A 45,105-nucleotide genomic window follows, 5' to 3' on the forward strand; every position below is an offset into this window, starting at 1 on the left:
CGTTCAGCAACCGACTCACTTAAACCTTTCCCCATTTCTGATCCCATTCGCCCTAGAATGGATTGTAATGGGTTACGTTCAATCGTGTAGTCAACTTTATTATCAAGCTTCAGTTCACGCATCAAGCTTGTAATGTTACCTGAACGGTCAGCTACGCCTAACTGAATTGCTTGCTCGCCAGTCCAGAAAAGACCAGAGAAAATAGCAGGATCATTAGTTTTTAAGCGTTTCCCACGTCCTTCTTTAACTGCGTTAATAAAGTGAGTATGAACATTATCGAGTACAGATTGGATATGTTGTCTTTGTACAGGATTAATCGGTTTTGTCATACTTAAAATGTCTTTATTCGTCCCCGCTGTAAGAGTTCGGTCTTCAATTCCTAGTTTTTGAGCTAAACCAGTAATGCCATAGTTTGGCATAATGACACCAATTGAACCTACCAAACTTGATGGATTCACAATAATTTCATCGGCAGCAGAAGCAATATAATAAGCACCCGAAGCACCCATATCGCCAATTACCGCATAGACTTTCTTGTCAGGATGCTCTTTTTTCAAATAGCGAATTTCCTGCCAGATTTCATCTGACTGAACAGGTGAACCACCAGGAGAATTAATATTAAGGGCAATTGCTTTACTATTCGATGCCTCAAAAGCACGTTTAAGCGCTTTGTTTGTATCTTCACTATTCACAGCCTGATTGCTTGAAGCATCAATAGTTCCAATAATATCAACTACTGCAAGGTGAGCACTGCTACTATTTGCTGTAGAGCCATCTTTAGTGGTCGAACAGCCTTTGCCCATTAAGACGATAATGAACAATAGATAAATAAAAGTAAGTGTTTTAAAGAATATACCCCAGCGACGACTACGGCGTTGTTCTTCTACAGAAGCCAGTACAGCTTTCTCAAGGATTTGCCATTCCGGTCCGTTCTGTTTAGGGGTTATAGGTTCATTTTGTGGTTTTGGTGGCCAATCGGACATAAAATTCCAATCCAAATCAATCGAAATGATGTCATTATATACGTTGATTTGATAAAAACTGTCTAAATAATATGATTTCATTTATAATATTTTTGTCTTTTTTTACTTGTTGTTTCTTCCTTACTTACTGCTATAGATGACTAGACCAGATTCAAAAAGCATGAACTATCAATTACTCAAAACATTTAGCCGCCAACCCATTCAATTTGGGCGTTTTCTTGCTCGTCTGTTAGCAGGACTTGTAAATACTCTAAAAATTACTAGAACATCAAAAAGTATTGAGCTTAACTTAAGAATTGCGCTTCCGTATTTAACACCTCAGCAGCGTATAGCGATTACAGAAAAAGCTGTAAGAAACGAATTAACTTCATATTTTGAGTTTTTAAGTATTTGGGGCTCATCAAATAGTAAAAATATCTCACGCATTCACCGTATTGAAGGTGAACATTTTTTTCATGAAGCATTAGCTGCAAAAAAAGGTGTAGTTCTTATTGTTCCACATTTTGGTACGTGGGAAGTCATGAATGCATGGTGTGCTCAATTCACATCAATGACCATTTTATATAAACCGGTTAAAAATGCTGATGCAGACCGTTTTGTGCGAGAAGCCCGTAGCCGTGAACAAGCGAATCTCGTCCCTACCGATGAAAGCGGTGTAAGACAAATTTTTAAAGCATTAAAACAAGGTGAAACGACAGTAATTTTGCCGGATCATACCCCTAATGTGGGTGGAGATATGGTGAACTATTTTGGTGTTCCACTTGCCTCAAGTAATTTAAGCGCAAAACTCATCCAGAAAACTAAAGCAAAAGCTCTGTTTCTTTATGCGATCCGTAATGAAAATGATGGCTTTACCATGCATATCGAGCCAATGGATGAGAAAATCTATGAGGGTACTGCGGACGATGGAACGTATGTCATCCATCAAGCAATTGAGCAACTCATTTATCAATATCCAGAACACTATCACTGGAGCTATAAACGTTTTAAAGCGAACCCTGCTTTAGACAATATCTATAATATCGATCCGACAGAAGCACTTAAAATTGTAGATAGGCTCAAAGCAGAAGCTTTAAAAACCTCTACTCAACCAGAGCCTATCCAAACGTCGGTCATGTAAAACTATTTTGTGATTTTCCAATACAAAATTTAAGGTCCCTTGTTCCACAGTACTTTTTAGCGGAATATGTAGAGCTTTTAAACGTGCTATAACTTCTTGGCTAGGATGGCCATAACGGTTATCAAAACCTGCCGATGCAATGGCCAGTTTAGGTTTTAAGGTCGCCAAGAAATCATAAGCCGAACTGTGCTTACTTCCATGATGTCCTAGCACCAACACATCTATCTTCAAGTTAGGATAATCTTTTAATAACTCGTATTCAGCTTCCCATCCTGCATCGCCCATAATAAGAAAATTTTGGTAACCACCAACTTTTTTAAATTGAAGATATACAACACAAGAATATTGATTCTGGTTAGAAGTAACAAAAGCCAGATCTTTTTCTTTAGGCCATAAAATTTGAATATCTAACTCAGGATAATGCCATTGTTGCCCTTGATGGCAATATTGGAATGGTTGCTTTAAATCATTTGGTAATTGTTCATTCGAAATAAGCTGCTTTACAGGAATCTCTTGTTGAATAAGAGGAAACGCGCCACTATGGTCTTGATCAAGATGGGATAGCACAACATGATCTAATTGTCTTACGCCTTGCTGACGTAGAAAAGGCACTACAACATTTTGTCCAATACTAAATATTTTTTCATCGTAAGAACCGCCTGTATCAATTAACCAGTTTTGTTCGGAATGTTGTAAAAAAATGGCTTGCCCCTGTCCAACATCTAAAATATTAAGCTGAATTTGCTGACTCGTTTTGTTCATAATAACTAAGGGTAAACAACATAATATCCCCCAAGTTTTGGGCAGAATTCCTTTAGGTAAAAATAAAATAATTATGGCAAAACTAATCGCTAATAAAGACAGTGGCGTCAAGCTTATACCTTGTAATGGTAAAGAGAGTTTTTCTAATAAGCCCAAACAACTCAGCAATATGCTGAGCAACATATCATTGAAATGAAAAAGCATATTTCCAAATGGTTTTACTACAAACCATGCGCAAGCAGCTATGATGTTTAAAGGGACAATAACACCACCAACAATAGGTACAGCAATAATATTGGTTAATGGAGCAACCCAAGAAATTTGTTGAAAGAAAAGTAAGGTTAAGGGACTCAATGCAATAAATATTTTGCCTTGAGATTCAATTAACACCTTACTCATAAAAATCATTTTTGAGCTCAGACTTAAAAAATGTTGCTGAGGTAGCTGCGCTATAGTTTGGTAAATTCTTAATAAAATAAAACATGCCCCATAAGACAGCCAAAAACCTGCAGAAAGCACACTAAACGGGTCAATTAGCAACAGTAGACTTGCGCTATATACGAGTAATGTAAAAGGTTTAATAGGTTGTTTTAATAATAGAAATCCAATAAATATAAATACTGATAATAATGTTCGTAGTGCAGGAATTTCGAAACCTACAAATGCAGTATAAATTAAAACACCAAGGCAGCATGGTACAGTCATCAAAACCTGTTTCGGTTTCCATAAGTAAATTTGAGGATAATAACGACTGATAAATTGATGACATGCCCAAGATAACATAATGGCAAAAATGAGCACATGTGGGCCTGAGATCGCCAATAAATGACTAATTCCTAATTGTTTGAACTGTAGTTGAGTTTCATCTGATAAAAGGCTTTCATCACCTGTCAGCAAAGCTAAAATTAAACCCTTTTGCTGTATAGATGAGCTGTTTAATATTTGCCTAAAAGTTAAGCGAAGTTTTTCTATATTTAAACGAAAACTATTGGAAAAAGACTGTTGTTCTTTTAAATGTTGCTGATAGCCCAATCGATAGATTTCATCAAGGCTTAAAGGCTCAATATATCTCACGTTAAAACCAGACATAATATTTCGCTGAATAAACCACTTTTCCTGATCAAAAGCTCCTGAGGTGGCATAACTATGCGCAGGTCTTGTTTTTCCAGATATTCGATAATAGTGACCTAATTCAAGATTCTGATTATTCTTTAATAAATTTTGATTATTACTTTTTAAATATAGCAACCAATTCACCGGTTCTTTAGAAAGATTTAGAACTTGTGCAGTTTGTTGAACCTTATTATCTTTTTCTTCACTTAAACGGTTTATATAGACAATAATGTCGAGATTTCGGGTATCCGTTTCTCTTTGTTCTAATCGTTCAATCAGTGCTTTTTCAGCATAGTGGTAACCAACCATAAAAAGACTTGTTGTACATAATAAGCAAAACACTGCCTTTAAAAATGGTCGATCAACGAACATTGGTCGTTTATAAAGATAAAAAATAATGGCAAGTAACAGTAGAGCCTCGCCCACTTTTTCATATTGCATGATTAAAGGGAAATCTATTCCCATCAATGCAATACCGCCAATCCACCCCAATAGAATAATCTTAAACATTTAAAAATCTAGTCATTATCATTTTAGGGGCAAAATTAAAGCCCAACTCAGTGGGCTTTAACAATGTGATTTAATGACAATTTTTTTAAGAACCGTTTACCCACAGCCCATCTTCCATATGCAAGATTGAATCTGCTGCCTGAGCTAATTGCTCATCATGGGTCACAATTAACATTGCCATGTTGAGTTCTTTCTTAAGATCGGTGAGCAACTCGAAAATACCTACTGCTGTTTTACGATCTAGGTTACCCGTAGGCTCATCAGCTAGTACTACCGCAGGCTTAGTCACTAATGCACGAGCAAGCGCAACACGCTGACGCTCACCACCTGAAAGTTCACCTGGTTTATGGTCCATACGATGAGATAGCCCCACTCGATCTAGCAAATATTCAGCCTGTGCCTTTACCGACTTATATTGACTGTCTGCTCGAAGCATTAAAGGCATCGCTACATTTTCAAGAGCAGTAAATTCAGGTAATAAATGGTGGAACTGGTAAACAAAACCTAAGTATTGGTTACGTTGAAAGCCACGTTCCGCTTCACCTAAATTATCAAAGCGCTGACCATTCAAAAATACCTGTCCTTTAGTCGGCTGATCTAAGCCACCAAGTACATGCAACAAAGTACTTTTACCTGAACCACTTGCTCCGACAATAGATACAAACTGCCCTGCTTCCACTTGTAAAGAGAGACCTTTAATGACTTCAACCTTAGATTTACCGTCATCAAAATGTTTATAAATATCTTTTGCTTCTAAAACGACTTTACTCATAACGCAATGCCTCGGCAGGTTGAACTTTGGCTGCACGAAGCGCCGGATAAATAGTTGCCAAGAAACTTAAGAGTAAAGAAACAATCACAATAATTGTCACGTCTTGCCATCTTAAGTAAGAAGGTAAGTAATGTACAAAATAGGCATCGAACAGATTAAGTCCGAGAACATTATTAAACCAAGAAATAATATCGCTGATCGTAAGTGCCAGAATAACCCCTAAAACCGTACCCGCAACTGTACCGATCACACCAATAACCGTACCTTGCACCATAAAGATTTTAGTAATCATAGATGGCGATGCACCTAAAGTACGTAAAATTGCAATGTCCGATTTTTTGTCAGTCACGACCATAACTAAAGACGAAACAATGTTAAATGCAGCAACTACAATAATTAGTACAAGCAATAAACCGACTAATGTTTTTTCCATTTGGATGGCATTAAATAAGTTGCCATGTGTATAGGTCCAGTTTGTTGCGTAGAAATTGCTTGGCAAATTCTTCACAATGTCATCGGCAACTTGAGGAGCGGCAAAAATGTCATCTAATTTTAGACGAACGCCTTGAGCGCCATCAGGTAAACGCAATAAAGTTGAAGCATCATATAAAGCAATGTATCCAACCATCGAGTCAACTTCAGCACCTACACTGAAAATACCCACCACTTTAAAGCGTTTAAAACGAGGTACAACACCAGCTGGAGATGGAGTCGCTTCAGGTAAAACCAATGTCACGCTATCGTTTAGACGTAAGCCAAGCGAATCGGCCATGTCTTTACCAAGTACGATACCGAATTCACCTTTTTTAAGTGAGTCGAGGCTACCGGCAACAATATGATTTTGAATGATAGAGACATTCTTTTCATATTTAGGGTCAATACCCGTCACCATAATACCTGCCACTTGCCCTTGAGCAGTTAACATACCTTGCAATTGGGTAAAAGGTGCAACTCCAGTCACGTGGGGATGATTTTCAACTCGTTTAACCAGTTCAGGCCAATCCGTAAGGATTTGCGTCGATGAAACTGTCGCTTGCGGTACCATTCCCAAAACACGATTTTTTAATTCGCGGTCGAAACCGTTCATTACAGAAAGTACCGTAATTAGTACAGCGACACCAAGTGTCAAACCGACCATCGAAACCAATGCAATAAAAGAAATAAAATGATTACTGCGTCGAGCGCGAGTATATCTCAACCCTATATACAGTGAGATTGGTTTAAACATACCTTCTAAATCCAAGGTCATTGATGGAAAAAGAGAAGTGTTCATTCACACTTCTTATTTAGCCATATCGTTAGATGCTGTATTAAGGCTTAAAAATCAGTAAGTTCTGATCTATCCTTAACAATCCTAATATTATATTGCTGCGCTATTTTCTACTACTTAAGATATGAGATCAATTTGATCATGCATTTAGCTACGAATTAGAACAATTTAATGAATAAGCTCAACAAATTACCCTCATCTTCTCCTACTTAGACTTAATATGTTGAGCAAAATTACGATTTGCTTGAATGTCTTTATAAAAATATAGAAATAGACCAAATAAGATAATGAAAGCTCCCACAAAAACCATAATCGACAATTGTTCATGGTTTAAAACAGCTCCAATGATCATTGCTAGCATTGGTGTAATGACTGTCGTTAACGATAAAGTGGTCGGTTTTATATTCTGAACAAGTTTGAAATAACAGAACATAGCCACAAGTGAAGCCATCAGAACTGTATAAATTAATGCAAATAAAGATTTAGCTTGTGGTAAATGAGTCGGTGCATATTGCCAAATAAATGGAATAAGGCAGCTTGCCAAAATTGAAGAAACCAAGATCGAACCGGTCGCTTGAGCCATTGGCTGAATTTTGGCATTCACTTTCTTTACCCAAAATATAGAAAATGAATAAACAAAAACACTGACCAACATTAAGACAATACCAAATGGATGCACATGTTGATTTGAACCATTTAAACAAATGATCGCTAGTCCACAAACAGCAACAGCCATACCTAGCCACTGCAATTTAAAAAGATGCTGACCAAAAGCAAAACGTCCAATCAATCCAGCCATAATGGGTGCTAGACCAAACATCAAGGCAATCATGCCAGAACTTAAATATTGGGTCGCAGCATAGGTAAAAATTTGCGAGCCGATTAAACTAAAAGACCCTGCAAAATAACTATGTAAAGCTTGCTTATGAGTTGGAAAAGAAGTTTTTAGAACAAGTAAAACAATAACCGACAGAGGCAAAGCTATATAAAACCGTAACAGTAAAGCCCACATGACATGTAAGTCAGATACGCTCCATACAATGGCTAAAGGTGTCGTTGCCCAGATAAATACAAGCAAGACATAAGTTGAAGCCAAGTTGGTTTGGGATGGCATAAGAGGCTCACTAAGCAGTTTTACGTTTTTGCTTTAAAATCGTTTGGTCGAGTGCACTAGAAAATTCGCGCTTATCACGTTCTGAAATAGGTGGTGGACCACCCGTCTGTACACCAGCGCCGCGCAGCGTATCCATAAAATCACGTAAGTGCAAACGTGCTTTTACGTTCGCTGTGGTATACACCTCACCACGTGGGTGAATCGCAATACCACCTTTCTCAATAACTTGAGCTGCGAGTGGAATATCTTGCGTAATGACAATGTCATTTTCAGACATACGATTCACAATTTCCTGATCGGCTTGATCGGCCCCACTTAAAACTTGCAGAGATTTAATACGTACTGAAGGAGTAATACCGACATTTTGATTGGCTACAAAAATCACTTCTAATTGATAACGATCCGAAGCTCTTAAAATGACTTCACGCAAAATTTTAGGTAATGCATCTGCGTCTACCCACAACTTGAATGGCAGCACGTTATTCTCTATTTCCACTAAAAATATAAGTCTAACAGATGCATTTCATTAGAGAATAGCGCTAAATATAAAACTTGTTTTCTAAATTTAATTTGAACAATACGTTAATAATTATTTATGTATTCACTTAGCAGCACATGTTTTTGCTAGGTAGAGAACTTTTTAATAACTAAATACGTGCTTTTACAAGAGAATTTACATATGTTGACTTGAAAAATAGCAATTACCCTCGATTTAATATATCAAGTGAGATAAACCCAACATCAATCGTACCTATGAAAAATCAAAACAGTCCAGAAGTTATTACGGTAAACGACCAAAATTTTGGTAGTCATGGAGAGCATTGGAATCTACTGACTTCCCATCCAGAGACAGATGTACCAAAATGGCTTGGACTAGCGCTTGATGCTCCTGTAATGCCAATGGGTTTATGTCAAAATGAAGACGAAATGGATCAATCTTTTTGGCTCATTCAAGGTCCACAAGGTCAGAAGGTCACCATTAATCAAATTATTGCAGTTGAAAATCAAAAACCTCGTGCTTTAAAAACTGCCTTCCCTAGTTTTGATAGTCCCTATCAATATAATGCCCAAATTGAGCGCATCATTACTTGTGACTCTGCTACTCAAGCAGTATTAAGTTTAAAATTAAATAAAAGTACAACGATTTATGCATTTGATAATTTATTTAGCGTTAATCGTTGCCAATATGACAAAACCCAAACTTATCAAGTCCAATTTAATGCATGGGCCTATGAATTAGAATCAGTGCCTGCGGGAGAAACAATTGTCGTAGATGATCCAGCGTCAATTAAACATCACCGTGCATTAAATGCGATTTTAACTGAACATAATGGAATTGCACCCGAAAACCTACAAGAACTGATTAATGAATGGCAACCAAAAACTAAAGAAGATCAAGAACCTGTAACGGTTGATTTTTCTAAAATGGTTGCATATTTATATGGAGAAAATCTTGGTCAAGAAGATGAAGCTTGGTTCCAAGGTAATATTGTCGGTAAAACTTCAATGTCATTTATGGGTGCAGAATATACTCTTTATGATGTCACTTTAGTTTTAGAAGACAACCTTCCTGCCATATTAGTGCGCATTGCTACAAAAAATGATTTGTACAAAAACTTTAATATTGGCGAATATATTCGTGGCAATATCTGGATTCAGGCGAATATTTATGCTAAAAATAGTGAAACTAATTGAATTTCACTAATATTTTAAAAATTAGGCTATTGAATGAAGATTATACCTGAACAAACCACCAGCCTCATTCAAACTAGTAACCCACGTATAAGGGTCGATACTGGTGCGTTTTGCTTTTTCGTTTTAGGTATGTTCTTAGCCGCAATGATGATACATCAATTTGGTTTTATGCCTTTTTAATTGATCATTTATATAAAAATAAAGCCCTCTTTTTGAGGGCTTTATTCATTTTATGACTTAACCATTACGTTTAGCAAAATCATCCATAAAGCGGATAAGCGCCTGAACGCCTTCTAATGGCACAGCATTATAAATACTTGCACGCATACCACCTACTGAGCGGTGACCTGCTAAGTTCAATAAGTGATTTGCTTCAGCTTCTTTCAAGAATTGCTTTTCTAAAGCTTCATCTGCCAAAGTAAATGGTACATTCATAATTGAACGATTTGGAATGGCAATCGGGTTATTATAAAAGTCGCTTGAATCGATATAACCATAGAGTAACTGAGCTTTTTCAAGGTTAACTTTATGGATAGCATCTACCCCACCCTGCTCTAGTAACCATTCAAATACTAAACCAGACAAGTACCAAGCATAAGTCGATGGTGTATTTACCATAGAGCCATTCTTGGCTTGATCAGCATATTTTAAAATGCTTGGAATCTCTGCTTTAGCTTGATCCAGTAAGTCATCACGGATAATAACAATTGTTAAACCAGCAGGACCAATATTTTTTTGCGCACCTGCATAGATGAGACCAAATTTCGAAACATCAAGTGGAGCAGATAAAATGCTTGATGAAAAATCACATACTAGTGGGGCTTTAACATCAGGAACGTCAGCAAACTGTAAACCGCCAATTGTTTCGTTATCGGCATAATGGACATAAGCTGCATCGTCAGATAAGTTCCATTCGCTTTGCTCAGAAATGGCGAACTTACCGTCTACTTTAATACCAGCTTCTACAACATTAATATCGCCATAACGTTTTGCTTCTTTTAAAGCTTTTTCAGACCAAATTCCAGTATGGATATAATCTGCTTTGTTATTTTTTCCAAGCAGATTTAAAGGAATTGCTGAAAATTGTAATGACGCGCCACCTTGTAAAAATAGCACTTTATAGTTTTCAGGAATATTCATGAGCTTACGCAAATCTGCTTCAGCTTTTTCCGCAACAGCAACATAGTCAGCACTACGGTGACTCATTTCCATGATGGATAGGCCCTTACCTTGCCAATCCAACAATTCTTGTTGAGCTTTTTCTAAAACGGCAGTAGGTAATGCAGCAGGACCAGCACAGAAATTGTACGCGCGCATGATTTTTCCCTTGTAAAAGTGAAACACAATAAAAAAAGGCATTTAACCACAGATTGCTTAAGGTTGCAGCAGCTTCTCTAGTAAATATTTCAATGCTAGGGCGTGTTTATGCCTATTTTTTCAATAACTATTTTATTTATTTCATTGCTTTCACTTATTTTTTTATAAGTTTTATTAAATAAAGTTCAACTTGACTTGTGAATATAGTTTCCCATACTGTGATGAACATATAAAAACTTGCTGTATGATTTTCCATCAAGCAAAAATAACCTCAAAATCATTTTGTGCTTTTATACAATTGTATAATAAACAATATGATAATTGAATTTAATAACAAGAAATTTAAACTATAAGGGATGATCAAAAATTGTTATATAAAATGCCAACACATCAATATCGACAGTCTAAACGTCCTTTTTTGTTTAAACCCAATTACCTTGCGTTGGTATTGGGAGTATTAATTGCAACGCCTATTTATGCGCAAAGTTTAAGTTATGCTGAAGCAGAACAACAGGCTTTAAAAAGCTCATACAGCACTCAAGCCAACCAAGCATTACAACAAGCCTCTCAGTTAGAAGCCGAAGCGGTAAAAGGTTTAGGACTCCCCAGAGTTGATTTAAATGTGAGGGCATATGCTTTTCATAGTGAAACAGATGTACCCTTAGGCTCTTTTAAACAAAAACTTGAAAATGATTTAAGCCAAGGACTCAATGATAAATTATCCCAGTGGAACAATGTCATTCCATCAGATGTTTTAGGTCAAGTTCAGGAAGGCTCAAACCAAATCATACATGACGGTATAAACCGTTTTCCTGACTACGCTAATTTGACTGTAGAAGACCAAGTAGTCCGACCATCTATTTCAGTGGTGATGCCGCTCTACACAGGTGGGTTAACAACTAGTGCAAAAAAAATAGCTAACATTCAGGCTCAACGCTCCGAGCTTTCAAGCCAACAACAACAAGATATCCAGCGCTTCGAAGTCGTACAAAGTTATTTTAATGTGCAATTACAACAACAACTGGTCGCAAGTAGTCTATTTAACTTTAATGCAATGCAAAAACATTACAGCAATGCGTTAAAGCTCGAACAGCAAGGTTTTATTAGTAAAGGGCAACGTATGCAGTTTGAAGTTGCTCGTAACAATGCCGAACGAACTCTACAAAATGCGCAGGCAAATCTGAATGCTAGCCAATTTAATTTAAACAATCTTTTGCACCAGCAAAATAATGCTGATTTAAGTACTCCTCTTTTTGTAAATACTGTTCGTAGCCAATCGTTAGAATCTCTTTTAAGCAGTTACTCTCAAAAATCTAGCCTTGTGCAAAAAATGCAGTTAGACACTCAATTGGCAAATGCAAATATTCAGGCTCAACAAGCAGCAAAAAAACCGAGTCTTTTCGCTTTTGGTGAGTATTCACTCGATGAAAATGAAAACTGGATTGTAGGTGTTATGGCAAAATACAATCTTTTTTCTGGCGTAGATAAAAATAAGAATATTCATGCTGCCGAATTAAAACGTTATGCTTCAGAACTCATGACTGAACGAACTAAACAAGAGATTGAAGCATTATTGAATAAGTCTTATAACGAGCTCAATTCAGCACAGCAAAGTCATACGCTATTACAAAGGAATATCAGCGCAGCTCAAGAAAACCTACGTATTCAGGAACTTTCTTTCCGAGAAGGCATAGGTACAGCGACTCAAGTGATCGATGCACAAAATGCATTAAGTGCTTTAAAAACAGAAATGGCTTTAAATGCTTATAAATATGTCATGTCGCTCGCAACTCTGTTGCAAAGCCATGGTTCTATGGACCAGTTTAAAGCTTATGTGACTCAACCACACACTGACTATATTCGCTAATGGGGGCATAACATGAATCAAGACTCAGCTCATTCAGAACAAAATTCTCCTGTTGCGGGTACGGCAGAAACTCACCAAAATCAGCAAAATACTCAAACCGACAATACTCAAGAAGTAAAAACGAGTAAAAGTGATTCTCAACCTCCTAAAAATTCGAAAATTAAACTAATTATTGCGGTCGTGGTTATTGCTCTATTAGGATTAATCATTTTTGGTTTGTGGAAAAGCTATCAACCTAAGCCTATTGAATTACAAGGCCGAGTTGAGGCTGAAACAGTTCATGTCAGTACTAAGGTTCCGAGCCGTATTGAAGAAATTTATGTGCAAGAGGGCCAGAAAATTTCCAAAGGTCAGCCTCTTGTTCGTTTAGTCAGCCCTGAAATAGAGGCTAAAAAACAACAAGCTTTAGCCACCCTACAATCAGCTTTGGCATTTCAATCTACGGTAGACCGAGGTTCTCAACAGGAAAATATTGATACTCTTTATGCCAATTGGCAGAGTATGAAAGCACAGGCAAACCTTGCTAAAACCACTTATCAACGTGGAGAAAATTTATATAGACAAGGTGTTATTTCTCGTCAAAGAAGAGATGAGATGTTAGCCGCACAGACTTCTGCTCAAGAGTTAAGTGAAGCAGCTTATCAACAATATGCTCGAGCAAAGCGCGGAAGTACCAGTCAGCAGAAATCTACAGCGGATGCACAAGTTGAAATTGCAAAAGCCGCGGTAAGTGAAGCTCAAGCACTTGAGGCAGAAACTCGTTTACTCGCTCCTATTTCAGGTACAGTTTCAAAAACTTATGGCAAACCTTCTGAACTCGTTGCTATGGGTGTACCTGTTGTCAGCATTTTAGAAGATGATGATTTGTGGGTCAGTTTAAATGTCGGTGAAAACCAATACGCTTCTGTTTATAAAAACAAAACGCTAGAAGGTTTCATTCCTGCGCTGAATCAAACTGTGATGTTTAAAGTGAAAAATATTGATGCCGAAGGCGAATTTGCCACCATTAAAACCACACGTCAGACCGGTGGTTATGACATTCGTAGTTTTAAATTACATTTGGCGCCTGAGCGTCCTGTCAAAGACTTAAAAGTTGGCATGAGTGTTCTATTTAAAATTAAAGAAGAAAAATAAAACATGTTTGCCAGCATATTACGTGAACTAAACTATTTAAGAAGCAATAAATGGGATTTGTGTATGGTGACACTCATCCCTGCTTTTATCATTTTTTTGTTTAGCAGCATGTTTTATGCAGGTAAAGCTGAACATTTACCCATTGCCATTATTGATCAAGACCAGAGTGAACTAAGCCGTAATATTGGAAAGTATCTTTCACTAAATCATACAGTCGATGTAAAAACAATTACTACAAGCTCAAGTGAAGCCGAGAGATTACTCAATGAAACCAAAATATGGGGTTATGTTTTTATTCCGGATGGTGCCGAAAAACGTTTTGTGAAAGCTCAAGATGCTCAAATCAGTATTGCTTTTAACCAATCTTTTTTTAGTGTCGGGAACACGATTTCCTCGGCGATGTTAGTCAGCACTCTCAATGCTTTAGCAGACTATGCTGGCCAGAATTATCTTGCAAATAATATTCCCTATTTAGATGTCCCTACAGCACACGTCAAAATTTCAACGCTTTATAACCCGAGTATGAGCTATGAGTTCTATTTAGAACCCTTCATGGTTCCAGCCGTATTACATTTATTACTATGTTGCTGTGTGGCATTTGCCATTGGACAAGAAATTAAACGCGGCACACTAACACAGTGGGTGAACCGAGAAAGTTTTATTCAGGGCTTATTGGCTAAAAATTTGCTGTATAGCTTTATTTTCTGTTTCTGGACTTGGTTATGGATGTTTTGGCTGGTTGAAATTCGAGGCTGGTTTGTAGCAGGTTCACTAAGTTTCTTATTAGCTGCTCAGTTCTTACTTTATTTTTCTTATGCTTTAATTAGTAGCACCGTCATTCTCGCGACCAAAAATTTAAGTAAAACTTTTGGTTTTATTGCAGTATATGGCGGATCTTCTTTAAGTTTTGCAGGCGTTACTCTACCTTTAAATAATGCACCGATTTTCACTAAATTTTGGTCACTGATTATTCCGTACACCCCTTATGCAAAGCTCCAGACCGAACAATGGGTGATTGGAAGTCCACTTTTCATTTCAATGTCTCCCTTCTTAATACTTATTGGCTACTGCCTTATTTATTTCTTTTTAAGTTGTTTGCTGCTTAAAAAACTGGTTCAAGGAGCAACACCATGAAGGAATTTTTAAAGGCTTACGTTCAAACATTTAAAGATATTGTGAGTAACAGTTCAGTTTTCACAACACTTATTTTATCCGTCATTCTTTATAGCTTTTTTTATCCGACAGCCTATAAAGCTGAGCGCGCAGAATCAATTCCAATTGTCATTGTTGATGAAGAACAAAGTCTTTTAACTTCTCAAGTCATTGGTCAAACAGCCAATAGCCCTCACGTTAAAATTGTTGATGTCACTGGTAATTTTCTTGAAGCTGAACAAATGGTTCGCGAACAAAAAGCCGATGGTATTTTACTTTTACCAAGCAATTTAACGCAGAGCTTACGCCGCGGAGAAACTGGCGGAATCGGCTTATACTTAAGCACAACCAACTTTTTAAAAACTAAAGAAATTGGGTTAGGTCTTGCCACCTCTATTGAAGCAACTTTAAAGGAATATATTGAAAGGTTTGGACAACGTACACACTTTCAGCCTGCTCTTTCTATTCATCAAATGCCTTTATTTAATACGCTTTCAGGCTACGGTAGTTATATTTTCCCTGCAGTTGCATCACTTATTATTCACCAAACAATTGTGTTAGGTTTGGCCATGCTGGTTGCAAGTTACCGCGAACAACATGAAAAAATTACCCCTATTCGTTTTGCAGGAATTTTTGCCAGTATCTTTACAATTGGTTGTTTAGGAAGTTTTTATCTTTTTGGTTTTACCTTGTGGTTCAATGACTATCCACACGGTGGAAACTTTGTCGGTTTGCTAGTCGCTGTTCCTATTTTCATTAGCTGTGTAATTGGATTAGGTATGCTAATTGGCTCACTTTTAGATATGCCGGAACGTGCCGGACATATTATTGTATTTAGCTCAGTTCCTCTTTTCTTATTAACTGGGGCAGCTTGGCCTCATCAAGCCATGCCTGAATGGTTGCAATGGTTTGCTTGGTGTTTACCCTCTACACACGCCGTACAGATGTTTGTACAACTTAATCAAATGGGCGTGCCTTTAAATGTCGTGGTCCCGAAATTAATTTTTCTTGCGACTATTGGGGTTATATTTTTAATTACTGCCTATTCACGTTTAAAAGTATCTAAATAAACTTATTTATAGGCTAATTAAAGTGTACAGATTATATTTTTATTTACTATAAAATCTTATAGTTAAAGCTTATTTCTTAAAAAAATTGACTTAAATTTTATAAAAAATCAAATAAATTCAAACAATTATTTTACTTCAATTGTCATAAAACCTTAAGAAAACTTTAAGTTGGAATTAAGGAAATTTCTCCATATTAAAAACGTATAGTTTTTCAGCAGCTAAGCAGAATAATTCTGTAACCCTGCCCTATAGTGGAATTTAGATATGGCAAAGGTGTGCTATTGCGCAGATGACTTTGCAATGAATGCAGAGATATCTGACGCAATTATTCAACTTATTGAACAAGGTGCGCTTCAAGCCACCTCATGTATGACCCAATCTGATTTATGGGAAACTGCTGCTGCCAAATTAAAACCGTTTAGTGATCGAGTTGATATCGGTTTACATTTAAATCTTACTTATGCTTTCGCTTCGGGTAATCTGGTTTTTCCCTTACCTATGCTTATAGTCCGAGCATGGTTTGCAAGTCTTAATCGCGAATTAATCACTCAATGTATTGAGGAGCAATGGGACTTATTTGTTTCAGTATTAGGAAAACAACCTGACTTTATAGATGGTCATCAACATATTCATCAATTTCCATTTATACGTGATATTTTGCTGCAATTATTAAAAGAGAAAAAATTTACGGGTTGGATTCGAAATTTACAACAGCCAATCAATCCCCCTCATTACCGTTTTAAAACTCGTATGCTCTCAGCATTAGGTTCTAACTCTTTGGCAAAAGCTTGCCAGACATATCACTTTAATCAAAATGGCCAATTTGCTGGCATCTATGATTTCAAACTGACCAATTATGGCGAACTCAATCAATATTGGCTTGCGAATGCAAAAGACCATTTACTGATTATGTGCCATCCAGCACTTGCACAATCAAATGATCAAGATCCAATTCAACACGCCCGAATTCAAGAATATCAATACTTCAGTTCGGCTCAGTTCCAACTTGATTGTCAACAATACGGTATCCAGCTCACCAGACTAGGGGCAATGCAATGAATATAAAACCCTTTTTATCCTGCGTTGTTCCAGCCTACAACGAAGCAGAAAATTTAAAAACATTTATTCCTGCTTTGGCAAATAGTCTAAAACAGCAAAATCTTAGCTATGAAATTATTGTGGTAGATGATGGAAGTAAAGACGATACCATTCCAATTTTACAAACAATGATTGAGGATTATCCTTTAGTTGTGCTGGAGCTTTCACGGAACTTTGGCGAAGAAGCAGCTTTAAGTGCTGGTTTAGACCATGTGTCTGGTGAAGTTGCTCTACTGATTGATGCTGATTTTCAACATCCATTTGAAGCAATTCCAACCATGATTAATCTTTGGAAAAATGGTTATGACATGGTCTATGGTATTCGTAATCGTACAACCGAATCATGGCTTAAACGTGTTCTAACCCAAGCTTATTACCGTATTTTAAACTTAAGTTCACCTATTGATATTCCAGAAAGTGCTGGAGACTTCCGGCTACTCGATGCAAAAGTTGTTGAAGCTATCAAACAATTACCAGAAAAAAATCGTTATATGAAAGGCCTATATGCTTGGGTTGGCTTTAAAAGTATAGGCATTAATTTTTCTGAGCAAGAACGTCAACATGGCCGTTCTAGCTTCAACTTAAAATCTCTTTTTAACTTGGCCATGTCAGGTTTAACAGGTTTTTCTGATTTACCTTTACGCGTATGTATTTACTTAGGTGCAATTCTGGCCTTAGGTGCGATGAGCTACGGCGTATGGATTATCATTAAAACTTTGATTGAGGGAATTTCCATTCCGGGCTGGGCAACACTTGCGGCAGGTATGACGCTATTAGGTGGTATTCAATTGTTATTCATAGGAATTTTAGGTGAATACATTGGCCGCATTTATGCTGAAGTTAAAAACCGCCCAAAATATATTATTTCTACCGAGCATTCTCGTACTAAGCAGGAACATTCAATCGCCCACCAAGAAAATACGTTCTCTAGTTTCTAATGTTTGCTCATATTCTTCAGCTTGCACGGTTTACTACTACCGGGACCGCAGCAGCACTTACTCATTATAGTGTAGCCATGCTTCTATTTAAGAAACATGTTGCACTGCAATATGCCAATTTATGCGCTTTTCTACTGGCCTATTGGGTGAGCTATTTTGGGCACCGCGTTTTTACGTTTAAAGCGCAACATCTTACGCATCGGCAGACTCTCCCAAAATTCACGTTGGTTGCCGGCTTAGGGTTTTTATTTAATGAAAGTTTTCTTTTACTTTCAAACCTCTATTTTAACGTACCTGTTTCAACCTTAGTGTGTACTGCAATTGTTCTGACATCTATGGTGACTTTTTTACTTAACCGTTTTTTTGCATTCCAACATTAAGGATTATGTATGCAGCAATGGCTTCGTAGTTCCAAATTTTTATTAATATTCTTACCGATTTGGCTATTTGTTTTGTCTTGGATTAGACCCTTATCTGTACCAGATGAAGGTCGCTACGGAGATATTAGCCGTACTATGTTCGAATCTGGAGACTGGTTAACTCCACGAATCGATGGCTTACCTTTCATGCATAAGCCTCCTTTACTACATTGGTTAAGTTCTATGTTTATGGAGCTTTTTGGTGTGCATGTATGGGTGTTACGTTTAGTACCTGTTTTGGCTGGTACCCTCATGTTAGTGGGATTATTTTTATTCGTAAAAAAGCATATTTCAGAAAGCGTTGCACAACTTACCGTTATTATTTTAGCCACTAACCTGCTTTTTTTTGGTAGTAGCCAATACATTAACCATGATTTACTGCTTGCCTCTTGGATCACCATTAGTGTTTTATGTTTTGTGGACTTCACCATTTATGCACGGAAATCTATTTTATTTTTAGGTTATATCGCTGGTGCAGCAGCCTTCTTAAGCAAAGGCTTAATTGGAATTTTAATTCCCGGCATGATTCTTTTACCGTGGTTAATTTACACCAAGCAATGGAAGAAAATACCTTCTCTTCTTAATCCATTGGCTATCTTGTTATTTTTATTCATCGTTAGTCCGTGGCTCTACTTGGTACAAAGTAAATATCCTCAATTTTTACACTATTTTTTTATTGATCAACAATTTAATCGTTTCAGTTCAAAAGAGTTTAATAACAAACAGCCATGGTGCTTTTATCTTATGATTTTATTTGTCAGTTTTTTACCATGGCTTTTTGCGAGTAGATTTACGTCTATAAAAACCATTTTTAAAGATTATAAATCATGCTCTTTACTTGCCCTATTTGTATGGTGGTTTGTTTCTGTTACGGTTTTCTTCTCTATTCCGCCTTCTAAGCTAGCAGGCTATATTTTACCTGCTGTTCCGCCTCTTGCCATTTTTTTCGCGCTTGTGATGAATAAGGTTCTTGAAAGCAGTAATAAAACCAGATTGCAGACTTGGGGTATTCCTGTATTTACTGTACTTGTTGGAATTGGCGTTAGTGCAACACCACATTTTATTCGTGCACATCAGCTTTTTATCCAAAACCAAGCCATATTTATTTATCTCATTGGTGCCTTATTAATTGTGCTTCCACTTGTGTTAGTTGGGCTATATAAAAAACAGAAATTGAACTATTTGACTTATATTTTTATAAGTTTAATTGTTCTATGTAGTGCAGTCCCATTTGCTGTTCGTATTTTAGATACCAAAAACAATGTAGGCCAAACAGATTTTGCTGAGTACATTGCCCCATCTACAAAAATCGTTTTCTACAATTATTATTTCTATGATGTTCCATTCCTTTTACAACTTAAGCAGCCTGTTTATATCGTAAATCAATGGGATACTGTGCATTCAGATAGTGCCTCTTTAGAAATTAAAGATGGTTTGTTATTTGAACCGCAACTCAAAAAGTACTTGTGGAGCGAACAGCAGCTTCAAGATGCTCTAATGCAAAAACAAGATCTGATCGTGGTAAGTCAACCTCATAATTTTGCAACTAAAGACCCGTCAGTAAAAACTTTGCATTACAGAAACTATGATGTATTTATTTTCCATCCCTCGAAATAAACCAGAAATAAAAAAGGAAGCCGAAGCTTCCTTTTTTATTTTAAAACGTTTTACTCTTCAGAAGTATCTTCATTATTAGATACAGCTTCTTCGCTATCAGTTTCAGTCGTATCTACTTCACCTTCAAGAAGTTCTTCTTCGTCTTCTACAGCTTCAATTGAAACTACGCCAACAAGTGTTTCTTCTTCGCTTAAACGGATCAGACGAACACCTTGAGCATTACGGCCTGTCATTGCAACTTCTGCAGCACGCGTACGAACAAGCGTACCACCATCAGAAATTAATAATAACTCTTTGGTTTCATCAATAGAAACTGCACCAACTAGCTCACCGTTACGTTCACTTGTCTTGATCGCAATAACACCCTTACCACCACGTTTCTTGGTCGGGAAGTCATTTACTGGAGTACGTTTACCATAACCGTTGGCACTCGCACACAGTACTTCACCTGTCTCAGGCACAACAACAAGCGATACGATGCGACTTACTAGACTTGAATCTGCTGAATCATCATTATCATCTGAATCATCATTTTCAACATCTGCATCTTCTTCACTTAAGGTGCTGCTTGCAAAGCTTACACGCATACCGCGTACACCTTTCGCTGTACGACCCATTGCACGTACGTCAGTTTCAGCAAAACGAATTGCTTTACCTTCGTTAGAGAACAACATGATTTGCTGATTACCATCAGTAATCGCAACACCAATTAAGGTATCTTCTTCATTAAGTTCAATAGCACGTAGACCATTTGAACGAATGTTTGCAAATTGTTCTAACTCAACACGCTTAACCGTACCAGAAGCTGTCGCCATAAACACATAGTGATTTTCTGGAAACTCGGTTAATGGCAAGATTGCAGTTACTGTTTCTGTTGCATCTAGAGGTAACAAGTTCACGATTGGACGGCCTTTTGCCCCACGTGATGCTTGAGGAACTTCAAATACTTTCAGACGGTACACTTTACCCACATTGGTAAAGCAAAGTACGGTCGCATGGTTCGATGCCACAATCAGATGTTGAATAAAGTCATCATCTTTCATTGAGGTTGCAGACTTACCACGTCCACCACGGCGCTGTGCCTGATAGTCTGAAAGTGGTTGAGTTTTTGCATAACCCGTTTGCGAAACAGTTAATACCACTTGTTCTTCTGGAATTAAATCTTCACGGCAGAAATCCACACGAGATTCAACAATTTCGGTACGACGTGCATCGCCATATTGTTGTAAAACTTGTGCCAACTCTTCGCGAATAACACCCATTAACAAGTTAAAGTCATTTAAAATTGCAGTAAGTTCAGCAATTTGACCTAAAATTTCAGTATATTCCGCATGTAACTTGTCTTGTTCAAGACCAGTTAAACGGTGTAAACGTAATTCTAAAATTGCGCCTACTTGTGTTGGTGACAGACGGTAAATTGAATCACTTAAACCAAATGGACGATTTGGATCTTCACCTTCAATTTCATCTGGGCGAACAGAAATTGCACCAGCTTTTTCAAGTAGTGCAACAACGCCACCACCTGCCCACTCACCCGCAAGTAAACGCTCACGCGCTTCAGCAGGGTTTGCAGAAGTTTTGATGGTTTCAATAATTTCATCAATATTGGCTAAGGCAACTGTCAAGCCTTCCAAGATATGACCACGTTCACGTGCTTTACGTAATTCGAACATGGTACGGCGTGTCACAACTTCTTGGCGGTGACGAATAAATGCCGCAATAATATCTTTTAGATTCATCAATTTTGGTTGTCCATTGTCTAGACAAACCATGTTGATGCTGAATGAGTTTTCAAGCTGGGTATTTAAGAATAAGTTATTTACAACAACTTCTGCGTTTTCACCGCGTTTCAAGTCAATTGCAATACGCATACCTTCTTTATCAGACTCATCACGAAGTTCTGAAATACCTTCAAGCTTTTTCTCTTTTACTAACTCGGCAATACGTTCAATAACTCTTGCTTTGTTTACTTGATATGGAATTTCAGTAAAGACGATGGTTGTACGACCTGTCTTTTCATCTTCTTCGAAATGGTATTTACCACGAATGTGTAAACGACCTTTACCGGTACGGTAGGCATCAACAATACCTGATTTACCGTAAATAATACCGCCTGTAGGGAAGTCAGGACCGGTAATGTATTCCATCAATCCTTCAATCGAGATATTCGGATTGTCAGCATAAGCCAAACATGCATTCACAACTTCTGTCATGTTGTGTGGTGCCATGTTAGTTGCCATACCTACAGCAATACCAGCAGCACCGTTAATTAACAAGTTTGGAACACGTGTCGGAAGTACTTCAGGGATACGTTCCGAACCGTCGTAGTTATCTTCCCAGTCAACTGTGTCTTTTTCTAAATCTGCAAGAAGCTCATGTGCCAGCTTAGTCATACGGACTTCGGTATAACGCATTGCCGCAGCGCTATCACCATCGATCGAACCGAAGTTACCCTGACCATCAACCAATAAATAACGTAAGCTAAAGTCTTGAGCCATACGAACAATGGTTTCATAAACAGCTGAGTCACCATGCGGGTGATATTTACCGATTACGTCCCCAACGACACGAGCAGATTTCTTGTAGGCTTTGTTATAGTCATTGCCCAATTCGTGCATGGCATAAAGCACACGACGGTGAACAGGTTTAAGACCGTCTCTCACATCCGGCAATGCACGAGATACAATTACACTCATCGCGTAATCTAAATATGAATGCTTGAGTTCGTCCTCAATGGCAATCGGTCGGATTTCCGATACGCTCATGCATACTCCTTCTTACAGATAGATATTTCTATCCGTTTATATGTCTTGATCTTGCAAAAAATTTAGTTCCGGAAAGTGAACTAAAATCGAAAAAAATATAGCTGTATACTATAGCATAAAAGCGCTTTGTAATGTGCGGAATCTACACTGCCAATCTGGTGATATTTGTATAATTTAATTGCATATTATTCTACTCTTTTAGCTGCAATCATTATCTTCATGCCTAATCAAAACTATGTGAATTTTATTTTATAAAAATCAAACATCCAAAGCATAAATTTTCTAATTTTTACTTCTAACTTCAGACTGTAAAACAAAAAACCCCTAGTTCAAAACTAGGGGTTTTTAACTTTAATCAATAAAGATTAAAGCTTAGATACCAACTCTGGTACTACAGCGTTCAAATCACCAACTAACCAGTAGTCAGCAACGCTGTTGATTGGTGCTTCTTCGTCTTTGTTGATAGCAACAATAACTTTAGAATCTTTCATACCAGCCAAGTGCTGGATCGCACCAGAAATACCTACAGCAATGTAAAGCTCAGGTGCAACGATTTTACCAGTTTGACCAACTTGGAAATCGTTAGGTACAAAGCCTGCATCAACTGCTGCACGTGAAGCACCTTGTGCTGCACCAAGCTTGTCAGCTAATGGGTCAAGTACTTTGTGGTAGTTCTCACCAGAACCTACACCACGACCACCAGATACAACAATACGAGCAGCTGTTAATTCTGGACGATCAAGTTTAACGATTTCTTCAGATACAAACTTAGAAACACCAGCATCTTTTACTTCGCCAACTGTTTCAACAGCAGCTGAACCACCTTCCGCAGCAACTGGATCAAATGCTGTACCACGAACAGTACCAACAATGATTGCTTCGTCAGATTGAACAGTTGCAATTGCGTTACCAGCGTAGATTGGACGCTTGAATGTGTTAGCCGATTCAACAGAAATAATGTCTGTGATCATGCTTACATCAAGAAGCGCAGCAACGCGTGGAAGAATGTTCTTACCAGTTGTAGTAGAAGCAGCTAAAACGTATTTGTAACCTTTAGCCAAGTCAGCAACTAAGCCAGCTACGTTTTCAGCTAATTGGTTTGCATAAGCAGCGTTGTCAGCAAGTAATACTTTGCTCACACCAGCAACTTTAGCAGCAGCGTCAGCAACTGCTTGAGCGCCTGAACCAGCAACTAATACAGTAATATCACCACCGATTTTTTGAGCTGCAGCAACAACGTTTAAAGTAGCACCGTTAAGTGTCTGGTTGTTGTGATCAGCGATAACTAAAATACTCATGATTTTATCCTTCCGTATTAGATCACTTTCGCTTCATTTTTCAATTTTTCAACAAGCTCATCTACAGATTTCACTTGTACACCAGCTTTACGTTCTGCAGGCGCTTCAACTTTAATCGTTTTAAGCTTAGTACCAGCTGTAACACCGTAATCAGCAGGAGATTTAGTATCAAGCGGTTTTTTACGAGCTTTCATGATGTTAGGCAATGCAGCATAACGTGGCTCGTTTAAACGCAAGTCAGTTGTAATGATTGCAGGAAGTGCAAGTTCAACAGTTTGTAAACCACCGTCGATTTCACGAGTCACTTGTACTTTACCGCCATCCACTTTCACTTCAGAAGCAAACGTACCTTGACCAGCGCCTAATAATGCACCAAGCATTTGACCTACTTGGTTAGAGTCATCATCAATTGCTTGTTTACCAAGAAGGATAAGTTCTGGTTTTTCAGCGTCAACAACACCTTTTAAGATTTTAGCAACTTCTAGAGCGCCAATTTCGTCAGTAGTTTCAACTAAAATACCGCGGTCTGCACCCAAAGCCATTGCAGAACGGATTTGTTCTTGAGCTTCTTTAGGACCAATAGAAACAACAACGATTTCTGATACTGTTCCTTTTTCTTTTAAGCGAACCGCTTCTTCCACTGCGATTTCACAAAATGGGTTAATTGACATTTTAACGTTGGTAAGGTCAACCCCACTATTGTCCGGCTTAACACGAACTTTAACGTTGGCATCAACCACACGTTTTACAGCAACAAGAGCCTTCATGTAATCCTCGGCTGTTCTAGCAAAAGTAAATGTTGAGAAAAGTATATTAACTCTTCGATTAAAATTTTTTAGGTACCCTATCTTGCAATGTGTTTGGCATTTCGGTCAAGTCACAATTTTCTGGAACGGGGCAAAAAAAATGAAATCATCAGTTCATAAAAAAATTTTTATACATATCTAACTCCTATTTTATTCTTTTTAAAGTCTATTTTATATATTGATTTTTATTATCTTTTTATCTTATTTACCTTATTAGTCAGAAGCATAAGACTCTCAAAAATGAGTCAAAATTTATAGTTTTTAGACTATATATGCCGACAAAATAGGCAAAGATCAAAATGGTCAATTGGGTAATTTCATCGATTTCCTTTAAACAAATTTGTAAAAAAATACAAATGATCTCTACATTCTGCTTTTTTAACCCAGTTACAGCGGTTTAATGCTTGGTGGCTCGTGGATGGGCCTGATCGTACACTTGGGCCAAATGATCAAAATCAATATGTGTATAAATTTGAGTAGTCGATAAATTGCTATGACCTAACATTTCTTGAACTGAGCGTAAATCACCACTACTTGATAACATATGACTAGCAAAACAATGTCGAAGTAAATGTGGGTGTAAGTCGACATTTACGCCCGCTCTTTGTGCCTGAAGTTTTACACGCTTTTCAATTTGCCTAGGAGTTAATGCACCGCCTCGCTGTGAAATGAAAACGGAAGCATTTTGGTCAAAATGGCCTTTCCAGATATTATAAATTTTTAACCAATTCAATAAGCTTTCTTTTGCCTTTTTCCCAAACGGTACAATACGGGTTTTATTTCCTTTACCTGTAATACGAACGAGTTGACGATTAAAATCAATATCTTTAATCGTTAAGCCTTGCAGTTCAGCGAGCCGTAAACCACTTGAGTACAGTAGTTCCAACATGGCTTTATCTCTTAACCAAAGCTGCTGATCAACTGGTTTTTCAGGCATGGGTTGATCTAAAATTTGATTAACCGTTTCTATGTCAATCATGCCCGGTAAAGGTCTAGGCTGACGTTTCAATTTAAAATCGTCAGTAGGATTAATTTCTAGGTATTTGCCCTGTTCAGCCCACTTCATAAACTGACGAATAGAAGTAAGATGACGTTGCATGCTACTTGAACTTAACTGGTCCTGTTCGACACGTTGAGCCAAATATTCACGTAAATCTGAAGCTTCAACATTTCTTAAATCAACTTTTTTAAGCTCACAAAACTCAAGGAAGCTTTTAACATCTCGCTCATAAGCAGTAATTGTATGCTCAGACTGGTTTTGAATTTTTCTTTCTTTTAACCACATTGAGAGCAGTTGTAATGCAAAATCCAAATTGCTCTCCATTTATTTGCCCATTTTTTTGAGTGTACCAAAAACTATTTAATCAGGAAAATTTGATATCGCACAGCATAATGATTCTAACTTATATATTACAATTTATACTAAGTATCCGTTGGACCTTACACCATGACCGCCATACTCATTCCTTATTTAATTGCCATTACTTTACTTACCCTTACCCCTGGTTTAGATACAACTTTAATTATTCGTACTGCAACACTTGAAGGAAAATCTAAAGCGTTTCAAGCAGCTCTAGGAATTAGCCTTGGCTGCATTGCTTGGGGAATTGTCGTGGCATGCGGTCTAGGTGCCCTACTGATGGCATCCGACTTAGCATTCAATATATTGAAATGGATGGGCGCCGCTTATTTAGCATGGCTGGGTTTAAATATGATTTTAAAACCTCGTAGTCAGCTCGCAGCTATACAAGAAAGTAATTCAAATCGCTCTACTTCAGAGAATTGGTTTATTAAAGGTTTCTTTGGCAACTTACTCAATCCAAAAGTTGGTATTTTTTATATTTCATTTCTTCCCCAGTTCATTCCAGCGCAAGCATCGGCTGTTACTTGGGTGATGGGGCTTGTAATGATTCATGTGGTGATTGGCGTGTTATGGTCAAGTCTATTAATTCTGGCTATGCAGCCACTTTCGCGCTATCTAAAGCAACCCAAGTTTGTAAAATATATGGACCGAATTACGGGCAGTATTTTTGTTCTATTTGCTTTGAAATTGGCGTTGAGTAAAAGGTAAATTTTTAAAAGCGTGCTAACACATAGCACGCTAAATAATACTTAAAAACTTACATTAGGCCTTTTAAGTAATTTTTTATTTGAACTGCAACTTCATCGGCATATTTTTCTGCTAATTGATGGTCACCACCTTTCACAACATATAAAGTCGAATTTTCAAACTTTTGATTTAAATATTGACCTACCTGAACTGGACTCACCGGATCGTTATCACCCCAGATTAATAAAGTTTTAATATTTATATCTGACAAAAATTCTTCATAATTGGCATTGGTGGTAATAAACCAATCTGGATATTTTAAAAATGCTTGGCGGTATGCTTCACGCCAGTCTTGCACATTAAATGGTTCCAGGTTGATTCCACCAGAAGTTGCAATCAAGACCAGCCCTTTTACTAATTGAGGTTTTTGCAACGCTGCGGTAACTGCAAAAATTCCCCCCATAGATTGCGCGACAATTATAGATTCTTCATTAATTTGATTAAGAACATAGTTTGTTAAGTCTTTAAAACTCTTCACATCAAGAGATTCTGCTGTATCGCCGAAACCGGGGTAACCAATAATTTTTGTACGGTAGTGCTGAGGTAATTTTTCAATTAAGGGATACCAAAAACTAATACTTCCTGATGCACCAGGTAAGAAAATTAAATTATTCATATTTTTATAAAGTAATGAAATTAAAAAATTATTTTACATATAAAAGAAAGCCTCTTTTATCACTTTAACTGATAAAAAGAGGCTTTTGCTTAGGTAACGCGATTAACCTTGGAAATAACGTAAATCCAAACGTCCATCATATACATGAGTTGTTGGACCAGTCATCCAAACCACATCACCTTCTTGCCATTCAATTTGTAGCTTACCGCCAGCAAGTTCAACTTCTACAGAGTTGGCAAGTAGACCATGGCGCATGCCACTTACCGCAGCGGCACATGCTCCTGTACCACACGCTAGTGTTTCACCCACACCACGTTCAAATACACGTAAGCGAACATGTTTGTCATCAATCACTTGCATGAAACCAGCATTAACGCGCTCAGGGAACCGTTTATGTGATTCAACTTGCGGACCAATACCAGCTACATCTGCAGTTAGTACATCTGGAACTATAGTGACCGCGTGTGGGTTACCCATGTTGACCACATCAATACTAATGTTTTGGTCATTTGCCAACTCAAGGGTATATAAAGCTTCTGGCTCTTCGGCAACAAATGGAATTTCATTTGGTAGAAACTTTGGGTAGCCCATATTTACGCGCACCCAACCATTTTGCCCAAGCTCTGGCTTTACAATACCCGCTTTGGTTTGTACGGTAATGTTGGTTTTATTGGTTAAATGACGTTCGTGGACAAAACGGGCAAAACAACGCACACCATTACCACATTGCTCAACCTCAGAACCATCTGCATTGAAAATACGGTATTTAAAATCAGCTTCAGGTACGTCTGGTGGTTCAACAATTAAAAGCTGATCAAACCCCACACCAAAGTGTCGGTCTGCCAAACGTTGAATTGTTGCAGTATCTAAATAAGCTCTTTGGCTAATTAGATCAACCACCATGAAATCATTGCCTAAACCATGCATTTTGGTAAATTCTAATAACATCTCATTTACTCCTCAGGCAATAAACGTTCTTTTTCCCAAAGCGACTCAACCGTTTCACGTTCACGAATTAAATAGCTTTTTTCACCTGATACCATGACTTCTGCTGCACGGCCACGCGTGTTGTAATTTGAGCTCATGACAAAACCATAAGCCCCGGCACCAAGTACAGTCAACAAGTCATTTTCTTGTAATGCGAGTGAGCGGTCTTTACCAATGAAATCACCTGTCTCACAAATTGCACCAACCAAATCCCAAGTTTTTTCTTCGGTATCTATACGTGGTACAACAGGTTGAATATCCATCCAAGCTTCATATAAAGCAGGACGAATTAAATCATTCATTGCTGCATCAATAATCGCGAAGTTACGATGCGTCGTTGGTTTAAGCAAATCAACTTTGGTTAAAAGTACACCTGCATTTGCACTGATGCTACGACCCGGCTCCATATAAACTTTCAAGCCTAATTTTTCTAAAGCCGGCTTCATAGAGTTTGCATATTCTTCAACACTTGGTGGTGTTTCATCTTTATAACAAACCCCTAAACCACCACCGATATCGATATGTTTCAGATTAATGCCTAGTTTTTTCAACTCATCAATCATCACAATGACACGGTCTAAAGCATCAACAAATGGTTTAGTTTCAGTGAGCTGTGAACCAATGTGGCAATCAATACCTACGATTTCAAGGTTAGGTAAAGATGCAGCATATTGATAAGTTTCATAAACTGCATCACTTGGAATACCAAATTTATTTTCTTTTAATCCTGTTGAAATATAAGGATGCGTTTTTGCATCGACATCAGGATTTACACGTAAAGAAATAGGCGCTTTTTTGCCTAGGCGAGCTGCTACTTTTTGAATACGGTCCAACTCTGCATAAGACTCGACATTAAAACAGGCAATCCCTACATTTAATGACGTTTCAATATCAGCTTCAGTTTTACCTAAACCTGAAAAAACAATTTTAGAAGCATCACCACCTGCTTTTAAAACACGTGCTAGCTCACCACCAGACACAATGTCAAAACCCGCACCAAGTTTTGCCAAAACATTAAGAACAGCTATATTTGAGTTTGACTTCACCGCAAAACAGATTTGATGATCAATAAAGTCAAAGGCACGATCCATATCTAAATAATGTTTTTCAAAAGCTGCTTTTGAATAAACATATAACGGTGTGCCAAATTGCTGCGCAAGCTGCTCTAGAGAACATTGCTCTGCATGCAATACTCCATTAATGCGGGTGAAACTCATGAAGGTGTCCTTATTTCAAAGCTTAAGGTGATGTAGTTTGTGGTTGAGCGGCTGATGATTCGACTGACTGTTCAGCCTGTTCATCTTGTTGCACAACTTGTTTCTGTTCTTTATTACGATAGAGCAAGTATTTTGCACGTTTGTCATAATTTGGATCAGAAGGTAGCTGCAATGCTCCTGACTGACCGCAAGCGCTAAGCAAAATACTGCTGCTCAATAAACTGATGAGGCAAATGACACGACGCATCTGAGCACCTGATTTAAACAATTCGATGCAGTATACCGTGATCAGGCAAGCGGCTAAAGAGTAAACTTGAATAGAAAAACAATATGCATAAAAAACGCCAGCTTTTCAGCCAGCGTTTGATCATAACCAAATAAATTTAATTATTTTTTATGACGTGGTTTATAGAAGAAGAAATAACCAATGATCAAAATAACAAACCAAATTGGGCTGACTTTAAGCGCTTTAAAGGTGTCTGGCTCTAAAGACAATACGTAAATCATACCAATAAAGAAAATAATCGTGATCCAACATGTAAATAAGCCACCTGGCAATTTAAATGTTGATTTGGCATGCAGTTCAGGACGCGTGGTGTAATAACGGATGTAACTCCAGATAATAAGCAACCATACGCAGATGAAGAGAATCGTTGAAAGTGTTGTTGCAAGCGTAAATGCTTCAACTGTATTTGGTACAAAATACTGTAATGCTGCACCTAACAATAAACACGCAGCAGAGAAATACAATGCATTTGCCGGTACTGCACGTCTGTTAAGCTTACCAAAAGCTTTTGGCCCCTGATCTTCACGAGATAAACCAAACAACATACGACTTGTTGAGAATACACCACTGTTCATGGATGACATGACTGATGACAATACCACCAAGTTCATCAAAATCGCGGCTGCCGCTACCCCTGCTTGACTAAACAGGTTTACAAATGGACTGATCGCTGGATCAATTCTGTTCCATGGTGTTACTGACATTACAATGAGTAGCGCCAATACATAGAAAATAATGATACGGATTGGAATTGAGTTAATCGCTTTAGGCAAATTACGCTCAGGGTCTTTAGTTTCCGCAGCTGTTGTTCCTACAAGCTCGACACCCACGAAAGCAAAAATTGCAATCTGGAAACCAGCCAAGAAGCCATGCACACCTGTTGGGAAGAAACCGCCATTTGCCCAAAGATGAGTAAATGAAGCGACTTCACCTGTAGTAGACGTAAAGCCTGTAAAGATCATCCACAGACCCACTGCAATTAAAATAATAATCGCAAGGATTTTAATAAGTGCAAACCAGAACTCTAATTCACCAAACAATCGAACTGTTAATAAGTTCAATCCCATAATGAACACAATCGCGGCAACACTAATCATTGCGCCTTCAACAGGCGAGAAAGGTAAGCCATTATTGAAGAACTGTAAGTAATAAATAATTGCAGACAGATCGGCGATACCAATCGTGATCCAACACAACCAGTAGGTCCAACCCACGAAGTAACCAGCCCATGGGCCAATTAAATCGGTAGAAAAATCAATAAATGATTTATAGGTTAAATTTGACAGAAGAAGTTCGCCAAGCGCACGCATGACAAAAAACACCATCAAACCAATAATCATATAAATAAATAAGATAGAAGGTCCGGCAAGACTAATTGTTTTACCTGAACCCATAAATAATCCGGTACCGATGGCACCACCAATCGCGATCAGCTGTAAATGCCGATTAGAGAGACTACGATGGAGCTCACCTTGTTCATGAGGGTCGCTCAGATTTTGATTCGACATTTTATGAATACACTCCAGTAATTTTTTTAGTCCGTTAGCTAAAATCAAATCAAAAAGACGATATCGCACCATTTGCAGGTATCTTTTAAATGTATATTTTTTGACAACTTTTCAGCTAACCAATTTTTGTCTGTATTGCTGATAATTTCAAGATACATACAATTAAATCCGATAATACGCACAAGAACCTAGCAATACAACGCACTTTTCAGTCTAAAATTAAGACTTGAACCACTTTGATTTTTAAATTAAAAAGCCATATCAATTGATCAACTTTTTAACTACCAATTCTCTCTCGAGCTTCTAATACTTTCTCGAAATTTGACTGACTACTACGTTATCTCTCTATTTTTAAAACATGACATTTACTCTTTAATTTTGCTCACCGAAGCTTAAGCAAAATGTATTCCATATCGATTAAGTTCTCTATTGGGCTTTTTGCTATACTCTGCTTTTAATGATTATGAAGTTATCTCACTGAAGTCGAATATGAGCAAAGTCAAAACCGTTTACCGTTGTGAGCAATGTGGTGCCGATCATCTAAAATGGGCAGGTCAATGTTCAGAGTGTGGTGAATGGAATTGTCTTAATGAAGTCAAACTAGAACCCACTACTGCTCATCGTGCACGTCCTAAAGTTGGGGGTTATGCGGGTCAAGTCGCCAATATTACAACGCTTAACAAAGTCTCTGTTTCTCATGAAACCCGTTTACCAACAGGCATTAGCGAATTTGACCGCGTGCTTGGCGGTGGCTTGGTGACAGGTTCTGTAGTACTCATTGGTGGTGACCCGGGTATTGGTAAATCGACCATTCTTTTACAAACAGCAACTCACATGGCAAGTGCAAAAAGTTCTGCGCTTTATATTACGGGTGAGGAATCACTGTCACAGGTTGCCTTACGTGCCCAACGCCTTGACCTACCAACAGACCAGTTAAAAGTCATGGCTGAAACTTGTGTCGAACGCATTTGTGAAGTTTTAGAACAAGAACGTCCTGTTGTCGCAATTTTGGACTCTATCCAAACGCTTTACACAGAAACGCTTCAATCTGCGCCGGGTGGGGTTTCACAAATTCGTGAATCTGCTGCGTTATTAACCCGTTATGCGAAAAATAGTGGCACAGCGCTATTTATTGTTGGTCACGTGACCAAAGAAGGTGCATTGGCAGGTCCTCGTGTTTTAGAACACATGGTGGACTGCGTACTTTACTTTGAAGGCCAATCAGACTCACGTTATCGAATGATTCGTGCAGTGAAAAACCGTTTTGGTGCAGTCAATGAGCTTGGCGTATTTGGCATGACCGATAAAGGCTTACGTGAAGTGGCTAACCCTTCTGCTATCTTTTTAAGTCGTTATGATGAAGCCATTCCTGGTTCAATTGTCATGATTAGCCGTGAAGGAACTCGCCCGCTTTTAGTTGAAGTTCAGGCTTTAGTCGATGATGCTCAAGGACAACCGAGACGTGTTGCACTTGGTCTTGAACAAAACCGTTTAAACATGCTGCTTGCTGTTATGCATCGTCATGGTGGTGTACAAACCACCGGACAAGATGTGTATGTCAATATTGTAGGTGGTTTAAAAATTACCGAAACAGGTTCGGACTTGGCTGTTTTACTTGCATGTGCTTCGAGTTTGCGAACAAAAGCCTTACCTCAGCAGCTTGCAGTTTTTGGTGAAGTTGGGCTTTCAGGTGAAATCCGCCCTGTACCTAATGGTCAGGAACGTTTAAAAGAAGCAGCAAAACATGGCTTTAAATACGTCATCTTACCAAGAGGTAATGCCCCGCAAAAAGCAATTCCGGGCGTACAAGTGATTGCTGTTGCCCGCCTGCATGAAGCCTTGACTGAGGCGATGCAACTCAGTGATGAATTGACATAAAAAAACATACTTTTAAGGTTGAAATTTAGAGTAAATACCTGCATAAATACTATTACAAATTAACTTTAAACAGGAATTTCCTATGGAAGTACACCAGCGTGGCTTGATTACCGGTATTTTAATGGCTGCTTTAGCAATTTCTCCGCTTGCTGAAGCTAAACGTGCAGGTGGTGGTAAAAGCCACGGTATGGCACGTTCTACTACTTCAAGCCAGTCTTATCAACAACCTCGTCAAGTGACTCCAGTTCAACAACCTGCTACTACAGCACCTCAGAGATCTGGTCCGGGTGTTGGTTCAATGGTTGCCGCTGGTGTGGCTGGTGCTGCCGTAGGTGCTGTTGCAGCAAATGCTTTAGCAGATGACAAATCAACATCAGCTGAACACCAAGTAACTCAACCTGGTAATGAACAAGCTGTTCAAGCCCAAGAAGAGAAAAAAGGTGGTATTCCTGGCTGGCTTTGGGTCTTACTTGCAGCCGCTGTAGCTTTCTTTGTATTCCGTAAATTGGGATCAAAAAAAAAATTAGCAGCTAATAACCCTTATGCACCAAATAATGGCGGTCAAAACCCATTTGGCCGCTCGGCAGCTCCAACCAATACAGGTGACAATACCAATATCTTTGGTCAATCTGTAGGTGGCGGTGCAGCAACACAAGCTCCTTTTGGTAGCGCAACGACGAATAGTGGTAACCAATTACCAGATGGTAGCGAACCTGCTTCTTTCTTACGTGTTGCCCGTCAGCGTTTTAACCACATTCAGTCAATCAATAGTGCAAGTAACATTGAAGAAATTCGTCGTTACTTAACACCTGAACTTTACAACTCTATGTATAACGACATCATGGAGAACCAAGATCAGGACGTTGCTGAGTTTAGTAACTTAAATGCAATGGTTGTAGACAGTGCGACTGAAAATGGTCAATACATTGTGAGCGTACGTTTCACAGGTACAGTAAGTGAAGATTTAAACAGCTTGCCACAGCCATTTACTGAAATCTGGCACTTTGTAAAACCTGTTGGTTCACAGCAAGATTGGGTTGTTGCAGGTATTCAACAAGCCTAACTTAAATAAGTTCTAAATAAAAAAGTCACATTATTGTGGCTTTTTTATTTCGTTGTTTTCAGGCAATTTCGGCTGGAAAAGCAATGACTTTTTCAATTTTAAGTTGATCGGTTGCAACCATGAGTAATCGATCAATTCCCAAAGCGATCCCTGAACATTCAGGCATATGAGGCAATGCTGCTAACAAGTGCTCATCTAATGGCATGATATGAAGTCCTTGTTTAGCTCGCTCTGCATTATCTGCTTCAAAGCGAGAACGCAACACGTCTGAATCGAGCAATTCATCGTAAGCATTGGCTAGCTCTAAGCCTTCGATATAAACCTCAAAACGCGCTGCAACCTCTTCCCCATCTTCATCTAGTTTCACTTTCGCTAAAGATGCCATTTCTGGTGGAAAGTCAGTTAAAAAGACAGGTGCATCAAACCCTAAACTTGGTTCAACAAAATGAGAAAACAACAAATCCATATAAGCCAAACGGTCGTCGCCCAAGTCGAGATTTAACCCAACACGATTTGCTGTGTCTTTAAGTTGCTTCAAAGTCGCTTGCAACGGGTTAATATCTAAACGGTCCTGAAAGGCATGCTTATAACTTAAAATAAATGGACGAACTTCGCCAAAACGATGCTGCAAACAGGTTTGTAATAAATCGGCTGTTTCGTGCATTAACGCTTTTAAGTCCAGACCCGGACGGTACCATTCAAGCATGGTAAATTCACTGTTGTGTTTGCGCCCGTGCTCATCGTCTCGGAAAACCTTACAGATTTGATAAATCGGTCCGCTGCCACTTGCCAGTAAACGTTTCATGGCAAATTCAGGCGAAGTCTGTAAATACTGAGTCTGCAATTTGCCATTGATATGACGTAAAGCCTGAACCGAGGCTAAATGTACGTCAGTCACACCTGCTTGTGAAACCACGGGTGTTTCAACTTCCATGACCCCACGTTCTGCAAAAAACTGACGGATTTGGGTATAGAGCTTGGCACGAGCCTTTAAAGCATCAATTGAACAAGTAGGTTGATAACTTAAACTCATGCCTGTGGTCCCCCGTGAGCTGCCCATTCACGGCGCAGCGGATAACTCTTACGTAATAAATCAAATGCTTTTTGCTCTACCTTGCCCTCTTTAAGACACGCACGGATGTTGGCATCATCTTGAGCAATATCATAAATTTGAGATAGTTTTTGCTTTAACACTGCTTTTAAATCATGTCCTGAAAAATAGTCTTCACATGCAGGCAACTGGGTTTCGAAACGCTTATTAATGTCATATCCAAATTTTTGACAAAACGCTTCATAAATCATTTGCGTACCACGAGCTTTTCCTTCCAAGCTATAACCTGCAATATGCGGTGTCGCCAAAGCCAACATATTTAAAAGCTCTTCAGATATCACTGGCTCATGCTCAAATACATCGAGCACCACTTTACGCTGGGTACGTTGAATATCTTCGATTAAAGCGGCTTCTTTTACGACCGGGCCGCGTGCACTATTAATCAAAATTGTGTCAGGTTGAAGCGCTGCAAAAGCTTTTTCGTCAAACAGATGATACGTCGCATGTTCGCCTTTTTTGGTCAGCGGCACATGAATTGAAACTACATTGGCTTGTTGCAACAAGGCTTGAAAGCTTACATTTTCAATTGAATCTAACTGTACATAGGGGTCGAAGCCAATCACTTTCCAACCAAGCAACTGAGCCATATAGGCCAAGCGCTTACCCACGTTGCCAAGCCCCACAATGCCTAGCGTAAATTTTTCTTGTTGTTCTAAAAGGCTAGCATCTAAATGCAGTAAAGCTGTAATCACATATTCAGCAACCGCCTGTGCATTACAACCTGCGGCATTGGCCCATGTAATGCCATGCTTTTCTAAAGCTTGAATATCTAAATGATCGGTCCCGATTGTGGCACTACCCACATATTTTAGGGCGGTATTTTGAATTAAACTTTCATTTACTGCGGTGACTGAACGGACCAATAAAGCTTCAGCATCTTGTACGTCTGTATGCGTTAAGGTGCGCCCTGCTTTATGTTGAATATCGCCAAACTCTGAAAAAAAGTAATCGGTAAACGCCAAATTTTCATCTGCGACGATTTTCATGGTCTGCAACCCATAGCTTATAAAAACGTTATTATCCTTTGAGTTGTGGCAAAGTACAATGTTAAGGGTATTAAATTAGTACAGGGTTTCAAGACTCAGTTCACTTACAAACCACCGCCAAAATAAAAGTAAGCCATCACGGCAAGTGTGAGCCAAATTAAAATAATAAGTACGGCAACCAAATAGTTTTTTGGCCGCTTTTCATGTTCATCTAGCCATTCTTTAGCTTGTTGTTCAGCATCAAAAATGACTTGCTGAGGCGTAAAACGAACTGCTAACCAAATGAGTATGGGTAAAATAACCGCATCATCAATAAAGCCTAAAATAGGAATAAAGTCTGGAATTAAGTCGATTGGACTAAACGCATAAGCCACCGCCACCACAGCAATAATTTTGGGTAACCACGGCATTTGAGGATGCCTTGAGGCAAACCAAAGCATAATAATTTGTTTTTTTAGACGTTTTGCCCATTCTTTTATTGATTGTACCCAAGACATTTGGACAGACTCTGAACCTTTAGAATTTTATAATAATCTATAAAAACTAACCTTAGCTTAAAAGTGAAAGGAATATCGAATGAACCCAGCCCTAATTCCTTCACATTAAAAGATATATTTTATATTTCCGTATATAAAACAAATCCATCGCCCCTACAAAAGCTTGCCAAAGTCAGGCCCGATTGCTTGGCTAACTGAATGGCCATACTGGTAGGCGCTGAAATTGAAGCAAGCAAGCTAATATTGAGCTGAGCACATTTTCGTATCAGTTCATAACTTGCCCGACTGGTCATCACCACAAAACCTAAACTGGTGTCGCAGTTTTCTTGCGCTAAATAACCGAGCAATTTGTCTAAGGCGTTATGGCGGCCAACATCTTCAAATAAAGCCACGATTTGACCATCAACTACCCACGCTGCGGCATGCGCTCCACCCGTTAAAGCGGTAATTTCTTGTTGAGTTTTTAAATGGGAAATGGCACTCGGAATTTGCTCAAGCCATATTTTTGATGCATGCGTTGTAATTTTTGGCACGTCTAACTGAAACTGCTCTAAGCTTTCAATTCCACATAAACCGCAGCCTGTACGACCGACCATCATACGGCGGTGTTCCTTTAGGGCAGCGAATGCTCTCGATGAAATGGTCATTTCCACCGTAATGCCTAGTTCATTTTGATGCACATCAAGGGTATATAGCTCTTTTAAGCTGGTTAAAATTCCTTCCGAGAGACTAAAACCTTTGGCAAATAAATCGACATCGGTCGGTGTCGCCATCATCACCGCATGCGAAATACCGTTATATACCAAGGCAATTGGGTACTCTTGCACAATATGATCTAAGACATTTTCAGATTCGGTTTTGTTAAACCGCTGTACTGGCAATGTTTCAACCCCATAAGCATGTGGTGTCAAAATTATTTCCTTTACTTCAAAATGGCGCTTGTTTAGAGCGCCTTTTGCTTAAATTTCATTTTAAAAAATCAGATTCACTTAAAGACTACTAACTTTCTTATTGGCATCTTCAGGGTCAACGGCTGTTGCCAAGTTAAAATGCTCTGGCGCATTTCCGGGATGTAAAATCACAGGAACACTTTTAGAAGCCGGAATCTTGGCATATTTATCATGACTGCTTAAGGCCACCAAAGGATTGGTTTCCGGATAATAAGCCGCTAAGCTGCCTCGTGGAATGTTGTACGGCACAATACGGAAACTATGCACAATGCGCTTCACACCATCCGAGAAAACACTTTCAATATCGACCCACTGATTTGCTTCAAAGCCCGCTTCATCAATATCGGCTTGATTCATAAACAACACACGGCGCTGACCAAAAACCCCACGGTAACGGTCATCCAGACCATATAAAGTGGTGTTGTATTGGTCGTGAGATCGGGTGGTCATTAAGGTATAAACCTTACTTTCGGTATATGCGGCAGCGTACTGATTTTCTTTATCCGCATAGACTTCTTCAAGTGGCGTAATCAGGAATTGCGCTTTACCACTCTTTGTATTCCAGATGTGCTGATTAGCAGGATGTTCTAAATGGAAACCGCCTGGTTTATAAACGCGTAAATTAAAATCATGGAATTCATCAAACACATCGGCAATTGAGTCACGAATGCGGTCATAACTTTCAATGTACCATTTCCATTTAATCTGACTCTCTGGCAGCACGGCCTCAGCCATTCTTGCCACAATATCGGGTTCAGACAAAATATTTTTAGAAATTGGAGTATTACGTCCTGCCGACAAGTGGACATTACTCATTGAGTCTTCAACTGTAATAGCTTGTGGTCCATGAAGCTGCTCATCAATTTCGGTACGGCCTAAACATGGCAAAATAAGCGCATCTTTACCACACACCAAATGGCTACGATTTAACTTGGTTGCCACATGTACGGTTAAATTACATTTTCTAAGCGCTTCTTGTGTATAAGCGGTGTCAGGTGTTGCAACGGCAAAGTTTCCGCCCAAACCAATAAAGACTTTGATATCACCTTCGGCCATGGCTTTAATGGTTTCAACCACACCATATCCATTTTTTCTTGGTGATTTAATACCGAACACACGGTCAATATTGTCGAGAAGTTTCGGGCTAGGGAGTTCATTAATACCCATAGTGCGGTCGCCTTGCACGTTACTGTGCCCACGAACCGGACAAAGCCCTGCACCCGGTCTGCCAATTTGACCACGCGCCAACAATAAATTTGCCAGCATATGTACGTTAGCAGTTCCGTGACGATGCTGGGTAATCCCCATACCCCAACAGAAAATTGAACGCTCTGACTCTAAAAAGAGTTTAGCCAGTTTTTCTAAATGTTCAGGTGACAGACCTGAGTGCTTATAAAGATCTGCCCACTCCGTTCTTTCTACCTCAGCAATCATTTCGTCGAAACCAACGGTATTGACTGCAATAAAGTTTCGGTCAAAAACGCTTGGTTTACCTGAGGCAAGCGCCTTTTTATCCCACTCATGTAAGTGCTTTAAAATACCCAACATCAGTGCATAGTCGCCGCCAATTTTAGGCTGGAAATAATAGCGACTAATTGGCGTACTGCCATTGGTCATCATTTCAAGCGGTGCTTGCGGGTCTTGGAAACGTTCGAGACCTCGCTCTTTAATAGGGTTAATCGCAATAATGTTGCCACCGCGTTTAGACACTTCACGCAAAGTACCTAACATACGTGGATGGTTGGTTCCCGGGTTATGCCCAAAACTAAAAATGGCGTCGGCTAAATCAAAATCTTCTAAGGTGACTGTGCCCTTTCCTAAACCAATCGAGTCGAGCAAACCAACACTTGTAGTTTCATGGCACATGTTCGAGCAATCTGGAAAGTTATTTGTACCAAAGCTTCGCACAAACAATTGATATAAAAATGCTGCTTCGTTACTGGCACGGCCCGAGGTATAAAATGCCGCTTGGTCTGGATTATCTAGCGCATGCAAATGTTGAGCGATGAGCTTAAAGGCATCGTCCCATGAAATAGGCACATATTTATCGGTTGCAGCATCATAACGAACTGGGTCTGTTAAGCGGCCTAGGTCTTCTAGGAAAAAGTCACTTTGTTCTGATAACCAACTGACGGTATGACCTGCAAAATATTCGGGAGTGACGGTTTTACTGGTCGCTTCAAAAGCAACCGCCTTTGCACCATTTTCACAGAAGTTAAAGGCATGAGCATCTTTCTTTTCAGGCCATGCACAACCGGGACAGTCAAAACCTGTAGGCTGGTTAATGTTGAGTAAGGTAATTGAACCTTTACCTAAAATATCTTGTCGCTTTAAGTTTCGAGCAACACTTAGCAGTGCGCCCCACCCGCCAGCAGGATGAGTATATGGCTCAATTCGCGCAAAACCGTTATTTTCCTGTATGTGCTTTTGTTCTTCTGAATTATCCACTTTTTCATCCTCTTATCTTTTTTACACTCAACAGGCTCAGTGAAATCACAATTTAATTATGGTTTTATCAAAGCTACCCGCTGTTTACCGATGAGTAGAGTCCACTTTTTATATTATTGCCACTATGCTAAAAGCTGGCTCAACCGTTCTTATAATATGTGCCATATTCTTTACAATTACAATAATTCAAGCCAACCACGTTATTTGCACAAAAACATACAAAACAATGATTTAAATAGATATTAATTCTATCTTTTACAGATAAAAACATTATTGGGTTTCATTTTTAACCGACTGAAAGCCTTTTAAAATTGACACTTACACGACTTTATCTATGTTTTTTTCGCATTAAGCAGTATAAAACAATTAAAAATTTATCTGCATTAGAGCATTTATGAAGGTTGTGATCGCCCCTGATTCATTTAAAGATAGCTTATCGGCTTTAAAGGTAGCTCAAGCCATTGCCCAAGGATGGCAAGCAGTATTTCCTCATGCAGAAACGATTTTGTGCCCCATGGCAGATGGCGGTGAAGGAACCATTGAAGCTGTGTTAGAAGTCTGCGATGGTCAATGGCGTGAAAAAACTGTAGTCGGGCCATTAGGTCAGCCTGTTCAGGCCAAATGGGGTTGGTTAGAAAAACAAAAAATTGCCATGATTGAAATGGCTCAAGCAAGCGGCATACAGTTAGTTCCAACGTCTCAGCGTGATGCCTGCCACAGCACAACATTTGGAACAGGCCAGCTTATTTTGGATGCCTTAGACGCGGGTGCAAAAGACATTTTTTTAACTGTAGGCGGCAGCGCCACCAACGATGGCGGCACAGGCTTACTCAGTGCTTTGGGTGCAGTTTTACTCGATGCTAACCAAAACGTTTTACCCGCTGGCGGCCTTGCCCTTAGCCACCTATCCAAAATTGATTTAACACATTTCGACTCACGTATTCAGCACACACGGTTTTTACTGGCTGCCGATGTGACCAATCCACTTTGTGGCCCAAACGGCGCATCACATATTTTTGGCCCACAAAAAGGTGCATCTCCAACTCAAGTACAGTTACTCGATGCAGCCCTTGCCCATTTTGCCGATGTCACGGCACAACTTTTAGGTTTCGATAAACGAGATGAAGCGGGTTCTGGTGCCGCTGGTGGTTTGGGTTTTGCCGCCAAAAGTTATTTAAATGCAGACTTTAAAGCTGGAGTTAAAGTTGTGGCTGAACTGAATCAGCTTGAGCATAAAATTTCTAACGCAGATTGGGTAATTACGGGTGAAGGTAAATTTGACCAACAAACCTTAAGCGGTAAAACCGTTTTTGGGATAAGCCAAATTGCCAAAGCCCACAATGTTCCGGTCATTGTGATTGCAGGAACTTTAGGTGAAGGCTACCAAGCACTTTATGAGCACGGCGTAAGCGCCGCTTTTTCACTAGCCAATGGCCCCATCACCCTAGAACACGCCTGCGAACATGCAGCAGAACTCATTTATGAGCGAACAGTCGATATAGCGAGATTAATTCAGTTTAGCCAAACCAACTTAAAAGATAAAAAAACTTAATCGGCTAATTTTAAAAGACTCTCTCTACAGCTCTCCAAGATTTCATCGCTAAGGTTTGATTGGTCTGGGCATGCACGAGACAATGCAATTGTCCCTACTGACTGAGCAAGAATATTAATAGCTTGCTTTCTCAGCTCTTCTGTTTCTAAAGAAACTTGTTTTGCGCGTTCATTCATAATGAACTCAATAAGCTGCTCAATGCCCTCTTCAAACTCGACTTTTACTTCGTCGGGCTGTCTTGCGGCATCACAAGATAGCGCTGTTAAGGTACAGCCCTGATCACGGTTGTCCCGATGTGTACGAGACACATACATTTGAATAAATTGGGTTAAGTTTAAACCTTCTATTCTTTTTAAAACCTGCTCAAGACCATGTTTGGCAGTAATAGTAACAAGGTCTGTTTTCGAGCTGAAATGTTTATAAAACCCACCATGAGTAAAGCCTGCGCTAGACATTAATTCGGCAATGCCCACCCCGTCGTAGCCTTTACTACGGAACAGTTGAGTCGCCTTTTCAACAATTTTATCTCGGTTTTCTTTTACCTGAGTTTTACTGACTTTCATGTTGGTGCGCTCACTTTTATTCACCCTGCTCGTCATTATTATACATTGATTATGATTGACATCAAAACCTGTATATTTTAGATTATGATCATCATCTAAAAATTAAAGCGTGGAGACATCACATGTCAGCTCAATCAAAAGTACTTATTACAGGGGCTTCGTCAGGAATTGGTTCTGTTTATGCAGATCGATTTGCTCAACGTGGCTATCACTTAATCTTGGTGGCACGAGACACCAACCGTTTAGATAAAATTTCAAAAGACCTTCAAGAAAAATACGGCGTACAGGTCGAGTTCATTCAAGCCGATTTATCAAACGATCAAGATATACGCAAAATTGAAGATGTACTCAAAAACGATGCTGATATTGAAATTTTGGTAAATAACGCTGGAATTGCTCTGAACGGAAACTTTTTAACTCAAGATCGTAATGAGATTGAAAAACTTCTAACTTTAAATATGACTGCGGTGGTGCGGTTGTCTCATGCAATGTCGCAATCCCTTATACGCAAAGGTAAAGGCGCCATTATTAATTTAGGCTCTGTACTTGGCTTAGCGCCTGAATTTGGTTCTACCATTTATGGCGCAAGTAAATCTTTCATCCAATTTTTTAGCCAAGGCTTACATTTAGAGCTAAAAGATCATGGGGTACACGTTCAAGCTGTATTACCTTCTGCCACTAAAACCGAAATTTGGGAACGTTCAGGTATAGATTTAAGCCAAGTTCCGCCATTAATGGATGTCAATGATTTGGTCGATGCAGCCCTGATTGGTTTTGATCGTAAAGAAACAATTACAATTCCTGTGCTGAAAGATGAAAATCAATGGAATAATTTTGAAAAATCGCGTATGACATTATTACCAAACTTCTCTTCGGCTGAAGTAGCCCAACGTTATAAAAACTAACGACTAGGGCTACCCAACTCTCAAGTAGGAAAATCTTATGAATGTTATTGATGCTCTCCGCAAACGCCGTGCAGTTAAACGCTTCGACCCTGCTTTTCAACTCTCTGAAGATGACAAAAAGCAGTTGTTACAAGAAGTTTTAGCAAATGCACCAAGCGCTTTTAACTTGCAGCATTGGCGTCCGGTCATTGTTGAAGATGCAGAGTTAAGACAAAAAATTCGCGCGATTGCTTGGGACCAACCACAAGTAACAGAGTCATCATTACTGATTGTGTTATGTGCCAAAGTAAATACATGGGAAGTTGATGCTAAACGTGTATGGGATGGAGCTTCTCCAGAAGTTCAAGATATTATGGTTGGTGCAATCGACCAGTATTACCGTGACCGCCCACAAACCCAACGTGACGAAGTGATGCGTAGTGCGGGCATCTTTGCTCAAACCCTTATGTTACTTGCTCAAGAGCATGGTTTAGATAGCTGTCCAATGGACGGTTTTGACTTTGATGCAATGGCAAAGCTCATTAACTTACCTGAAGATCACGTGGTGTGTTTAATGATTGCTGTTGGTAAATCTGCTTCAGAACCTTACCCGCGCGTAGGCAAACTCCCTTACGACGATGTCATTATTCAAAATACATTCTAAGTTGTAATTGAAATTTTAGGCTTTCATTCTATTTTTGTTTTTATACTAAATAGATGGAAGCCTTTAATTTTGCATTAATTATAAAGCTGACTTTGACTCGGCTATAAACTGTCTCAAAAAGCAATTTAATAATCTCTCCCTTTCATCCGCGTACTCTGCACTCAAAAGCTGAATGATTGTGCCTTCCACCATATATAAAAATAGTTTGGCGTCGGTAAAAGAGGCATCAGGTTTTAGTGTTCTAAGCTGGCTATAAATTTCATTTTTTAGCCATGTTCTATAGCGCACTGCGGATTGATAAGCGTTGGGATAGCTATTTTTAATTTCAAAAACGGCTTTAAATAATAAGTAATACGGCCCTTCTAGATCGGTATGTAGAAAGTAAAGCTTTTTGAGTTTATCGATGGCAGGAGTGCTTAAGTCATATTCGACCATTGCGACTACTTTTTCTTGGAGCTTTTCTTTTTGCACCATGAGGCAGATTTCAATAAGCCTTTCTTTAGAGTGAAAATAATTATAAAAAGTCGCTTTTGTAATCTCTGATTCTCTCACTATTCTGTCGACCCCAATAAGGTGAAATCCACGGTGATGAAACAGATCAATTGCTTTATGTACAACGTATAAGGCACGTGTTGGGAGAATTAAATTTGGCATAGTTTTACCGTTATAAATTCTTGTTGTTTGTAAATGAGATACTTTTTTGGGAGAAAAAAGGCACAGCAAAGCCTATAAAGACTGTGCTTGGCACATCTCAAGTTTTATTGTTGCTAAGTTTTTGGTTGTGACGATTTAAAGTCTGAAAGCGCTAATAGCCCTCAAACTGCTTTAAGGTTTATGTGGTGTCGTTATAGCTTTTGGCAAAGGCTGCCAAGAAATAATGGATGTGCAAAGCCAACTCCTTTTTATTGGGAGTTCTGCCAAAGCATTAAAATTATGGTGGCAGAACGAGAAAGGGTTAGCAGACT

40 protein-coding genes and 1 pseudogene (1 of these 41 only partly in view) are annotated in these 45,105 nt (G+C 38.8%); 18 read left to right on the forward strand and 23 right to left on the reverse strand.

Features of this window, described 5'->3' with window-relative positions:
- Window positions 1–983: the 5' portion of a signal peptide peptidase SppA gene (gene sppA / locus MKL62_RS18590; protein WP_025469996.1), read on the reverse strand. Its footprint begins 34 nt before the window's first position; 983 of the gene's 1,017 nt are visible here — the first part of the coding sequence; its start codon is at window positions 981–983; its stop codon lies beyond the left edge, outside the window.
- Window positions 984–1,119: 136 nt separating this feature from the next.
- On the opposite strand from sppA, the gene MKL62_RS18595 reads away from it, so the two are divergent.
- A complete protein-coding gene (locus MKL62_RS18595) occupies window positions 1,120–2,103 on the forward strand; it encodes a lysophospholipid acyltransferase family protein (protein WP_001984639.1) in 984 nt (327 codons plus the stop codon).
- On the opposite strand, the gene MKL62_RS18600 is transcribed toward MKL62_RS18595, so the two are convergent.
- The 3 genes from MKL62_RS18600 to MKL62_RS18610 all read right to left on the reverse strand — a co-directional run bounded on the left by MKL62_RS18600 (window position 2,056) and on the right by MKL62_RS18610 (window position 6,488).
- Window positions 2,056–4,488 (reverse strand): DNA internalization-related competence protein ComEC/Rec2, encoded by a 2,433-nt coding sequence (locus tag MKL62_RS18600; RefSeq protein WP_005128106.1) that lies wholly within the window; start codon window positions 4,486–4,488, stop codon window positions 2,056–2,058. The genes MKL62_RS18595 and MKL62_RS18600 overlap by 48 nt on opposite strands.
- Before the next feature lie 85 nt (window positions 4,489–4,573).
- Window positions 4,574–5,260 carry a lipoprotein-releasing ABC transporter ATP-binding protein LolD gene (lolD, locus tag MKL62_RS18605; protein WP_000049406.1) on the reverse strand — a complete coding sequence of 229 codons (687 nt, stop codon included), beginning with the start codon at window positions 5,258–5,260 and terminating at the stop codon, window positions 4,574–4,576.
- Entirely contained in the window at window positions 5,253–6,488 is a 1,236-nt protein-coding gene (locus MKL62_RS18610) for a lipoprotein-releasing ABC transporter permease subunit (protein WP_001984636.1), read from the reverse strand. The genes lolD and MKL62_RS18610 overlap by 8 nt, the downstream gene beginning before the upstream one ends.
- 137 nt (window positions 6,489–6,625) lie before the next feature.
- Between MKL62_RS18610 and MKL62_RS19665 the strand changes: the two are divergent.
- Window positions 6,626–6,706 (forward strand): annotated as a pseudogene (locus MKL62_RS19665) (PilZ domain-containing protein); the annotation flags it as partial.
- A 29-nt stretch (window positions 6,707–6,735) separates the two neighbouring features.
- Here MKL62_RS19665 and MKL62_RS18615 read toward each other — a convergent pair.
- Together MKL62_RS18615 and MKL62_RS18620 are read right to left on the reverse strand one after the other, a co-directional pair.
- Window positions 6,736–7,644, reverse strand: coding sequence for a DMT family transporter (locus tag MKL62_RS18615; RefSeq protein ID WP_001140078.1), 909 nt, complete (start codon window positions 7,642–7,644; stop codon window positions 6,736–6,738).
- A gap of 10 nt (window positions 7,645–7,654) precedes the next feature.
- Complete coding sequence (locus MKL62_RS18620) at window positions 7,655–8,140, reverse strand: YaiI/YqxD family protein (protein WP_001985538.1); 486 nt, start codon at window positions 8,138–8,140, stop codon at window positions 7,655–7,657.
- 257 nt (window positions 8,141–8,397) lie between these two features.
- On the opposite strand from MKL62_RS18620, the gene MKL62_RS18625 reads away from it, so the two are divergent.
- Together MKL62_RS18625 and MKL62_RS18630 are read left to right on the forward strand one after the other, a co-directional pair.
- Window positions 8,398–9,339: a hypothetical protein gene (locus tag MKL62_RS18625; protein ID WP_000795874.1), complete on the forward strand. Its 942-nt coding sequence runs from the start codon at window positions 8,398–8,400 to the stop codon at window positions 9,337–9,339.
- Between the two features lie 33 nt (window positions 9,340–9,372).
- A complete protein-coding gene (locus MKL62_RS18630; protein WP_000691795.1) occupies window positions 9,373–9,519 on the forward strand; it encodes a hypothetical protein in 147 nt (48 codons plus the stop codon).
- A gap of 57 nt (window positions 9,520–9,576) precedes the next feature.
- Here the strand turns inward: MKL62_RS18630 and serC are convergent, their stop codons facing one another.
- Window positions 9,577–10,656 (reverse strand): 3-phosphoserine/phosphohydroxythreonine transaminase, encoded by a 1,080-nt coding sequence (gene serC / locus MKL62_RS18635; RefSeq protein WP_005109584.1) that lies wholly within the window; start codon window positions 10,654–10,656, stop codon window positions 9,577–9,579.
- Between the two features lie 379 nt (window positions 10,657–11,035).
- Between serC and MKL62_RS18640 the strand changes: the two genes are divergently transcribed.
- The 8 genes from MKL62_RS18640 (at window position 11,036) to MKL62_RS18675 (ending at window position 19,951) form a co-directional block, all read left to right on the forward strand.
- A complete protein-coding gene (locus MKL62_RS18640) occupies window positions 11,036–12,523 on the forward strand; it encodes a TolC family protein (protein ID WP_005128105.1) in 1,488 nt (495 codons plus the stop codon).
- A gap of 12 nt (window positions 12,524–12,535) precedes the next feature.
- A complete protein-coding gene (locus tag MKL62_RS18645) occupies window positions 12,536–13,657 on the forward strand; it encodes an HlyD family secretion protein (RefSeq protein ID WP_005128104.1) in 1,122 nt (373 codons plus the stop codon).
- A 3-nt stretch (window positions 13,658–13,660) separates the two neighbouring features.
- Window positions 13,661–14,791 (forward strand): ABC transporter permease, encoded by a 1,131-nt coding sequence (locus tag MKL62_RS18650; protein ID WP_322916974.1) that lies wholly within the window; start codon window positions 13,661–13,663, stop codon window positions 14,789–14,791.
- Window positions 14,788–15,879 (forward strand): A1S_2622 family ABC transporter permease subunit, encoded by a 1,092-nt coding sequence (locus tag MKL62_RS18655; RefSeq protein WP_005128103.1) that lies wholly within the window; start codon window positions 14,788–14,790, stop codon window positions 15,877–15,879. The genes MKL62_RS18650 and MKL62_RS18655 overlap by 4 nt, the downstream gene beginning before the upstream one ends.
- A 264-nt stretch (window positions 15,880–16,143) precedes the next feature.
- Window positions 16,144–16,938 carry a ChbG/HpnK family deacetylase gene (locus tag MKL62_RS18660; protein ID WP_005128102.1) on the forward strand — a complete coding sequence of 265 codons (795 nt, stop codon included), beginning with the start codon at window positions 16,144–16,146 and terminating at the stop codon, window positions 16,936–16,938.
- Window positions 16,935–17,915 (forward strand): glycosyltransferase family 2 protein, encoded by a 981-nt coding sequence (locus MKL62_RS18665; protein WP_005128101.1) that lies wholly within the window; start codon window positions 16,935–16,937, stop codon window positions 17,913–17,915. The genes MKL62_RS18660 and MKL62_RS18665 overlap by 4 nt, the downstream gene beginning before the upstream one ends.
- Entirely contained in the window at window positions 17,915–18,295 is a 381-nt protein-coding gene (locus tag MKL62_RS18670; RefSeq protein WP_000457363.1) for a GtrA family protein, read from the forward strand. Before MKL62_RS18665 ends, MKL62_RS18670 begins: the two co-directional genes overlap by 1 nt.
- A gap of 9 nt (window positions 18,296–18,304) precedes the next feature.
- The gene (locus MKL62_RS18675; RefSeq protein WP_005128100.1) at window positions 18,305–19,951 is read left to right on the forward strand and encodes an ArnT family glycosyltransferase; all 1,647 of its coding nucleotides are present in this window, start codon (window positions 18,305–18,307) and stop codon (window positions 19,949–19,951) included.
- Between the two features lie 50 nt (window positions 19,952–20,001).
- On the opposite strand, the gene gyrA is transcribed toward MKL62_RS18675, so the two are convergent.
- The 4 genes from gyrA to xerA form a co-directional block, all read right to left on the reverse strand.
- A complete protein-coding gene (gyrA, locus tag MKL62_RS18680) occupies window positions 20,002–22,716 on the reverse strand; it encodes a DNA gyrase subunit A (protein WP_000116449.1) in 2,715 nt (904 codons plus the stop codon).
- Between the two features lie 365 nt (window positions 22,717–23,081).
- On the reverse strand, window positions 23,082–24,014 hold the full coding sequence (locus MKL62_RS18685; RefSeq protein WP_000025985.1) for an electron transfer flavoprotein subunit alpha/FixB family protein: 933 nt from the start codon (window positions 24,012–24,014) through the stop codon (window positions 23,082–23,084).
- 17 nt (window positions 24,015–24,031) lie between these two features.
- Entirely contained in the window at window positions 24,032–24,781 is a 750-nt protein-coding gene (locus MKL62_RS18690; protein ID WP_000646179.1) for an electron transfer flavoprotein subunit beta/FixA family protein, read from the reverse strand.
- 436 nt (window positions 24,782–25,217) lie between these two features.
- Window positions 25,218–26,105: a site-specific tyrosine recombinase/integron integrase gene (gene xerA, locus MKL62_RS18695; RefSeq protein ID WP_002000102.1), complete on the reverse strand. Its 888-nt coding sequence runs from the start codon at window positions 26,103–26,105 to the stop codon at window positions 25,218–25,220.
- Between the two features lie 162 nt (window positions 26,106–26,267).
- Between xerA and MKL62_RS18700 the strand changes: the two genes are divergently transcribed.
- Entirely contained in the window at window positions 26,268–26,891 is a 624-nt protein-coding gene (locus tag MKL62_RS18700) for a LysE family translocator (RefSeq protein ID WP_005128098.1), read from the forward strand.
- Window positions 26,892–26,940: 49 nt separating this feature from the next.
- Here the strand turns inward: MKL62_RS18700 and MKL62_RS18705 are convergent, their stop codons facing one another.
- The 5 genes from MKL62_RS18705 to MKL62_RS18725 form a co-directional block, all read right to left on the reverse strand.
- On the reverse strand, window positions 26,941–27,546 hold the full coding sequence (locus MKL62_RS18705) for an alpha/beta fold hydrolase (RefSeq protein ID WP_005128097.1): 606 nt from the start codon (window positions 27,544–27,546) through the stop codon (window positions 26,941–26,943).
- A gap of 102 nt (window positions 27,547–27,648) precedes the next feature.
- Window positions 27,649–28,494 carry a diaminopimelate epimerase gene (gene dapF, locus MKL62_RS18710; RefSeq protein ID WP_005128096.1) on the reverse strand — a complete coding sequence of 282 codons (846 nt, stop codon included), beginning with the start codon at window positions 28,492–28,494 and terminating at the stop codon, window positions 27,649–27,651.
- A 5-nt stretch (window positions 28,495–28,499) separates the two neighbouring features.
- The gene (lysA, locus tag MKL62_RS18715) at window positions 28,500–29,750 is read right to left on the reverse strand and encodes a diaminopimelate decarboxylase (protein ID WP_000011144.1); all 1,251 of its coding nucleotides are present in this window, start codon (window positions 29,748–29,750) and stop codon (window positions 28,500–28,502) included.
- Window positions 29,751–29,772: 22 nt separating this feature from the next.
- Window positions 29,773–29,997 carry an LPS translocon maturation chaperone LptM gene (gene lptM, locus MKL62_RS18720; RefSeq protein WP_001255198.1) on the reverse strand — a complete coding sequence of 75 codons (225 nt, stop codon included), beginning with the start codon at window positions 29,995–29,997 and terminating at the stop codon, window positions 29,773–29,775.
- Between the two features lie 140 nt (window positions 29,998–30,137).
- A complete protein-coding gene (locus tag MKL62_RS18725) occupies window positions 30,138–31,544 on the reverse strand; it encodes an amino acid permease (RefSeq protein WP_000070815.1) in 1,407 nt (468 codons plus the stop codon).
- A gap of 489 nt (window positions 31,545–32,033) precedes the next feature.
- On the opposite strand from MKL62_RS18725, the gene radA reads away from it, so the two are divergent.
- Window positions 32,034–33,422, forward strand: coding sequence for a DNA repair protein RadA (gene radA / locus MKL62_RS18730; protein WP_000048860.1), 1,389 nt, complete (start codon window positions 32,034–32,036; stop codon window positions 33,420–33,422).
- Between the two features lie 82 nt (window positions 33,423–33,504).
- Complete coding sequence (locus tag MKL62_RS18735) at window positions 33,505–34,485, forward strand: Tim44 domain-containing protein (RefSeq protein ID WP_000451853.1); 981 nt, start codon at window positions 33,505–33,507, stop codon at window positions 34,483–34,485.
- A 58-nt stretch (window positions 34,486–34,543) separates the two neighbouring features.
- Here MKL62_RS18735 and epmA read toward each other — a convergent pair whose 3' ends face one another.
- The 5 genes from epmA to MKL62_RS18760 form a co-directional block, all read right to left on the reverse strand.
- The gene (gene epmA / locus MKL62_RS18740) at window positions 34,544–35,518 is read right to left on the reverse strand and encodes an EF-P lysine aminoacylase EpmA (RefSeq protein ID WP_000059544.1); all 975 of its coding nucleotides are present in this window, start codon (window positions 35,516–35,518) and stop codon (window positions 34,544–34,546) included.
- Window positions 35,515–36,582 carry a 4-phosphoerythronate dehydrogenase gene (locus MKL62_RS18745; RefSeq protein ID WP_005128095.1) on the reverse strand — a complete coding sequence of 356 codons (1,068 nt, stop codon included), beginning with the start codon at window positions 36,580–36,582 and terminating at the stop codon, window positions 35,515–35,517. The genes epmA and MKL62_RS18745 overlap by 4 nt, the downstream gene beginning before the upstream one ends.
- A 104-nt stretch (window positions 36,583–36,686) precedes the next feature.
- Window positions 36,687–37,079 carry a YkvA family protein gene (locus MKL62_RS18750; protein WP_000119198.1) on the reverse strand — a complete coding sequence of 131 codons (393 nt, stop codon included), beginning with the start codon at window positions 37,077–37,079 and terminating at the stop codon, window positions 36,687–36,689.
- Between the two features lie 119 nt (window positions 37,080–37,198).
- Window positions 37,199–37,990, reverse strand: coding sequence for a formate dehydrogenase accessory sulfurtransferase FdhD (fdhD, locus tag MKL62_RS18755; protein ID WP_005128094.1), 792 nt, complete (start codon window positions 37,988–37,990; stop codon window positions 37,199–37,201).
- A gap of 78 nt (window positions 37,991–38,068) precedes the next feature.
- Complete coding sequence (locus MKL62_RS18760; protein ID WP_000370450.1) at window positions 38,069–40,477, reverse strand: FdhF/YdeP family oxidoreductase; 2,409 nt, start codon at window positions 40,475–40,477, stop codon at window positions 38,069–38,071.
- 394 nt (window positions 40,478–40,871) lie between these two features.
- Here MKL62_RS18760 and MKL62_RS18765 point away from each other — a divergent pair, with 394 nt between their 5' ends.
- Window positions 40,872–42,029, forward strand: coding sequence for a glycerate kinase (locus MKL62_RS18765; RefSeq protein ID WP_005128090.1), 1,158 nt, complete (start codon window positions 40,872–40,874; stop codon window positions 42,027–42,029).
- Here the strand turns inward: MKL62_RS18765 and MKL62_RS18770 are convergent.
- Entirely contained in the window at window positions 42,026–42,592 is a 567-nt protein-coding gene (locus tag MKL62_RS18770) for a TetR/AcrR family transcriptional regulator (RefSeq protein ID WP_005128087.1), read from the reverse strand. The genes MKL62_RS18765 and MKL62_RS18770 overlap by 4 nt on opposite strands.
- A gap of 122 nt (window positions 42,593–42,714) precedes the next feature.
- On the opposite strand from MKL62_RS18770, the gene MKL62_RS18775 reads away from it, so the two are divergent.
- Window positions 42,715–43,497, forward strand: coding sequence for an SDR family NAD(P)-dependent oxidoreductase (locus MKL62_RS18775; RefSeq protein WP_001276033.1), 783 nt, complete (start codon window positions 42,715–42,717; stop codon window positions 43,495–43,497).
- Window positions 43,498–43,534: 37 nt separating this feature from the next.
- On the forward strand, window positions 43,535–44,140 hold the full coding sequence (locus MKL62_RS18780; RefSeq protein ID WP_001100694.1) for a nitroreductase family protein: 606 nt from the start codon (window positions 43,535–43,537) through the stop codon (window positions 44,138–44,140).
- A gap of 78 nt (window positions 44,141–44,218) precedes the next feature.
- Here MKL62_RS18780 and MKL62_RS18785 read toward each other — a convergent pair whose 3' ends face one another.
- Window positions 44,219–44,794: a TetR/AcrR family transcriptional regulator gene (locus MKL62_RS18785; RefSeq protein WP_270899799.1), complete on the reverse strand. Its 576-nt coding sequence runs from the start codon at window positions 44,792–44,794 to the stop codon at window positions 44,219–44,221.
- Window positions 44,795–45,105: the final 311 nt, after the last annotated feature.

It is taken from the genome of Acinetobacter sp. AOR01_HL, assembly GCF_027855455.1.
Taxonomy (GTDB): Bacteria; Pseudomonadota; Gammaproteobacteria; order Pseudomonadales; family Moraxellaceae; genus Acinetobacter; species Acinetobacter baumannii.

Coding starts and splice junctions, on each gene's coding strand:
- lysA (WP_000011144.1), bottom strand. CDS start 29,750: ATGAGTTTCACCCGCATTAATGGAGTATTGCATGCAGAGCAATGTTCT.
- MKL62_RS18780 (WP_001100694.1), top strand. CDS start 43,535: ATGAATGTTATTGATGCTCTCCGCAAACGCCGTGCAGTTAAACGCTTC.
- MKL62_RS18750 (WP_000119198.1), bottom strand. CDS start 37,079: ATGTCTTGGGTACAATCAATAAAAGAATGGGCAAAACGTCTAAAAAAA.
- MKL62_RS18690 (WP_000646179.1), bottom strand. CDS start 24,781: ATGAAGGCTCTTGTTGCTGTAAAACGTGTGGTTGATGCCAACGTTAAA.
- MKL62_RS18785 (WP_270899799.1), bottom strand. CDS start 44,794: ATGCCAAATTTAATTCTCCCAACACGTGCCTTATACGTTGTACATAAA.
- lptM (WP_001255198.1), bottom strand. CDS start 29,997: ATGCGTCGTGTCATTTGCCTCATCAGTTTATTGAGCAGCAGTATTTTG.
- gyrA (WP_000116449.1), bottom strand. CDS start 22,716: ATGAGCGTATCGGAAATCCGACCGATTGCCATTGAGGACGAACTCAAG.
- xerA (WP_002000102.1), bottom strand. CDS start 26,105: ATGTGGTTAAAAGAAAGAAAAATTCAAAACCAGTCTGAGCATACAATT.
- MKL62_RS18660 (WP_005128102.1), top strand. CDS start 16,144: ATGGCAAAGGTGTGCTATTGCGCAGATGACTTTGCAATGAATGCAGAG.
- MKL62_RS18700 (WP_005128098.1), top strand. CDS start 26,268: ATGACCGCCATACTCATTCCTTATTTAATTGCCATTACTTTACTTACC.
- MKL62_RS18625 (WP_000795874.1), top strand. CDS start 8,398: ATGAAAAATCAAAACAGTCCAGAAGTTATTACGGTAAACGACCAAAAT.
- MKL62_RS18610 (WP_001984636.1), bottom strand. CDS start 6,488: ATGTTTAAACCAATCTCACTGTATATAGGGTTGAGATATACTCGCGCT.
- MKL62_RS18645 (WP_005128104.1), top strand. CDS start 12,536: ATGAATCAAGACTCAGCTCATTCAGAACAAAATTCTCCTGTTGCGGGT.
- dapF (WP_005128096.1), bottom strand. CDS start 28,494: ATGTTATTAGAATTTACCAAAATGCATGGTTTAGGCAATGATTTCATG.
- MKL62_RS18595 (WP_001984639.1), top strand. CDS start 1,120: ATGACTAGACCAGATTCAAAAAGCATGAACTATCAATTACTCAAAACA.
- MKL62_RS18650 (WP_322916974.1), top strand. CDS start 13,661: ATGTTTGCCAGCATATTACGTGAACTAAACTATTTAAGAAGCAATAAA.
- MKL62_RS18745 (WP_005128095.1), bottom strand. CDS start 36,582: ATGAAAATCGTCGCAGATGAAAATTTGGCGTTTACCGATTACTTTTTT.
- MKL62_RS18600 (WP_005128106.1), bottom strand. CDS start 4,488: ATGTTTAAGATTATTCTATTGGGGTGGATTGGCGGTATTGCATTGATG.
- MKL62_RS18705 (WP_005128097.1), bottom strand. CDS start 27,546: ATGAATAATTTAATTTTCTTACCTGGTGCATCAGGAAGTATTAGTTTT.
- epmA (WP_000059544.1), bottom strand. CDS start 35,518: ATGAGTTTAAGTTATCAACCTACTTGTTCAATTGATGCTTTAAAGGCT.
- MKL62_RS18615 (WP_001140078.1), bottom strand. CDS start 7,644: ATGCCATCCCAAACCAACTTGGCTTCAACTTATGTCTTGCTTGTATTT.
- MKL62_RS18735 (WP_000451853.1), top strand. CDS start 33,505: ATGGAAGTACACCAGCGTGGCTTGATTACCGGTATTTTAATGGCTGCT.
- MKL62_RS18630 (WP_000691795.1), top strand. CDS start 9,373: ATGAAGATTATACCTGAACAAACCACCAGCCTCATTCAAACTAGTAAC.
- MKL62_RS18655 (WP_005128103.1), top strand. CDS start 14,788: ATGAAGGAATTTTTAAAGGCTTACGTTCAAACATTTAAAGATATTGTG.
- MKL62_RS18770 (WP_005128087.1), bottom strand. CDS start 42,592: ATGAAAGTCAGTAAAACTCAGGTAAAAGAAAACCGAGATAAAATTGTT.
- MKL62_RS18675 (WP_005128100.1), top strand. CDS start 18,305: ATGCAGCAATGGCTTCGTAGTTCCAAATTTTTATTAATATTCTTACCG.
- MKL62_RS18775 (WP_001276033.1), top strand. CDS start 42,715: ATGTCAGCTCAATCAAAAGTACTTATTACAGGGGCTTCGTCAGGAATT.
- MKL62_RS18670 (WP_000457363.1), top strand. CDS start 17,915: ATGTTTGCTCATATTCTTCAGCTTGCACGGTTTACTACTACCGGGACC.
- MKL62_RS18640 (WP_005128105.1), top strand. CDS start 11,036: ATGCCAACACATCAATATCGACAGTCTAAACGTCCTTTTTTGTTTAAA.
- MKL62_RS18765 (WP_005128090.1), top strand. CDS start 40,872: ATGAAGGTTGTGATCGCCCCTGATTCATTTAAAGATAGCTTATCGGCT.
- MKL62_RS18685 (WP_000025985.1), bottom strand. CDS start 24,014: ATGAGTATTTTAGTTATCGCTGATCACAACAACCAGACACTTAACGGT.
- radA (WP_000048860.1), top strand. CDS start 32,034: ATGAGCAAAGTCAAAACCGTTTACCGTTGTGAGCAATGTGGTGCCGAT.
- MKL62_RS18725 (WP_000070815.1), bottom strand. CDS start 31,544: ATGTCGAATCAAAATCTGAGCGACCCTCATGAACAAGGTGAGCTCCAT.
- MKL62_RS18665 (WP_005128101.1), top strand. CDS start 16,935: ATGAATATAAAACCCTTTTTATCCTGCGTTGTTCCAGCCTACAACGAA.
- lolD (WP_000049406.1), bottom strand. CDS start 5,260: ATGAGTAAAGTCGTTTTAGAAGCAAAAGATATTTATAAACATTTTGAT.
- serC (WP_005109584.1), bottom strand. CDS start 10,656: ATGCGCGCGTACAATTTCTGTGCTGGTCCTGCTGCATTACCTACTGCC.